General features: G+C 71.5%; 56 protein-coding genes and 1 riboswitch (1 of these 57 cut by a window edge). Of the genes, 30 read left to right on the top strand and 26 right to left on the bottom strand.

Features of this window, described 5'->3' with window-relative positions; translation table 11 throughout:
- Positions 1-255 precede the first annotated feature (255 nt).
- Positions 256-1,482 carry a cytochrome P450 gene (locus tag IF78_RS0129345; RefSeq protein WP_031485860.1) on the top strand — a complete coding sequence of 409 codons (1,227 nt, stop codon included), beginning with the start codon at positions 256-258 and terminating at the stop codon, positions 1,480-1,482.
- Between the two features lie 10 nt (positions 1,483-1,492).
- Here IF78_RS0129345 and IF78_RS0129350 read toward each other — a convergent pair whose 3' ends face one another.
- Positions 1,493-4,696, bottom strand: coding sequence for an ATP-binding protein (locus IF78_RS0129350; RefSeq protein ID WP_031485861.1), 3,204 nt, complete (start codon positions 4,694-4,696; stop codon positions 1,493-1,495).
- Positions 4,697-4,806: 110 nt separating this feature from the next.
- Here IF78_RS0129350 and IF78_RS0129355 point away from each other — a divergent pair, with 110 nt between their 5' ends.
- Together IF78_RS0129355 and IF78_RS0129360 are read left to right on the top strand one after the other, a co-directional pair.
- Positions 4,807-5,166, top strand: a complete 360-nt coding sequence (locus IF78_RS0129355; protein ID WP_031485863.1) for a DUF779 domain-containing protein — start codon at positions 4,807-4,809, stop codon at positions 5,164-5,166.
- A 76-nt stretch (positions 5,167-5,242) separates the two neighbouring features.
- The gene (locus tag IF78_RS0129360; RefSeq protein WP_031485865.1) at positions 5,243-6,484 is read left to right on the top strand and encodes a phosphodiester glycosidase family protein; all 1,242 of its coding nucleotides are present in this window, start codon (positions 5,243-5,245) and stop codon (positions 6,482-6,484) included.
- Positions 6,485-6,487: 3 nt separating this feature from the next.
- Here IF78_RS0129360 and IF78_RS0129365 read toward each other — a convergent pair whose 3' ends face one another.
- The 6 genes from IF78_RS0129365 to IF78_RS0129390 all read right to left on the bottom strand — a co-directional run bounded on the left by IF78_RS0129365 (position 6,488) and on the right by IF78_RS0129390 (position 11,774).
- Positions 6,488-6,682 (bottom strand): hypothetical protein, encoded by a 195-nt coding sequence (locus tag IF78_RS0129365; RefSeq protein WP_031485866.1) that lies wholly within the window; start codon positions 6,680-6,682, stop codon positions 6,488-6,490.
- Between the two features lie 126 nt (positions 6,683-6,808).
- Entirely contained in the window at positions 6,809-7,669 is an 861-nt protein-coding gene (locus IF78_RS0129370) for a phosphatidylinositol-specific phospholipase C/glycerophosphodiester phosphodiesterase family protein (protein ID WP_031485868.1), read from the bottom strand.
- Positions 7,670-7,861: 192 nt separating this feature from the next.
- On the bottom strand, positions 7,862-8,947 hold the full coding sequence (locus tag IF78_RS0129375; protein WP_031485871.1) for an acyl-CoA dehydrogenase family protein: 1,086 nt from the start codon (positions 8,945-8,947) through the stop codon (positions 7,862-7,864).
- On the bottom strand, positions 8,944-10,125 hold the full coding sequence (locus tag IF78_RS0129380; protein ID WP_031485873.1) for an acyl-CoA dehydrogenase family protein: 1,182 nt from the start codon (positions 10,123-10,125) through the stop codon (positions 8,944-8,946). Before IF78_RS0129380 ends, IF78_RS0129375 begins: the two co-directional genes overlap by 4 nt.
- Entirely contained in the window at positions 10,122-11,099 is a 978-nt protein-coding gene (locus tag IF78_RS0129385; protein ID WP_031485875.1) for an NADPH:quinone oxidoreductase family protein, read from the bottom strand. The genes IF78_RS0129380 and IF78_RS0129385 overlap by 4 nt, the downstream gene beginning before the upstream one ends.
- Before the next feature lie 102 nt (positions 11,100-11,201).
- On the bottom strand, positions 11,202-11,774 hold the full coding sequence (locus IF78_RS0129390) for a helix-turn-helix domain-containing protein (RefSeq protein WP_031485877.1): 573 nt from the start codon (positions 11,772-11,774) through the stop codon (positions 11,202-11,204).
- A 77-nt stretch (positions 11,775-11,851) separates the two neighbouring features.
- Between IF78_RS0129390 and IF78_RS0129395 the strand changes: the two genes are divergently transcribed.
- The 5 genes from IF78_RS0129395 to IF78_RS0129415 all read left to right on the top strand — a co-directional run bounded on the left by IF78_RS0129395 (position 11,852) and on the right by IF78_RS0129415 (position 16,680).
- Entirely contained in the window at positions 11,852-12,793 is a 942-nt protein-coding gene (locus tag IF78_RS0129395; protein ID WP_031485879.1) for an NAD(P)/FAD-dependent oxidoreductase, read from the top strand.
- 142 nt (positions 12,794-12,935) lie between these two features.
- Positions 12,936-14,474, top strand: coding sequence for an ATP-dependent DNA ligase (locus tag IF78_RS0129400; protein WP_031485882.1), 1,539 nt, complete (start codon positions 12,936-12,938; stop codon positions 14,472-14,474).
- The gene (locus IF78_RS0129405) at positions 14,471-14,947 is read left to right on the top strand and encodes an NUDIX hydrolase (RefSeq protein ID WP_031485884.1); all 477 of its coding nucleotides are present in this window, start codon (positions 14,471-14,473) and stop codon (positions 14,945-14,947) included. Before IF78_RS0129400 ends, IF78_RS0129405 begins: the two co-directional genes overlap by 4 nt.
- 76 nt (positions 14,948-15,023) lie before the next feature.
- Positions 15,024-16,418, top strand: coding sequence for an NADP-dependent succinic semialdehyde dehydrogenase (locus tag IF78_RS0129410; RefSeq protein ID WP_031485886.1), 1,395 nt, complete (start codon positions 15,024-15,026; stop codon positions 16,416-16,418).
- 25 nt (positions 16,419-16,443) lie between these two features.
- Positions 16,444-16,680: a DUF6213 family protein gene (locus IF78_RS0129415; RefSeq protein WP_031485888.1), complete on the top strand. Its 237-nt coding sequence runs from the start codon at positions 16,444-16,446 to the stop codon at positions 16,678-16,680.
- Here the strand turns inward: IF78_RS0129415 and IF78_RS0129420 are convergent.
- Both IF78_RS0129420 and IF78_RS0129425 read right to left on the bottom strand, forming a co-directional pair.
- Positions 16,670-17,290: a transcriptional regulator gene (locus IF78_RS0129420; RefSeq protein ID WP_425314632.1), complete on the bottom strand. Its 621-nt coding sequence runs from the start codon at positions 17,288-17,290 to the stop codon at positions 16,670-16,672. The two genes, IF78_RS0129415 and IF78_RS0129420, sit on opposite strands and share 11 nt — an antisense overlap.
- 48 nt (positions 17,291-17,338) lie before the next feature.
- Positions 17,339-18,565 (bottom strand): acyl-CoA dehydrogenase family protein, encoded by a 1,227-nt coding sequence (locus IF78_RS0129425; RefSeq protein ID WP_031485890.1) that lies wholly within the window; start codon positions 18,563-18,565, stop codon positions 17,339-17,341.
- A gap of 170 nt (positions 18,566-18,735) precedes the next feature.
- Between IF78_RS0129425 and IF78_RS0129430 the strand changes: the two genes are divergently transcribed.
- Positions 18,736-19,380: a TetR/AcrR family transcriptional regulator gene (locus IF78_RS0129430; RefSeq protein ID WP_031485892.1), complete on the top strand. Its 645-nt coding sequence runs from the start codon at positions 18,736-18,738 to the stop codon at positions 19,378-19,380.
- Between the two features lie 79 nt (positions 19,381-19,459).
- Here the strand turns inward: IF78_RS0129430 and def are convergent, their stop codons facing one another.
- Positions 19,460-20,014, bottom strand: a complete 555-nt coding sequence (gene def, locus IF78_RS0129435) for a peptide deformylase (RefSeq protein ID WP_031485894.1) — start codon at positions 20,012-20,014, stop codon at positions 19,460-19,462.
- 112 nt (positions 20,015-20,126) lie between these two features.
- On the opposite strand from def, the gene IF78_RS0129440 reads away from it, so the two are divergent.
- The 7 genes from IF78_RS0129440 to IF78_RS47875 all read left to right on the top strand — a co-directional run bounded on the left by IF78_RS0129440 (position 20,127) and on the right by IF78_RS47875 (position 28,133).
- Complete coding sequence (locus tag IF78_RS0129440; protein WP_031485896.1) at positions 20,127-21,365, top strand: MurT ligase domain-containing protein; 1,239 nt, start codon at positions 20,127-20,129, stop codon at positions 21,363-21,365.
- Between the two features lie 24 nt (positions 21,366-21,389).
- Positions 21,390-22,121, top strand: a complete 732-nt coding sequence (locus tag IF78_RS0129445; RefSeq protein WP_031485897.1) for a type 1 glutamine amidotransferase — start codon at positions 21,390-21,392, stop codon at positions 22,119-22,121.
- 215 nt (positions 22,122-22,336) lie between these two features.
- A complete protein-coding gene (locus IF78_RS0129450; RefSeq protein WP_031485899.1) occupies positions 22,337-23,362 on the top strand; it encodes a 6-phosphofructokinase in 1,026 nt (341 codons plus the stop codon).
- A 143-nt stretch (positions 23,363-23,505) separates the two neighbouring features.
- Entirely contained in the window at positions 23,506-24,456 is a 951-nt protein-coding gene (locus tag IF78_RS0129455) for a cytochrome c oxidase assembly protein (RefSeq protein WP_031485901.1), read from the top strand.
- Positions 24,457-24,637: 181 nt separating this feature from the next.
- Positions 24,638-25,945, top strand: a complete 1,308-nt coding sequence (locus IF78_RS0129460) for a PASTA domain-containing protein (RefSeq protein ID WP_324617293.1) — start codon at positions 24,638-24,640, stop codon at positions 25,943-25,945.
- Positions 25,946-25,985: 40 nt separating this feature from the next.
- Entirely contained in the window at positions 25,986-27,950 is a 1,965-nt protein-coding gene (locus IF78_RS0129465) for a serine/threonine-protein kinase (protein WP_031485905.1), read from the top strand.
- Between the two features lie 45 nt (positions 27,951-27,995).
- Positions 27,996-28,133, top strand: coding sequence for a hypothetical protein (locus tag IF78_RS47875; protein ID WP_209439680.1), 138 nt, complete (start codon positions 27,996-27,998; stop codon positions 28,131-28,133).
- 48 nt (positions 28,134-28,181) lie between these two features.
- On the opposite strand, the gene IF78_RS0129475 is transcribed toward IF78_RS47875, so the two are convergent.
- From IF78_RS0129475 to IF78_RS0129490, 4 genes are read right to left on the bottom strand one after another with little or no spacing between them, the layout of a single operon-like run.
- Positions 28,182-29,399 (bottom strand): sensor histidine kinase, encoded by a 1,218-nt coding sequence (locus tag IF78_RS0129475; RefSeq protein WP_031485909.1) that lies wholly within the window; start codon positions 29,397-29,399, stop codon positions 28,182-28,184.
- A 58-nt stretch (positions 29,400-29,457) separates the two neighbouring features.
- Positions 29,458-31,170 (bottom strand): sodium/solute symporter, encoded by a 1,713-nt coding sequence (locus tag IF78_RS0129480; protein ID WP_031485910.1) that lies wholly within the window; start codon positions 31,168-31,170, stop codon positions 29,458-29,460.
- A gap of 46 nt (positions 31,171-31,216) precedes the next feature.
- Entirely contained in the window at positions 31,217-31,576 is a 360-nt protein-coding gene (locus IF78_RS0129485) for a hypothetical protein (protein WP_031485911.1), read from the bottom strand.
- A 2-nt stretch (positions 31,577-31,578) separates the two neighbouring features.
- On the bottom strand, positions 31,579-32,328 hold the full coding sequence (locus IF78_RS0129490) for a LytR/AlgR family response regulator transcription factor (protein WP_031485912.1): 750 nt from the start codon (positions 32,326-32,328) through the stop codon (positions 31,579-31,581).
- A gap of 77 nt (positions 32,329-32,405) precedes the next feature.
- Here IF78_RS0129490 and IF78_RS0129495 point away from each other — a divergent pair, with 77 nt between their 5' ends.
- From IF78_RS0129495 to rocD, 3 genes are all read left to right on the top strand, one after another.
- Positions 32,406-32,891, top strand: coding sequence for an Lrp/AsnC family transcriptional regulator (locus IF78_RS0129495; RefSeq protein ID WP_031485913.1), 486 nt, complete (start codon positions 32,406-32,408; stop codon positions 32,889-32,891).
- A 155-nt stretch (positions 32,892-33,046) separates the two neighbouring features.
- Positions 33,047-33,856 carry a dimethylargininase gene (ddaH, locus tag IF78_RS0129500; protein WP_031485914.1) on the top strand — a complete coding sequence of 270 codons (810 nt, stop codon included), beginning with the start codon at positions 33,047-33,049 and terminating at the stop codon, positions 33,854-33,856.
- Positions 33,856-35,073 (top strand): ornithine--oxo-acid transaminase, encoded by a 1,218-nt coding sequence (gene rocD, locus IF78_RS0129505; RefSeq protein WP_031485915.1) that lies wholly within the window; start codon positions 33,856-33,858, stop codon positions 35,071-35,073. Before ddaH ends, rocD begins: the two co-directional genes overlap by 1 nt.
- 154 nt (positions 35,074-35,227) lie before the next feature.
- Here rocD and IF78_RS0129510 read toward each other — a convergent pair whose 3' ends face one another.
- Complete coding sequence (locus IF78_RS0129510) at positions 35,228-35,647, bottom strand: hypothetical protein (RefSeq protein ID WP_031485916.1); 420 nt, start codon at positions 35,645-35,647, stop codon at positions 35,228-35,230.
- Positions 35,648-35,804: 157 nt separating this feature from the next.
- Here IF78_RS0129510 and IF78_RS0129515 point away from each other — a divergent pair, with 157 nt between their 5' ends.
- The 3 genes from IF78_RS0129515 to IF78_RS0129525 all read left to right on the top strand — a co-directional run bounded on the left by IF78_RS0129515 (position 35,805) and on the right by IF78_RS0129525 (position 40,644).
- Positions 35,805-38,264, top strand: a complete 2,460-nt coding sequence (locus IF78_RS0129515) for a SpoIIE family protein phosphatase (protein WP_031485917.1) — start codon at positions 35,805-35,807, stop codon at positions 38,262-38,264.
- Between the two features lie 90 nt (positions 38,265-38,354).
- Positions 38,355-39,587 (top strand): PP2C family protein-serine/threonine phosphatase, encoded by a 1,233-nt coding sequence (locus tag IF78_RS0129520; RefSeq protein WP_031485918.1) that lies wholly within the window; start codon positions 38,355-38,357, stop codon positions 39,585-39,587.
- A gap of 322 nt (positions 39,588-39,909) precedes the next feature.
- Positions 39,910-40,644, top strand: a complete 735-nt coding sequence (locus IF78_RS0129525; RefSeq protein ID WP_031485919.1) for a lysophospholipid acyltransferase family protein — start codon at positions 39,910-39,912, stop codon at positions 40,642-40,644.
- Positions 40,645-40,673: 29 nt separating this feature from the next.
- On the opposite strand, the gene IF78_RS0129530 is transcribed toward IF78_RS0129525, so the two are convergent.
- The 7 genes from IF78_RS0129530 to IF78_RS0129560 form a co-directional block, all read right to left on the bottom strand.
- Entirely contained in the window at positions 40,674-41,444 is a 771-nt protein-coding gene (locus IF78_RS0129530; protein ID WP_107050038.1) for an urease accessory protein UreD, read from the bottom strand.
- Positions 41,441-42,118: an urease accessory protein UreG gene (gene ureG / locus IF78_RS0129535; RefSeq protein WP_031485921.1), complete on the bottom strand. Its 678-nt coding sequence runs from the start codon at positions 42,116-42,118 to the stop codon at positions 41,441-41,443. The genes IF78_RS0129530 and ureG overlap by 4 nt, the downstream gene beginning before the upstream one ends.
- A gap of 165 nt (positions 42,119-42,283) precedes the next feature.
- Positions 42,284-42,958, bottom strand: a complete 675-nt coding sequence (locus IF78_RS0129540) for an urease accessory protein UreF (protein ID WP_031485922.1) — start codon at positions 42,956-42,958, stop codon at positions 42,284-42,286.
- Between the two features lie 13 nt (positions 42,959-42,971).
- Positions 42,972-44,693, bottom strand: a complete 1,722-nt coding sequence (locus tag IF78_RS0129545) for an urease subunit alpha (protein WP_031485923.1) — start codon at positions 44,691-44,693, stop codon at positions 42,972-42,974.
- Entirely contained in the window at positions 44,686-44,997 is a 312-nt protein-coding gene (locus IF78_RS0129550) for an urease subunit beta (protein ID WP_031485924.1), read from the bottom strand. Before IF78_RS0129550 ends, IF78_RS0129545 begins: the two co-directional genes overlap by 8 nt.
- 11 nt (positions 44,998-45,008) lie before the next feature.
- Positions 45,009-45,311: an urease subunit gamma gene (locus IF78_RS0129555; RefSeq protein ID WP_010988499.1), complete on the bottom strand. Its 303-nt coding sequence runs from the start codon at positions 45,309-45,311 to the stop codon at positions 45,009-45,011.
- 132 nt (positions 45,312-45,443) lie between these two features.
- Complete coding sequence (locus IF78_RS0129560; RefSeq protein WP_031485925.1) at positions 45,444-46,073, bottom strand: TetR/AcrR family transcriptional regulator; 630 nt, start codon at positions 46,071-46,073, stop codon at positions 45,444-45,446.
- 123 nt (positions 46,074-46,196) lie between these two features.
- On the opposite strand from IF78_RS0129560, the gene IF78_RS0129565 reads away from it, so the two are divergent.
- Positions 46,197-47,180: an ABC transporter permease gene (locus IF78_RS0129565; RefSeq protein WP_031485926.1), complete on the top strand. Its 984-nt coding sequence runs from the start codon at positions 46,197-46,199 to the stop codon at positions 47,178-47,180.
- A gap of 112 nt (positions 47,181-47,292) precedes the next feature.
- Here IF78_RS0129565 and IF78_RS0129570 read toward each other — a convergent pair whose 3' ends face one another.
- Positions 47,293-47,571 carry a type II toxin-antitoxin system Phd/YefM family antitoxin gene (locus IF78_RS0129570; RefSeq protein ID WP_031485928.1) on the bottom strand — a complete coding sequence of 93 codons (279 nt, stop codon included), beginning with the start codon at positions 47,569-47,571 and terminating at the stop codon, positions 47,293-47,295.
- A gap of 68 nt (positions 47,572-47,639) precedes the next feature.
- Between IF78_RS0129570 and IF78_RS0129575 the strand changes: the two genes are divergently transcribed.
- From IF78_RS0129575 to IF78_RS0129585, 3 genes are all read left to right on the top strand, one after another.
- On the top strand, positions 47,640-48,275 hold the full coding sequence (locus IF78_RS0129575) for an ATP-dependent Clp protease proteolytic subunit (protein WP_031485930.1): 636 nt from the start codon (positions 47,640-47,642) through the stop codon (positions 48,273-48,275).
- A 7-nt stretch (positions 48,276-48,282) separates the two neighbouring features.
- Positions 48,283-48,591, top strand: a complete 309-nt coding sequence (locus tag IF78_RS0129580) for a hypothetical protein (RefSeq protein ID WP_031485932.1) — start codon at positions 48,283-48,285, stop codon at positions 48,589-48,591.
- Between the two features lie 353 nt (positions 48,592-48,944).
- A riboswitch (cyclic di-AMP (ydaO/yuaA leader) is annotated at positions 48,945-49,142 on the top strand.
- A gap of 3 nt (positions 49,143-49,145) precedes the next feature.
- The gene (locus tag IF78_RS0129585) at positions 49,146-49,619 is read left to right on the top strand and encodes a C40 family peptidase (protein WP_031485934.1); all 474 of its coding nucleotides are present in this window, start codon (positions 49,146-49,148) and stop codon (positions 49,617-49,619) included.
- Positions 49,620-49,673: 54 nt separating this feature from the next.
- Here the strand turns inward: IF78_RS0129585 and IF78_RS0129590 are convergent, their stop codons facing one another.
- Positions 49,674-50,291, bottom strand: a complete 618-nt coding sequence (locus tag IF78_RS0129590; protein WP_031485935.1) for a LysE family translocator — start codon at positions 50,289-50,291, stop codon at positions 49,674-49,676.
- A gap of 89 nt (positions 50,292-50,380) precedes the next feature.
- On the opposite strand from IF78_RS0129590, the gene IF78_RS0129595 reads away from it, so the two are divergent.
- The gene (locus IF78_RS0129595; protein ID WP_031485936.1) at positions 50,381-51,298 is read left to right on the top strand and encodes a LysR family transcriptional regulator; all 918 of its coding nucleotides are present in this window, start codon (positions 50,381-50,383) and stop codon (positions 51,296-51,298) included.
- A 165-nt stretch (positions 51,299-51,463) separates the two neighbouring features.
- Here IF78_RS0129595 and IF78_RS0129600 read toward each other — a convergent pair whose 3' ends face one another.
- Positions 51,464-51,907 carry an ATP-binding protein gene (locus tag IF78_RS0129600; protein ID WP_031485937.1) on the bottom strand — a complete coding sequence of 148 codons (444 nt, stop codon included), beginning with the start codon at positions 51,905-51,907 and terminating at the stop codon, positions 51,464-51,466.
- A 213-nt stretch (positions 51,908-52,120) separates the two neighbouring features.
- On the opposite strand from IF78_RS0129600, the gene IF78_RS0129605 reads away from it, so the two are divergent.
- Complete coding sequence (locus tag IF78_RS0129605; protein WP_031485939.1) at positions 52,121-52,990, top strand: helix-turn-helix domain-containing protein; 870 nt, start codon at positions 52,121-52,123, stop codon at positions 52,988-52,990.
- A gap of 9 nt (positions 52,991-52,999) precedes the next feature.
- On the top strand, positions 53,000-53,227 hold the full coding sequence (locus tag IF78_RS0129610; protein ID WP_031485940.1) for a DUF397 domain-containing protein: 228 nt from the start codon (positions 53,000-53,002) through the stop codon (positions 53,225-53,227).
- 51 nt (positions 53,228-53,278) lie between these two features.
- On the opposite strand, the gene IF78_RS0129615 is transcribed toward IF78_RS0129610, so the two are convergent.
- A complete protein-coding gene (locus IF78_RS0129615; RefSeq protein WP_031485941.1) occupies positions 53,279-54,406 on the bottom strand; it encodes an 8-amino-7-oxononanoate synthase in 1,128 nt (375 codons plus the stop codon).
- 146 nt (positions 54,407-54,552) lie between these two features.
- Here IF78_RS0129615 and bioB point away from each other — a divergent pair, with 146 nt between their 5' ends.
- Positions 54,553-54,790 carry the 5' portion of a biotin synthase BioB gene (bioB, locus tag IF78_RS0129620; protein ID WP_031485943.1) on the top strand. It continues 1,010 nt past the right edge of the window, so 238 of the gene's 1,248 nt are visible here — the first part of the coding sequence; it begins with the start codon at positions 54,553-54,555; its stop codon lies off the right edge, out of view.

A 54,790-nucleotide genomic window follows, 5' to 3' on the forward strand; every position in this document is an offset into this window, starting at 1 on the left:
GCCTCACAGCCGAATCCACCCCGAGCTGGCGCGGCACCTAGAACCTCAACGAATTAGGGCATCCAGGGACTAAACAACGGAACGAAACGCCCTCTAAGCCCCCATGCGCCCTGGACCGGCCCCGCCACCTGCGGAACGGTCCAGGGCACGCCCATGCCCGTACGCCTGAAACCGCTCTGAAACCGCGCCAAAGCCGGCCCCTCGCAGGCTCTGAAGCACGAACTCCGACGCTTCAGAACCAGAAGGGCGTACGCCATGACCGCCACCCCCCTCCGCCTCACCCCCGAGCTCGTCGAGGACCCTGTCCGCGGCTACGCCGACCTGCGCTCCCGCCCCGGCCTCGGCCACGCGGTCCTGCCGGGCCTGAACACCCCCGTACGGCTCGTCACGCGCTACGAGGACGTGCGCGCCGCGCTGACCGAACCTCGCCTTATCCGGGACCGCACTCGCGTCCCCGGCGGCTCCGACATGCCGGACCCGCAGGCCGAGTTGCTGGCTCAGGGCGTCGAGGGATTCCCGGAGGAGTACCTGCAGTACCTGTCCGGGCATCTGGCCCTGTTCGACGGCGACGAGCACACCCGGCGCCGCAACCCGCTAACCCGCGCCTTCACCGCCCGCCGCGTGTCCGCCCTGCGGCCCTTCGTGGCGAAGTCCGCCCAGGAGCTGATCGCCGGCCTCGGCGCGCGTGAACAGGCCGATCTGCTGGGCGAGTTCGCCTATCCGCTGAGCACCGCCGTGATCTGTGAGCTGGCCGGGGTCGACGCCGCCGACCAGAAACGGGTCTGCGGGTGGATCCGGGACTTCGCGTACGGGGACGGCAGCCGGATCGCCGAGGGGCTGGCCGGCATCGTGGAGTACACCAAGGACCTGGTGGTCCGGCGTCGCGCCGAACCCGCCGAGGACCTGGTGTCCGCCCTGCTGGCGGACGGCGGGATGAGCGACGACGAGATCGTCACCGTGTTCTTCCTGCTCATCAACACCGGCATCACCCCGCCCGCCCTGTTCCTCGCTCATGGCGTGCTCGCCCTGCTGGACCACCCCGAGCAGGGCGAACTGCTGCGCGCACAGCCGGAGCTGCTGGCCCGCGCGGTGCCCGAACTCCTGCGGTTCGTCACGCTGGTGCGCATCGGCGCCACCCTGTACGCCACCGAGGACTTCGAGTTCGCCGGTACGCCGCTGCGGAAGGGAGAGGCCGTGACGGTCGCGCTGTTCGGCGCCGACCACGACCCGGCGGCGTACGAGGCGCCCGAACGGCTCGACATCGCTAGGGAGTTCGGGCGCGGCGACGGTCACCTCGCCTTCGGGCACGGTCCGCACTACTGCATCGGGGCGGCGCTGGGCCGGGTGGTGACGGGCGTGGTGTTCGAGGAGCTCTTCGTCCGGCGGACGGCTCCCGTGCTGGCCGTGGACCGGGCCGATGTCGCCTTCGGGCACTGGCCCGGCGACGGCTTCCACCTGCTGAGCCTGCCGGTGCGGCTCTGACCGGGACGGCTCAGTCGGCCCGCTTCCGCAGCAGCCCGAGCGCGGCCTCGCGCAGACCGTCCGGGTCCAGGGCGGCGTACTCGGACACCGCGTCCGCGTAGGCCGCCCGGTCGGCGTGCTCGGCGCTCTCGCGGGCGCGGGCGGAGGACATCGTCGGCTGGAAGTTGCGCAGGTACCGGAAGCGCTCGGCCAGCGCGATCAGCCGTACGCCATGGGCGGTGTCCCGTGCCAGGTCGGCCGTGCCGAGCGCGAGCAGCAGTGCGCCGTGGACGGGGAGGTCCACTGTCGCGCGGTGCGCTTCCGGGGGCCGGGTGAGCAGGGTCGTCAGGCGTTCGGGGAGCGCGGCGGCGAAGGGCGCGACGAGGTCGGTGCGGCCGTGCCGGGCATGGGCCGTCACGGCGACGGCCTGCAACTCCAACCGCCAGCCTTCCAGGAGGCGTTCGCCACTGAAGACGGGGCCCGCACCCCCGTTCAGCCGCTCGACGGCCCGGCGCCAGAGCCCGAGGCCCGTCTCGATGTCGCCTCGGGCGAGCGCGATCTCGGCCCGGGCGCCGAGGTCGGGGGCGAAGGCGTCGGGGGCCATGTCCTCGGGCTGGTTCCGCAGGGTGTGCTCCAGCCAGTGCTCGGCCGCGTCGAGGTTTCCGGTCTGCAGGTGGGCGAGCATCAACCCCCAGCCCAGTCCGAGCGAGTCGGTCCGCTCGCCGTATCTCGCCAGGGCTGCCAGCGCGTCCTCCATGGGGCCGATCGCCTCGGCGCCGCGCTCCTCCCGCAGGCACAGCTCGCCGAGCCGCGACTGCGGCCAGAACCGCAGCATGGGGACGTCCCGGTCACCGAAGGCGTCGAGCGTCCGGCGGGCGGCGTCGAGGGCCCGCTCAGGGGCGTGCGCGCTCTCCCACACATAGCTCGCCGCGCCGTTGGCGAAGCCCGCGAGCAGCGGCTCGTCGCTGTCGCACAGTGCTTCCAGTGTCTTGTGGTCGCCGGACGTGATGATCTCCGGCAGCGCGCACAGCACCGAGGACAGCGCCCGGACCAGGGTGTCGGGCCGGGCGGACGGCAGTCGCCGCAGGGCTGCCAGGGGGCGTACGGCGCCCGTGCCGAGGGCGAGCAGAAGGGTGCAGGTCAGCATGGCGAGGCCGGTGCGGGTGGGCTCGATGTACGCCGGACCGGGCCGGTAGTGCGAGAGTGGCCGGGCGGTGTCCTCGGCGAGGGCCATCAGCCGGGTGTGGTTGGCCTCGGTGGCCCACAGGGAGCCCAGTACGGCGGCCACCGCGGCGACGGTGTCGGCGTCGTCGCGGGCGAGTGCGAGCCGTAGCGCCTGGACCAGGTTGTCCTGCTCGGCTCGGATCAGCCGCCAGGACGGTATCGGCTCGGTGCCGAAAGGCGCGTCGTGATACGCGACCCCGAACTCCCGCGCCCAGTCCAGGAACCGGTCCGCGACCAGGCCCTCCTCCCCCGCCGTCTCGCGATGGGCGGCGGCGAACTCCCGTACGGTCTCCAGCATCCGGAAACGCGTACCGTGCGCGGTGTCGGTCACCTTCAGCAGCGACTGGTCGACGAGGTCCTCCAGGACATCCAGCACGTCGTGGCCGCCGACGAAGTGCTCCGCGGCCTCCGCGGTGAAGCCGCCGGGGAAGACCGACAGGGCGCGCAGGGCCGCCTGGCTCTGCGGTGCGAGGAGGTTCCAGCTCCAGTCGACGACGGCGTGCAGGGTGCGGTGCCGCTGCGGCGCGTCCCGCGGTCCGCCGCGCAGCAGGGCGAACCGGTCCTCCAGCCGACGGGACATCTCGGCCACCGACATCACCCGGACCCGGGCGGCGGCGAGCTCCGTGGCGAGCGGCAGCCCGTCGAGGCGGCGGCACAGGTCGGCCACGGCGTCGGCGGGCAGCTCGGCGTCGGGGCGGGCGGCGCGGGCACGCTGTTCGAACAGCTCGACGGTGGTGGCCGGGTCCAGCTCGGGCAGCGGGTGGACGGCCTCCGAGGACAGGCCGAGCGGGGCGCGGCTGGTGGTGAGGACGCTGACGTTCCGGGTCGTCGACACCAGCGCGTGGACGAGGTCGGCGACGCCGGCGACGACCTGCTCGCAGTTGTCCAGCACCAGCAACGCGGGCCCGGGGCCGAGCGCGCCGACGATGCCGGCGAGCGCCTCGGCCGGGACGCCGGCGGCGCGGGCCGGGCCGCCCCCGCTCTCTGCCTCGCTCGTCCGGGGCGACCCCCATGCCGACGCGCGCAGGCTCTCGCCGACGCCCAGCGCCGAGGCCACCTCACGCGCCACGTCGGCGTCCCGGCTGACCCCGGCGAGCGGCACCAGATGCACGATCCGGTGCTCGGCGTCGCGCGCCACCGCGCTCGCGAGGCGCGTCTTGCCGAGGCCGCCCGGCCCGACGATCGAGGTGACCCGCGAGCTGTGGATCAGCCGGGTCACCGCTTCGACGTCGGCCTCCCGCCCGAGCAGCGGGTTCGGCTCGTGTGGCACCCCGCGCCGCACAGCGGGCGTCTGGCCGCGCAGCAGTTCCTGGTGCAGTTCCTGCAGGGCGGGGCCCGGATCGGTGCCGAGTTCGTCGCGCAGTCGGCGCCGGTAGGTGTCGTACGCCGCCAGCGCGGCGGCCGCCCCGGCGGTGGCCGCCTGACAGCGCATCAGCTCCAGCAGCGGCTCCTCGTCGAGGGGATGGGCGTCCACCAGCTCACCGAGCGGCCCCAGTGCCTCCTCCCGCCGTCCGGAGCGCGCCAGGGAGAGTGCCCGCAGTCGATCCAATCCCCTTCGAGCTGCGGCGAGTTCGAGGCGCAGCGCTTCCAGCGGATCACCGAGTGAACCGCCCTCCGCCGGGCCGCCGTCCCACAGCGCGAGCCCCGCCTCTGCCTCGGCGACCGCGCCGTGGTGGTCCCCGGCCCGCGCCTTCTCCGCGCTCGCGGCGGCGTGCAGCTGCACGGCCCAGGCGTCCACCTGGTCCTCGCGCAGGGCGATGCGGTATCCGGCGGGCGTGCTCGCGATGGCCTCGCCGCCCAGCAGCGACCGGGCCCGCGACACCAGGATCTGCAGGGCCTTGGTCGGGTTCTCCGGCTGTTCGTCCGGCCACAGCCCGGCCACGAGCCGACCCGTGCCGCATCCGGCCCGCGGCTCCCCGGCCAGCAGCGCGAGCAGGGCGCGCAGGCGGGGCGCGGTGATCTCCTTGCCCCGGTGGGAGACGGACGTCAGAAGTGTCAACTCGATGGCCACCCGAGCAGGTTAGTCAGACGGGTGATCCGCGGGCGGCGCGCAGCGCCCGGAACGGTTGGCCTGAACGAGTGCAACCCTCTCGCAACGTTGCCCGTGCTGTCCTTGCCGCCATGTATGAGGAGACCCCGCGCGTCGAGCTCACTCCCGCGGCCGAGGATCTGCTGCGCCGCCTGCGGGCGACGCACGGCCCGCTGATGTTCCACCAGTCCGGCGGCTGCTGCGACGGCAGCGCGCCGATGTGCTACCCGGAGGGCGAGTTCCGTACGGGCGACTCGGATGTGCTGCTCGCGGAGCTGGTCGTCGAGGGGGTGGCGGAGCCGGTGACGTTCTGGATGTCGCGCGGCCAGTACGAGGTGTGGAGCCACACCCGGCTGATCGTCGACGTCGTCGAGGGCCGGGGCAGCGGCTTCTCGCTGGAGGCGCCCGAGGGGGTGCGTTTCCTCACCCGTTCGCGGGTCGTCGGCGCCTAGAAACCTCGCTGGTCATCGCGGTCTGGTGCACTTCCCCTGAGTCCTGCCACATTTGACGAGACATCAGGGGGGAAATGTGACACGGCATCAGAAACGGCTCGGAACGGCCAGAGCTGCGATCGCGCTGTGCACGGCACTCGGCGCGCTGGCCGGTGCGGCCCTGGTGGGGGCGGCACCGGCCGGTGCCGCGCAGCGGGGCATCCAGATCGCGCCGGGCGTCCGGTACGAGGAGATCGACATCGCGGCGCTGAAGGGCCCGGCACACGCCCACGTGCTCACCGTGGACCTGCGCAATCCGCGGGTACGCCTCGATCTGCTGCACCCCGGCGCGGTGGCGGCGCGTGCCACCGTCTCGCAGCAGGCGACCGCGCAGGGCGCCGTCGCGGGCGTGAACGGGGACTTCTTCAACATCAGCGAGACGCAGCACCCGGGCGTTGAGGCGACCGGCGCCAGTGTGGGACCGGCGATCGCGCGCGGTCGGGCACTCAAGGCGGCGGTGCCCAACGGCCAGCGTTTCGGGCCGGCGCTGCCACCCGGCACGAGCACCGAGGACGTGTTCGGCGTGGGCACCGACCGCCGGGCCCGGCTGGACGGCCTCAGACTCGACGGCTCGATCCGCACGCCCGAGGGCCGGCTGCCGCTGCGCGGGCTCAACCAGTACGCGCTGCCCGTGGGCTCCATCGGGGCGTTCACGTCCAAGTGGGGCAGCGCCTCCCGGGTGCGCGCGACCTGCGGCACGGACACGGACCGGGCTGCTCCGTGCAGTACCGATACCTTCGAAGTGACGGTGCGCCAGGGCCGGGTCGTGTCGACCGCCGACACTCCCGGCAAGGGGCCGATCGCCCCGGACACGACCGTCCTCGTGGGCCGGGAGGCGGGAGCGCAACAGCTTCGGAAGTTCTCGGCGGGCGAGCGGGTGAAGGTGAAGCACCGGCTGGTGGCGTCGGCGTCCCGGGTCCCGTACCGCTTCGCCCTCGGCGGCTACCCCGTGCTCGACCACGGACAGCCGCTGCCCGGCCTGGACGCCAGGACCTCGGCGGTGCGCACCGCGGTGGGCATCGCGGACCGCGGCCGGCGCGTGGTCCTGCTCGCGCTCGACGGCGCACCCGAGTACCGCACCGGTCTGACGGTCGCCGAAGTGGCCGCCTTCATGCGGGAGTTGGGCTCGGTGGACGCCTTCAGCCTGGACGGCGGCGGTTCGTCGACGCTGGTGGCCCGGGAGCCTGGGGCGGCGAAGGTGTCCGTACGGAACCATCCGACCGACGGCGGGCGGGAACGCCCCGTCCCCAACGGCATCGGAGTCTTCTCGAAGCGTTGACGGTCATGGTCTGAGGCTGCTGACGATGTCCGCCGTGGCGGTCAGACCACTGTGGATGGTGGGCGCCATGCTCGTGCTCGCCAGATAGAAGCCGAGCAGCAGGCACACGATGGCATGGGTGATCTTCAGCCCGCCGTTGCGGACGAAGATCACCGCCAGCACGAAGAGCAACAGCACCACAGAGATGGAAATGGCCATCGACAACCTCCTCCGCCACGCCGCCTCATCCCGGTTCACGGCGTTCGGCCGTAAGTGTGGCGTAGCGGAGGGTTCGTCCGGGCGGCTGGCCTGTCCTCCGAACGTGTGGTGTCCCGCCGGGCCGGGTCAGACCGCCTCGTTCGCGTCGAGGAAGGCCTCCAGACCCGCGAGGTCGTCGGTGTTGAGGAAGTCGACGTCGGCAGCGAGCAGTTCGCTCCACAGGGCGTCCCGGGCGGATCCGGCCACGTCCGGGGTGGCCCAGAAGCGCACCTTCTGCCCGCGGGAGTGCGCTGCCTGGACGATGCCGTGCAGCTTCTTGCGCTCGGCGTCCGGGAAGGCGCCCACGCCGAGCCAGGTGAAGTTGAGCGTCCAGTTGTCGCTGATCAGCGGGATGAAGGAGGCGGGCGCGGCGCTTCCGAGGTCGGCGAGACGGCCGTCGTAGAAGGCGCGGCGGACGCTCTGGGCCTCCATCGGCACGCGGGCGGCGCGGTCGCCGGAGATCACCGCGGTGACCGGGCCCGGGAACACCCGGCCGTGGGCGTAGGTCGTGAAGAGGTGCCTGTAGCGCCCCAGGTGCTTGTCCAGCTCCAGGTACGTCGAGGAGCCCTCGGTCTTGATGTCGATGAGCAGCTGGATCGACCCCCGGTAACCCCTGTATACCGAGCCGTGGTTGGCCCGGACGCGGGCGGCCAGCGGGTTCAGGTAGAGGGACTCCAGGGTGCGGCTGGGGTCGAGGTCCTCGGGGTCGTGGGCGACGAGGAGCTGGTCGCCGACCAGGAAGATGTCGGCTTCGAGGCTGCCGAAGCGGTGGTCGAGGGCGTCGAGGAGGGGACGCGGGTGCTCGTAGTCGTTGTGGGCGTGCGCTCGCCACAACGGACGCGGGCGGTGCTTCTGTTCACCCGCCAGCGCGGTGGCGGGCAGGCCGACCGCGCCCGCGAGGGCGGCGCCGAGGGTGGTGAGGGCTCCGCGACGAGTGGTGAGGGCCATGCTCTGCCTCCCTGACAGGGGCGATTCGGGGTGGGGAACCGCTGCGAGTATGCGATTCCGAAGCCCCAAACAGCAGAGCTGAGCGGCGAGTTGGCCGGACCGCCGTCCCCTGTTCACTTCATCGGTGCAGGGCACACGAAAAAGCCCGCCCCAGGTCGGGCGGGCTTTTCGCGCGGTTCGCTCAGGTGTACGTCAGGGAGCCCCGAGGTCAACGAGTTCGGCCAGTGCCTCACGGTGGGCGCCCGCGGTGCCGTAGGCGATCGAGTCGGCCTTGGCACGCTTCAGGTACAGATGTACCGGGTGCTCCCAGGTCATCCCGATACCGCCGTGCAGCTGCACGGCCTCCTCCGCGGTGTGTACGGCGACGGGCGCCGCGTAGGCCTGGGCGACGGCGACCGCGACGTCGACGTCCTCGCCGGTCGCCAGCGCGTCGGCGGCGTTCCGCGCGGCCGCGCGCAGGTTGACGACCTCCAGCCACAGCTGGGCGAGCCGGTGCTTGAGCGCCTGGAAGCCACCGACGGGGCGGTTGAACTGCTTGCGGTCCTTCAGATAGCGGACCGTCTCGGTCAACGTCCAGTCGGCGAGCCCGAGCTGCTCGGAGGCGAGCAGTCCGGCACCGGCCCGCAGGGCGCGTCGTACGGCGGGCTCGGCGTCGCCCAGCCGGCGACCGGTCGCACCGTCCAGGGTGACCGTGGCCACGGGCCGGGTCAGGTCCAGGGACGTCTGCGGGGTGACGGTCACGGCGTCGGCGTCCACCGCGTACAGCCCGCCGTCGTCCGCGGGAACGAGCAGCACATCGGCGACGGCCGCGTCGGCGATGCCGGTCAACTCCCCGTGCAGGGCGCCGTTTTCATGCCGTACGACCTTGTGGGCGCCGCCGGGGGCGACGTTCAGGGCGACGGCGAGCGCCCCGATCTTCCGCCCGGACGCCAGCTCCGCGAGCAGCCCCCCGTCGGTCTCGCAGCCGAGCAGCGCCTCGGTGGCCACGACAGCACTGGTCAGATACGGCAGCGGAGCGACCGCGCGCCCCACCTCCTCCAGAACGACGGCAGCTTCGCGGTGCGTGGCACCCTGGCCGCCCTGGTCCTCCGGGACGAGGAGACCGGCCAGGCCCATGCCGTCGGCGAGTGCTTTCCACGCCTCCAGGTCGTGCGGGTTGTCCGACTCGGTGCGCGCGATGACACCGGGCGCGTCGCAGTGATCGGCGAGCAGGTCCCGCACGGCGGCCCGCAGCGCCTCTTCCTCCTCCGAGTACAGCAGGTCGGGCTGTGTGCTCATCGGGACAGGTCCTTCCAGGCGACGTCCTTGTCGGTGCGCGGCTCGGACGGCAGGCCCAGGACGCGCTCGGCGACGATGTTCAGCAGGACCTCGCTGGTCCCGCCCTCGATGCTGTTGCCCTTGGAGCGGAGGTAGCGGTAGCCGGCGTCACGGCCGACGAAGTCCACCAGCTCGGGCCGGCGCATGGTCCAGTCGTCGTACAACAACCCTTCCTCGCCGCGGAGTTCGACCTCCAGGCCGCTGATCTCCTGGTTGAGGCGGGCGAAGGCGAGCTTCATGCCGGCGCCCTCGGGGCCGGGCTGGCCCGCGACGAGCTGCTGGCGCAGGCGTTCGGCGGTGAGGCGGGAGACCTCGGCGTCGACCCACAACTGGAGCAGCCGCTGGTGCAGATCGTGGGTGCGCAGCTCGGGACGCTCGCGCCAGGTCTTCGAGACCGGGCCGATCATGCCGCCCTCACGGGGCAGCCGCATGCCGCCGATGGCGACGCGCTCGTTGTTCAGCGTGGTCTGCGCGACCTTCCAGCCGTCGCCGATCTCACCGAGGCGCCGCGAGTCCGGGATACGGACGTCGGTCAGGAACACCTCGTTGAACTCGGCCTCGCCGGTGATCTGGCGCAGGGGCCGCACCTCGACGCCGGGGTCGGTCATGTCGCAGAGGAAGTAGGTGATGCCCGCGTGCTTGGGCAGGCCCGGGTCGGTGCGGGCGATGAGGATGGCCCAGCGGGCGATGTGGGCGCTGGACGTCCACACCTTCTGCCCGTTGACGACCCAGTCGTCGCCCTCCCGGACGGCCCTCGTGCCGAGCGCGGCCAGGTCGGATCCGGCGCCGGGCTCGCTGAAGAGCTGGCACCAGACCTCCTCACCGGTCCACAGGGGCCGCAGATACCGCTGCTTCTGCTCCTCGGTGCCGTACTTGAGGATCGTCGGCGCGGCCATGCCCAGGCCGATGCCGATGCGCCGCGGGTCGTTGTCCGGGGCTCCCGCGGCCTCCAGCTCGGCGTCCACGACGACCTGGAGCGAGCGGGGCGCCCCGAGTCCGCCGAGACCCTCGGGGTAGTGCACCCACGCGAGCCCCGCGTCGAAGCGGGCGCGCAGGAAGTCCAGGCGCTCGGTGGTGGCCGGCGGGTGGGCGGCCAGCAACTCCGCCGTACGGCGGCGCAGTTCGGCGGCGTCGATCATGCCGCTCCTCCTTCGGTGAGTCCCGGCAGCACGGCGACGCGCCCCGTGGTGACGCCGTCGGCGACCCGCTGCACGGCGGCCGCGGCCCCGCCCAGCGATACGCGCTCGCTCACCAGCGGCTTGATGGCGCCCCGGGCGGCCAGCTCGGTGAGCTGCTCGTGGCAGTGCTGGACCAGCTTCGGGTTCTTGGTGTTGTACAGGCCCCAGTGCAGGCCGAGGATCGAGTAGTTCTTCACCAGGGCGTGGTTGAGCGCCGGGCTGGGAATCGCGCCGCTGGCGAAGCCGACGACGACGATCCGGCCCTCGAAGGCGACGACCTTGGCGGACTGGGAGTACGCCTCGCCGCCGACGGGGTCGTAGATGACGTCGGCACCCCGGCCGCCGGTGGCCTCCTTCACGGCGCCGATGACGTCCTCGGCACGCCGGTCGATGACGACGTCACAGCCCAGCTCCCGGGCCACGGCGGCCTTCTCCGCCCCACCCACGACACCGATGACCCTCGCCCCGGCCGCCTTCCCGAGCTGCACGGCCGCGCTGCCGACCCCTCCGGCGGCAGCGTGGACGAGCAGGGTCTCCCCGGCCTCAAGACCGGCCCGGCGGTGCAGGCCGAACCAGCCGGTCTGGTAGCCGATGTGCAGGGCGGCGGCCTCGGCGTCGTCCAGCGCCTCGGGCGCGGGCAGGACGGCGGCGGCGTCCGCGACGGCGTATTCGGCGAAGCCGCCGTACGGCAGCGCGGGATTGGCGAGGACGCGGCGTCCGTCCTCGGTCTCGCCGCAGATCTCCACGCCCGGCGTGAACGGCAGCGGCGGCCTGACCTGGTACTGCCCCCGGCACAGCAGCGCGTCCGGGAAGTTGATGTTGGCTGCACGCACCTTCAGCAGGACCTGGCCGTCGCCGGGCGTGGGCGTCTCGACGTCCTCAAGGCGCATCACCTCGCTCGGCTCGCCGTTCTCGTGCACTTGCCATGCCTGCATGCGGGGCCTCCACGGGACTGCTTCGTCTGACCGGGGTCGGTTCGCATACTAAGCGGTCGCTTGCCGATCAGGGAACAGTTCGCCGCCGAACAGTAGCGGGCGTCACGAACGCCGGGGCTGCGCCCGTACGTGAATCCGCTCCCCCTGCGGCCCGAACAGACTCAGGAACTCCGCCGGCCCCTCCCCCGTCGACCCGAACCAGTGCGGAACCCGCGTGTCGAACTCGGCTGCCTCTCCCGCCGTGAGCACCACGTCGTGCTCGCCCAGCACGACCCGCAGCCGCCCGGACAGTACGTACAACCACTCGTAGCCCTCATGGGTACGGGGCTCGGGCTCTTCGTTGCGCTGCGGCACCAGCACCTTGAAGGCCTGGAGCCCCCCGGGCTGCCGGGTCAGCGGCCAGTAGGTACGCCCGTGTCGCTCGAGAGGCTTGGCCCTTACCCGCGGGTCCCCCACCGGCGGCGTCCCGACCAGCTCGTCCAGTGGCACCTGATGGGCCTGCGCGATCGGCAGCAGCAGTTCCAGGCTGGGCTTGCGCAGTCCGGCCTCCAGACGGGACAGGGTGCTGACGGAGATGCCGGTCGTCTCGGACAGCGCCGCGAGGGTCACCTCCCGGTCCTTGCGCAGCCTCCTGAGCCGTGGCCCCACTTCGGCGAGAACGTCGTCAGTAGTCATGCCCTTATTGCAGAATCGGCAAACGCGTTTGTCAATCCCGCGCCACCCGAGCGACCGTCGAGGTGGAGGTGGTCACCATGACCGAGAAGCACACCGAGCAGTACGAGGTCGTAGTCGTCGGAGGGGGCGCCGCGGGCCTGTCCGCCGCCCTCGTCCTGGGCCGCGCCCGCCGCCGCACCCTGGTCGTCGACGCCGGCGAACCACGCAACGCACCCGCGGCCCATATGCAGGGCTATCTGTCCCGGGACGGCATGCCGCCGGCCGGGTTCCTGGCGATCGGCCGGGAGGAGATCGCGCGGTACGGCGTCGACCTGGTCCAGGACCGGGCGGTGGACGTCGAACGCGGTGAGGACTTCGCGGTCGCGCTGGCGAGCGGGCGGCATGTGCACGCCCGACGGCTCGTCATCGCCACCGGCCTCAAGGACGAGCTGCCCGAGGTCCCCGGCGTCGCCGAGCGCTTCGGCAAGGACGTCCTGCACTGCCCGTACTGCCACGGCTGGGAGGTCCGTGACCAGGCCTTCGGCGTGCTGGCGACGACCCCCCTGAGCGTGCACCAGGCACTCATGGTGTCGCAGTGGTCGAAGGACGTGACCTTCTTCCTGCACGAGGTCGCCGAGCCGGACCTCTCGGACGACGACCTGCGCAGGCTGGCGGCGGCCGGGGTGAAGGTGGTGCCCGGGAAGGTGGCCGGGCTGGTGATCGAGAACGACCGGCTCACGGGCGTACGCCTGGCCGACGGGACGGCGCACGCACGCGAGGTGCTGTTCGTCGCGCCCCGGGCTGTACCGCAGACCGGGCTGCTGGAGAAGCTCGGCGCCGAGCTCCAGGAGACCCCCTTCGGCTCGTATCCGGTGGTGGACCCGACGGGACTGACCTCCGTGCCGGGCGTCTGGGCGGTGGGCAACGCGATTGGCTTCTCCGAACAGGTCATCAACGCGGCAGCGGGAGGGTACCGGGCGGGGGCCTTCATCAACGGGGAACTGCTGATGACGGACCTGGACGCGATGGCCCCCCGCTAAGCGACCTGGCGAAGCAGGCCGCGGTTCGGCAGCGTCCCAAACGGGCGCGGGGAACTGCGCGACCAGCCACCACGCGCCCGCAGACGAAAGAAGCCCTATTCGTCGGCGTGTAAATCAGCGAAGCGCGTCGCACCATGGCTGCATGCTGCTCACCCGCCTGGCCCGTGTGTCCCAGGAGGTCGCCGCGACCTCGGCGCGGTCCCGGAAGATCGCTCTGCTGGCGGAGCTGTTCCGGGACGCCGAGGCGGACGACGTGCCGATCGTCATCCCGTATCTGGCGGGACGGCTGCCACAGGGGCGGCTCGGCATCGGCTGGAAGGTGCTGAGCCGCCCGGTCGCCCCGGCCGCCGAGCCGACCCTGACCGTGCGCGAGGTGGACGCCCGGCTGACCGAGCTCGGCAAGGTGTCCGGCGCCGGCTCGCAGGCCGAACGGGCCCGTCTGGTCGGTGAGTTGATGGGTGCCGCCACTGAGGACGAGCAGCGGTTCCTGTTCGGGCTGATCACCGGCGAGGTCCGGCAGGGCGCGTTGGACGCGGTCGCGGTGGAGGGCCTGGCCGTGGCGACCGGGGCGCCGCCCGGCGATGTGCGGCGGGCGGTGATGCTCGCCGGTTCCCTGCAGAACGTCGCCCAGGCGCTGCTCGCGGACGGACCGGAGTCGCTGGCCCGCTTCCGGCTCACCGTCGGACGCCCGGTCCTGCCGATGCTGGCGCACACCGCGTCCTCGGTGGCGGAGGCGGTCGGCAAGCTGGGCGCCTGCGCGGTCGAGGAGAAGCTGGACGGCATCCGTGTCCAGGTCCACCGCGAGGGCGACACGGTACGGATCTACACCCGCACCCTCGACGACATCACCGACCGCCTGCCCGAACTGACCTCCGCAGCCCTGGAGTTGAGGGGCGAGCGCTTCATCCTGGACGGCGAGGTCATCGCCTTCGACGACGCGGGCCGCCCCCGCTCCTTCCAGGAGACCGCGGGCCGCGTCGGCTCCCGAACCGATGTGACGACGGCGGCCAAGGAGATCCCCGTCTCCCCTGTCTTCTTCGACGCCCTGTCCGTGGACGGCCACGACCTGCTCGACCTGCCGTTCGCCGAGCGGCACGCGGAGCTGGCCCGGCTGGTCCCCGAGCCGATGCGGGTACGCCGCGCGCTCGTGTCCGGCCCCGACGACCTCCCGCGCGCCGAGAGCTTCCTCGCCGAGACCCTCGAGCGCGGCCACGAGGGCGTGGTCGTCAAGGCTCTCGACGCCCCCTACAGCGCGGGCCGGCGCGGTGCCTCCTGGCTGAAGGTCAAGCCCGTCCACACCCTCGACCTGGTGGTACTGGCCGCCGAGTGGGGCCACGGCCGCAGGACCGGCAAGCTGTCCAACCTCCATCTGGGGGCGCGGACGGCGGACGGGGGTTTCGCCATGCTCGGCAAGACCTTCAAGGGCATGACCGACGCGATGCTGGCCTGGCAGACCGAGCGGCTCCAGCAGCTCGCCGTGGAGAGCGACGACTGGGTGGTCACCGTACGCCCCGAACTCGTCGTCGAGATCGCCTACGACGGCCTCCAGCGCTCCACCCGCTACCCGGCCGGCGTGACCCTCCGCTTCGCCCGCGTGGTCCGCTACCGCGAGGACAAACGGCCCGAGGAGGCAGACACGGTCGAGACCCTGCTCGCCGCACACCCGGAGGTGCGGCCATGACGACCTCTTCCGGCGCGAAGCGCAGCGCGGGCCTGCTCCTCTTCCGTCACACCGATGACGGCGTGGAGGTGTTGCTCGGCCACATGGGCGGCCCGTTCTTCGCCAGGCGGGACGCCGGGGCCTGGACGGTTCCGAAGGGCGAGTACGACCCCGAGGAGCCCGCCTGGGAGGCGGCCCGCCGCGAGTTCCAGGAGGAGCTGGGGCTGCCGCCGCCCGACGGGGAGGCCGTCTCGCTCGGCGAGGTCAGGCAGTCGGGCGGCAAGATCGTCACGGTCTGGGCGATCGAGTCCGACCTGGACCCGGCGACGGTGGTCCCCGGCACCTTCCGGATGGAGTGGCCGCCACGCTCGGGCCGGACCCAGGAGTTCCCGGAGCTGGACCGGGTGGAGTGGCTGGGCGTCGAGCGGGCGCGCGAGGTGATCGTCAAGGCCCAGGCCACGTTTCTCGACCGGCTGGCGGAGCACTCGGCCTGAGCAGCCGTGCACGCGTTGCGGTCCGCCCCGCCGCGCGCGAAGGTCGTAGCAACAGTGAGCTCCCAGGAGGTCGGTCATGCCCATCGCAACGGTGAACCCGGCGAACGGCGAGACGCTCAAGACGTACGAGGCCATGGACGCCGAGGAGATCGAGCGCAGGCTCCAGCTCGCCGAGGCCACGTTCCGCACGTACCGGCTGACCAGCTTCGTCGACCGTGGCCGCCTGCTGCTCCAGGCCGCGACCCTCCTGGAAGAGGACCAGCAGGACATCGCCCGTGTCATGACCACCGAGATGGGCAAGCCCATCAAGCAGGCCCGCGCGGAGGTCGCCAAGTGCGCCAAGGCGATGCGCTGGTACGCCGACCACGCCGAGGAACTGCTCGCCGACGAGGAGCCGGCCGAGTCCGACGTGAAGGACTCGGCCGCGTCACGCGTGCGGGTGCGCTATCGCCCGCTGGGGCCGATCCTCGCGGTGATGCCGTGGAACTTCCCCCTCTGGCAGGTGGTCCGCTTCGCGGCGCCCGCGCTGATGGCGGGCAACGTCGGCCTGCTGAAGCACGCCTCGAACGTTCCCCAGACCGCCCTCTACATCGAGGACCTGTTCCACCGCGCGGGCTACACGGAGGGCTGCTTCCAGACCCTGCTCATCGGCTCCGGACAGGTCGACGACATCCTGCGCGACGAGCGCGTCAAGGCGGCGACCCTCACCGGCAGCGAGCCCGCAGGCCGGGCGGTCGCCTCCACCGCCGGGGAGATGGTCAAGAAGACGGTCCTGGAGCTGGGCGGCAGCGACCCGTACGTCGTCATGCCGTCGGCCGACCTCGACCGGGCCGCGCAGGTCGCGGTGACCGCGCGGGTGCAGAACACCGGGCAGTCGTGCATCGCCGCCAAGCGGTTCATCGTGCACACGGACGTCTACGACGCCTTCGCCGAGCGGTTCGTCGAGGGCATGAAGGCGCTGGTGGTGGGCGACCCGATGCAGGAGGAGACGGAGGTCGGCCCGCTGTCGAGCGAGCAGGGGCGGGACGATCTGGAGGAACTCGTCGACGACGCCCGGCGCAGTGGAGCAGAGGTGCTGTGCGGCGGCCACCGGCTCCGCCGGCCCGAACTGCCCGGCTGGTACTACCCGCCGACCGTCCTCGCCGGCATCACCCGTGAGATGCGGATCCACCGGGAGGAGGCGTTCGGTCCGGTCGCCACGCTGTACCGGGCGGCCGACCTGGACGAGGCGGTGCTCATCGCCAACGACTCGCCCTTCGGACTGAGTTCGAACGTATGGACGCGGGACGAGGCCGAGGTCGACCGATTTGTACGGGATCTGGAGGCCGGGAGCGTGTTCGTGAACGGGATGACGGCGTCCCATCCGGCGTTCCCGTTCGGCGGCGTGAAGCGGTCCGGGTACGGGCGTGAGCTGTCCGGGCACGGAATCCGCGAGTTCTGCAACATCACCACCGTTTGGCACGGTGCGTGACACCTGCGCGACTACGATCCCGAGTGTGAACCGCGAAGTTACTCTGCCGCTGATCGTCGACGACCGCGGGACCTTGCAGGTGGCTGCCGCCGATGTGAGCAAGCTGCTGCGTACCGTGGGTGCTCGGTGGCTGCACCTTGTCGAGGCCGGGGAGGATGGGCTCGACGAGGACACGGTGGCCGCGCTGACCATCGAGCTGGCGAAGCTCGCGGATCGCATTGATGTGGCGTGCATCGCGCACAGCAGCGGCACTACGCCCTAGGCACCGGTCCACGCAGCGTTGACCAGAACAGTTCCTCGTAGGACTGGAGCAAGTGGCCGTACCGGCGAGCTCGTTCCTCGTCGACCTGCCCGGCGTCCCGTCCCGCCCGGATGGCGGCCGTTGCCTTCCGGTCCAGGTCTGCGGACGGCTCAGCGAAGAAGTCGAAGAAGGCGCAGGCCTCGTCCGTGAAGCCGTAGTGGCGGCGCAGGGCCTCGGCGATCGTCGCGCAATAGCCGCCCCAGGTCGAGAAGTTGGCTGTCAGCGCGAGCACCGCTTCGGCCGGAGCCGCGTTCAGGGCGAGCCAGGCCACGTACGCCGGGTAGGCCTGACAGCCCGGGAGGGGCTGGTAGGCGGCCGCCGACGCCTTCGTCACTCCGCACGCCGCCGCGAACGCGCCCAGACGCTCCTCGGCCAGCGCCTCTCCCTCGGCCAGGAGGGTGAAGAAGGCGGCTGATTCGGGAGCGTCGGACGCGGCGCGTTGGGCCAGATGGAGGAATGCGCGGCGGTCGGCCGGAATCACCCACCTCTGTTCGAGGGCGAGGGCGGCGAGGGTGGTGGTGCGGTCGGCCTCGCCCCGGGCGATCAGCGATACGAGGGGATTGACCGTCATCGACGCCTCCATCAGCTCGGCAACGCGGCGCAGCAACCCCCACGGGGCCTACCGAATCGGCATACCCGACAACGTACGGGCGATCACCAGCCGCTGGATCTCACTCGTCCCCTCGAAGATCGTGTAGATGGCGCTGTCCCGGTGCATCCGCTCCACGGGGTACTCCCGCGTGTAGCCGTTGCCCCCAAGGATCTGTATCGCCTGGGCCGTGACCTTCTTCGCCGTCTCACTCGCGAACAGCTTCGACATCGACCCCTCGGCCGCGGTGAACGGCTTCCCGTTGATCGCCATCCAGGACGCCCGCCACACCAGCAGCCGCGCCGCATCGATCTGGGTCCGCATCTCCGCCAGCTGGAATGCCACCCCCTGGTTGTCGATGATCGGCCGTCCGAACTGCTCACGGGTCATCGCATAGTCGAGGGCGACCTCGTACGCGGCACGAGCGGTGCCGACGGCCATCGCACCGACGGCCGGCCGCGAAGCCTCGAACGTGGCCATCGCCGCGTTCTTCACCCGCTCGCCACCCGCCTTGGCCCGCTCACGGGCCCGCGCGAGGCGCTCGTCCAGCTTCTCCTTGCCGCCCAGCAGGCAGGAACCCGGCACCCGCACGTTGTCCAGGATGACCTCGGCGGTGTGCGAGGCACGGATGCCGTGCTTCTTGAACTTCTGCCCCTGGGACAAGCCCGGCGTGTTCGGCGGGACGATGAAGGACGCGTGGCCCTTGGAGCCCAGCTCCGGGTCGACGACCGCGACGACCACGTGGACGTTGGCGATACCGCCGTTGGTCGCCCAGGTCTTCGTGCCGTTGATCACCCACTCGTCCTTGGCCTCGTCGTACACGGCACGCGTACGCATCGAGGCCACGTCGGACCCGGCGTCGGGCTCGGAGGAGCAGAAGGCGGCGAGCTTGACGTCGTTGGCGTCGCCGTACATCTGAGGCACCCAGGTGCCGATCTGCTCCTCGGTGCCGTTGGCCAGAACACCGACCGCGGCGAGACCGGTGCCGACGATCGACAGGGCGATACCCGCGTCCCCCCAGAACAGCTCCTCCATCGCCATCGGGATGCCGAGACCGGTCTGGTCGAAGTACTGCTGGGCATAGAAGTCGAGCGAGTAGATGCCGACCTTCGCGGCCTCCTGGATGACCGGCCAGGGAGTCTCCTCACGCTCGTCCCATTCGGCGGCCGCGGGGCGGATCACGTCGGCGGCGAAGCCGTGCAGCCAGTCCCGCACCTCCTTCTGTTCGTCGTTGAGCTCCATGGTGAACTCGGCCATGTCCCCTCCAGCGGCGGTACGTGCGTGTTACTAGCGGTAACCCTAGTTTGTTACTCGCTGGTAGATAAAGTCAACTCCCGATGACTCATCGACAGCCCATTCGATGGAAAGGGCATGCAGAGTGTTAGTTTGCGCAGGCGTCACCGATTCAGCACGGGTGGGGAGAGCACATGGACACCACACAGCGGACCGATCAGCAGCGGTCCGCCGACCGCCGTCGGCGCGAGCTGCTGGAGGCCGCCGACAGGGTGGTGCTGCGCGACGGCCCACAGGCCTCGATGAACGCCATCGCCGCGGAGGCGGGTATCACGAAGCCGATTCTGTACCGGCACTTCGGCGACAAGGGCGGACTTTACGCGGCGTTGGCCAAGCGGCACACCGACGCCCTGCTGGATTCACTGAGGGCGGCGCTGGATGCCCCCGCGGACCGGCGGGAGCGCGTCGAGTCCACGTTGGACACCTACCTCGCCGCGATCGAGGCACGGCCTCAGGTGTACCGGTTCCTGATGCATCCGGCGGAGGGCGGCCAGGTGGGGGACCAGGGGTTCGACGTCGGTAAGCACTCCGCGCCGTTGCTCCGCAGGATGGGCGAGGAGTTGGCGACCGTCATCGAGGAGCGGCTGGATCTCGGGCCGGGGAGTCAGCAGCTGGCTCGGGTGTGGGGGCACGGGATAGTCGGGATGATGCACGCTGCCGGTGACTGGTGGCTGGGGGAACGGCCGTGCTCGCGGGCGGAGTTGGTGCGTAGTTTGGCCGACCTGTTGTGGGGGCGGTTGGCTGCCGCCGGGGACAAGATGGGCGGTCCGGGGTTCTGACGGTCGCTTTCCGTCTACCGGCCGGTGGGGGCTGGTCGCGCCCACGCGGCGGAGCCGCAGTCGATACAGCCCCGCGCCCCTAGATGGATGCCCCCGCCCGGCGCCAAGAGGCTCGGGCCACCTGTCGCATCAGGCGGCGGTGGCGCCAACCCGTCACGCGGTCCGCGTACACCGTGCCCTCCAAGTGATCGCACTCGTGCTGCAGGCACCTCGCGAAGAAACCCGTGCCGTGAATCGTCACCGGCTCCCCGGTCATCGTGAAACCCTCGACCACCGCATGGTCGTATCGCTCTGTCCCCGCCTCCAGCCCCGGCAGGGACAGGCACCCCTCCGGACCCCGGATCACCACCCCGTCCGTCTCCACCAGCCGTGGGTTCACCACATGGCCGAGGTGTCGTACGTCCTCGTCGTCGGGGCAGTCGTACACGAACACCCGCAGCGGCTCCCCCACCTGGTTCGCGGCGAGGCCGACACCCTGGGCCGCGTACATCGTGGCGAACAGGTCCTCCACCAGCGCCGCCAGTTCGGGGCCGAAGTCGGTTACCTCCCGGCACTGCTCGCGCAGCGCCGCGTCGCCGAGCAGGGTGAGAGGCCGGACGCGCCCGTTGGTGCCCGGAATGGTGCCGTTACGCATGGTCGCAAGGGTACGGCGATTCGGGAGTGCGAATGGATCTCGATAGGCTGACCACCACCACGTTGCCGACAGGCTTCAGACGCGGTGCGTACGCAAGGAGGATCGAGAACTGATGGCAGGCAACTCGGACCCGCTCACGCCGCGGGCCAAGCTCGCCGTGACCGCGGGCAAGGCGGTCGCGGCGGCATCGCGCGCCGCGGGGCGCGGCAGCGGTTCGGTGATCGGCGGCCGGGTGGCACTGAAACTCGACCCCGACCTCCTCGCGCGGCTCGCGCAGAACCTGGACGTGGTCCTCGTCTCGGCGACCAACGGCAAGACCACGACGACCCGGCTGATCGCGGAGGCCCTGCGGGCCGCCGGGCCGGTCGTCTCCAACGCCCTCGGTGCCAACATGCCCGCCGGTATCACCTCGGCGCTGGCCGGCGGCTCGGAGGCGCGGTACGGCGTCATCGAGGTCGACGAGAAGTACCTCGCGGGCGTCGCCCGGGACACCGACCCGAAGTGCATCGCGCTGCTCAACCTCTCCCGTGACCAGCTGGACCGCGCCGCCGAGACCCGGATGCTGGCCGAGAACTGGCGCGAGGGGCTCGCGGGGTCGAAGGCCGTGATCGTCGCCAACGCCGACGACCCGCTGGTCGTGTGGGCCGCTTCCTCGTCCCCGAATGTGATCTGGGTCGCCGCCGGGCAGATGTGGAAGGACGACGCCTGGTCCTGCCCGTCCTGCGGTGGCGTGATGCAGCGGCCGGGCGATGACTGGTTCTGCGGTGAGTGCGGCTTCCGGCGACCGACGCCGAGCTGGGCGCTGTCCGGGGATCATGTGCTCGACCCGCACGGCTCCGCCTGGCCCATTCATCTGCAGCTGCCCGGGCGCGCCAACAAGGCCAACGCGGCCTCCTCCGCTGCCGTGGCCGCCGTGTTCGGGGTGCCGCCGCAGGTCGCGCTGGAGCGGATGTACCAGGTGCAGGCCGTCGCCGGCCGGTACGACGTCGTGCAGTTCCAGGAGCGGGATCTGCGCCTGCTCCTCGCCAAGAACCCGGCCGGCTGGCTCGAGACCTTCTCCCTCATCGACCCGCCGCCGACCCCGGTGATCCTCTCCGTCAACGCGCGCGGCGCCGACGGCACCGACACCTCGTGGCTGTGGGACGTCGACTACACGCGGCTGTCCGGGCACCCGATCTGTGTCATCGGCGACCGCAAGCTCGACCTCGCGGTGCGCCTGGAGGTCGCGAACCAGCAGTTCCAGGTCTGCGAGAACCTCGACCAGGCCGTGCAGGCGTGCCCGCCGGGCCGCATCGAGGTCATCGCCAACTACACGGCGTTCCAGGACCTGCGCCGCCGCGTCGGCAACTGAGCCAAGAGACTTCAGGGGACTTAAGTGAGCGACAACCAACTGCGGGTCGTCTGGATCTACCCGGACCTGCTCAGCACCTACGGCGACCAGGGCAACGTCCTGGTCGTGGAGCGCCGGGCGCGGCAGCGCGGGCTCGACGTGGCCCGCCTCGACGTGCGCAGCGACCAGCCCATCCCGACCTCCGGCGACATCTACCTGATCGGCGGCGGCGAGGACCGTCCGCAGCGGCTGGCGGCCGAGCGGCTGCGCCGGGACGGCGGTCTGCACCGGGCCGTGGAGAACGGCGCCATCGTGTTCTCGGTGTGTGCCGGGTATCAGATCCTCGGCCACGAGTTCATCAACGACCTCGGTCAGCGCGAGCCCGGCCTCGGGCTGATCGACGTGGTGTCCGTACGGGGTGAGGGCGAGCGGTGCGTCGGTGACGTGCTCGCCGACATCGACCCGCGCCTCGGCCTGCCCCCGCTGACCGGCTTCGAGAACCACCAGGGCGTCACGCACCTCGGCCCCACCGCCCGCCCCTTCGCCCAGGTCCGCCTCGGCAACGGCAACGGCACGGGCGACGGCACGGAGGGGGCGTACAACGACACCGTCTTCGGTACGTACATGCACGGCCCGGTGCTGGCGCGCAACCCGCTGATCGCCGACCTGCTGCTGAAGCTGGCGCTCGACGTGAACGCGCTGCCGCCGACCGACGACCGCTGGTACGAGGCGCTGCGGGGCGAGCGCATCGCGGCCGCGCAGCAGCAGCCCGCGTGAACACCGGGGCGCGGCAGCCCGCCTGACGGTCCGTGCATCCGGCTGCCGGCCTGCCGTAACCAGCCCGTCTGACGGTGCGTCCGCACAGGTGAGCGGGGTCGTCCAGCAGGCGGACGCACGGTTCGGCCCCGCCCCCCGATGCCGCTAGGGTGGCGGGGATTCGAGCCGGACAGCGTGGTCCGGTCCCGGCCCACGTGGAGAAGGTTTTTCGGGCTATGCGCATTGGTGTCCTCACGTCCGGCGGCGACTGCCCCGGCCTGAACGCCGTCATCCGGTCCGTCGTGCACCGCGCAGTCGTCGACCACGGCGACGAGGTCATCGGCTTCCGGGACGGCTGGAAGGGCCTCCTTGAGTGCGACTACCTCAAGCTCGACCTCGACGCGGTGGGTGGCATCCTCGCCCGCGGCGGCACGATCCTCGGTTCCTCCCGGGTCCAGCCCTCCCATCTGCGGGACGGTGTGGAGCGGGCCAAGGGCCATGTCGAGGAGCTCGGCCTCGACGCGATCATCCCGATCGGCGGCGAGGGCACGCTGAAGGCGGCCCGGCTGATGTCGGACAGCGGCCTGCCCGTCGTGGGTGTGCCGAAGACCATCGACAACGACATCGCGGTCACGGATGTCACCTTCGGGTTCGACACCGCGGTGACGGTGGCGACCGAGGCGCTGGACCGGCTCAAGACCACCGCCGAGTCCCACCAGCGGGTGCTGGTGGTCGAGGTCATGGGGCGGCACACCGGCTGGATCGCGCTGCACTCCGGCATGGCGGCCGGCGCGCACGCCATCGTCGTACCGGAACGGCCCTTCGACATCGAGGAGTTGACCCGGGTCGTCGGGGAGCGGTTCGAGGCGGGCAAGCGCTTCGCGATCGTCGTGGCGGCGGAGGGCGCCAAGCCGCGGGCCGGGACCATGGAGTTCGACGAGGGCGGCAAGGACATCTACGGGCACGAGCGGTTCGCCGGGATCGCGCGGCAGCTGTCCATCGAGCTGGAGGAGCGGCTCGGCAAGGAGGCGCGGCCGGTGATTCTGGGGCATGTGCAGCGGGGTGGCACGCCTACCGCGTACGACCGGGTGCTGGCGACGCGGTTCGGGTGGCATGCGGTGGAGGCGGTGCACCGTGGGGAGTTCGGTCACATGACGGCGCTGCAGGGGACCGACATCGTGATGGTGCCGCTGGCTGAGGCCGTGGAGACGTTGAAGACGGTTCCGGCGGATCGGTACGACGAGGCGGAGTGCGTGCTGTAGGGGTCTCGCCGTAGGGGTTCTGTTTACAGCCCCGCATCCCTGAGGGGCGCGCTGCAGCTGCCCCCGGTCGAAAGCTCGGTCGGGGGCAGTTCTAGTCTGTGGGGGACAGACAGCGCACAACCCCACGAATCAGGAGCCGCCGGATGGATCACAGCGGGCACGGCATGATGATGGATCTGCCGCCGTTCACGCTGGGGCGGGGACTTCAGTGGTCGGCCGACCCGTTCTTTCTCGTCGCCTGCCTGGTGGGGATCGCGCTGTATGCGTGGGGCGTCGTGCGGCTGCGGCGGCGGGGGGATTCGTGGCCCGTGGGGCGGACGGTCTCGTACGTCATCGGGGTGCTGTCGGTGATGCTCGTGATGTGCACCGGGCTGAACGACTACGGGATGGTCATGTTCAGCGTGCACATGGTGCAGCACATGGTGATCAGCATGCTGTCGCCGATCCTCATCCTGCTCGGCGCCCCGGTCACGCTCGCCCTGCGTGCGCTGCCGCCGGCGGGACGTGGACGCAAGGGGCCGCGCGAGTTGCTGCTGGCTCTGCTGCACAGCCGGTACATGCGGATCATCACGCATCCGGCGTTCACCATCCCGCTGTTCATCGCCAGTCTCTACGCGCTGTACTTCACGCCGCTGTTCGACTTCCTGATGGGCTCCAAGCCGGGGCACATCGCGATGATGGTGCATTTCCTCGCCGTGGGCGTGATGTTCTTCTGGCCGATCATCGGCGTGGATCCCGGTCCGCATCGGCCGGGGTATCTCATGCGGATGCTGGAGCTGTTCGCGGGAATGCCGTTCCACGCGTTCTTCGGCATCGCGTTGATGATGGCGTCGGAGCCGATGGTCGAGACGTTCAAGAACCCGCCCGCCTCGCTCGGTATCGAGGCCCTCGCGGACCAGAACGCGGCCGGCGGTATCGCCTGGGCGTTCAGTGAGATTCCGTCCGTACTGGTGCTGATCGCACTGCTGTTCCAGTGGTATCGCTCGGAGCAGCGGCAGGCCCGGCGTTTGGACCGCGCCGCCGACCGGGACGGTGACAAGGAACTCGAGGCGTACAACGCCTATTTGGCCTCATTGAACGCACGCGGAAACTGACGAAACCGAAAGGCTTCGCCTTTCAGTAGCATGAAGCGCGTCGGGGGAACCGCCGGGGGGAGCGGTAATGGCGCTTCGTGTGTTCGTACGCAGGGTCGGGAAATCGGTGATTCGGAGGATCGCCGTCCTGTTGGTGTTCGTTCTGGCGCTCAGTGGATGCGATCGGGACACACCGTTGGTCATGGTGAAAGCCGTCGCCGCGGGGGTTCCCTCGCTCGCGCCCTTCTTCGACGAGGGCCAGGGGCTGGGGCGGGACCAGCAGGTCAGGGCGCAGACGGCGCACGGCGGACTGCAGCAGGGCGACACTCCTGGCCTGTACGGGGGATCCAAGCAGCCGACGGTCTGTGACGTCGTACGGCTCAAGGAGTTTCTCAGCGATCCCGCCAATGAGCGGAAGGCACAGGCATGGGCAGCCGCGCTCTCCGTCACCACGGCCGAGATTCCCGGCTTTCTCGACCGCCTCACTCCCGTTCTCCTGCGTCACGACACTCTCGTGAAGAATCACGACTACAAGAAGGGGAAGGCCGCCCCCTTCAACGCGTTGCTGCAGGCGGGAATCGCGATTCTCGTCGATGCGGACGGCCTTCCCGCCGTGAAGTGCTCGTGCGGAAATCCGCTGCGGCCCTTCGAGGGTGACACGACCGGGATAAAGGTCGAGTTCGACGACCGCAACGAGGAGTGGAAGGGATACGAGAAAACATCCGTGGTGGCCATACGGCCCGCGACACGGATATTGGAGCGGCTCGCGCTCGTCGACGTCGAGGAGCCGGAGCGGGGCATCAACCGTCCCGTCGGCACCACGGGCGAGAAGGACACGACGTTCGACACGCGCGAGCGGCGCGCGGTGCCCGACCTCGCCGGGGCGACGTTCGGTCAGGCCGGCCGGAAGCTGGCCGACAAGGGCCTGGCGGTCGCCTTCGAGGGCGGCGGGCTGCCGCCGGACGGCGCCCGGGTCACGGCGTCTGATCCGCCGGCCGGGACCGAGCTGCGGTTCGGGGAGTACGTGACGTTGAGCGTGGCCGGGGAGAGCTCCGGTGGCTCGGCAGGTGGAACGACATCCACTCCCCCGGGTTCGGGGACGACATCTCAGCCCACGAAGGATCCGTCGGGCTCCACGCCGTCATCGTCCTCGCCGTCCCCCTCGACCCCGCCGCCCTCCTCCTCCGGACCGGGCAGCTCCGGGCCCGGCAGTTCCGGGCCCAGCAGCCCTGGTCCCACCAACGGGCCCCCTTCCTCGGGTCCGTCGTCCTCCGCAGCGCCGCCCACCTCCGCTCCGCCCCCGTCGACCAAGGACCCCACCACCAGCTCACCGCCGCCCGTGACCAGCTCACCACCGCAGACCACCAGCTCGCCCCCGACCAGCGCCCCGGTCACCAGCAGCGCGCCGCCGCCCGAGACGAGCGCGCCGGTCACGACCGACCCGGCGACCGGTGTGCCGTCCACCGACGGGCCGTCCACCGATGGGCCCGCCTTCAGCACGACCGCCTAGCAACGACCGCAGCGCCCCCGCAGAACCCGGGAGTCACCGGATGCCTTCAGGATCATCGACGTCGGGAGTGGGCCGGGTCATCGCCGGCCGTTATCTGCTGCTGAACCGGCTCGGCAGCGGCGGTATGGGCCATGTCTGGCTCGCCGACGACCGCGAACTCGCCTGTGAGGTCGCGCTCAAGGAGATCGTGTTCCGGGACCCGGCCGAGGCCGACGAGCGTGAGGCCCGGGTGGCCCGCGCCCGCGCCGAGGCCCGGCACGCGGCGGGGCTGCGCGGGCATCCGCATGTGGTTACCGTGCACGACGTGCTGGAGCACGAGGGGCTGCCGTGGATCGTCATGGAGTACGTGGCAGGTGCCGTCAACCTGCGTGACCTGGTCGATCAGCGCGGGCCTCTGGCGCCCGCGGAGTGCGCCCGCATCGGGCTCGCCGTGCTCGACGCGCTGACCGCCGGGCACGAGCGGGGCGTCATGCACCGGGACGTGAAACCGGCGAACATCCTGCTGGCACCGGACCGCGCGGGGGCGCCGCACGGCCGCGTGCTGCTCACCGACTACGGCATCTCGGTGCAGCCGGACGCCGGGGAGACGCGGTACACGCTGGCCTCGGTGCTGGTGGGTACGGCGGGCTATCTGGCGCCGGAGCGGGTCACGGGCGGGGCGCCGACGCCGGCCACCGATCTGTTCTCGCTCGGCTGCACGCTGCACTACGGTGTCGAGGGCCGGGGGCCCTTCGAACGGGAGTCGCATCTGGCGGAGCTCACCGCGGTGGTCATGGAGGACCCACGGCCGGCCGCGCGGGCCGGTGCGCTGGGGCCCGTCGTGCGGGCGCTGCTGGAGAAGGATCCGGCGCGGCGGATGACCGCGGCTCAGGCGGAGGCGGCACTGTCGCGGATCGTCACGCCGGAGGCCGACGCGTACGCGCGGACCCAGACCGACCTCGGTTCGCAGCCGCACTGGGGTGGGGCGCCGCCACCCGGCCCCACACCCGACGCCGCGGCCCTCGGGCACCATCCCACGACCGATCGGCCCGACGCCGCCGGCTTCGGCCCTCCGCCCTGGGCGCATCCAGGCACCGCACAGGGATTCAGTCCTCCGTCCGGGCCGTACGTTCCAGACTCGAGCTCCGCGGCAGGGCGGCCCGGCGGATGGCAGGCTTTCGGTCCCGGGCCAGGTGAGCGGCGCCGCACCCGGCCGCGCATCCTGCACGCGGTCCTCGGCGGCCTCCTCGGGATGGCGCTCGCGGGGGCCGGTGTCTGGTACGCCATGGCCCAGCAGGGGGAGACCGGCGGGACGAAGCGGCCGTACGGCGACGCCGTCGGGCTCGGCGGTCCGCTGAAGAACGGTGACTGTGTGCTCGCCGACTGGCCCGGCGCGGCCGCGTTCCAGGGCACGCCCCGGCTGACGCTGGATCCCAGTTGCGGGCGGAAGGCACCCGACGGTCAGGTGATGGCGTTCGTCGCGGCCGCGTCCGCCGCCGAGGCGCGTGCGGAGGGGCCGGCGGCGTGCGAGGAGCGGACGCAGGAGATCCGCGGCCGGCTCGCGGACGTCCGCAGCTTCGCCGTCGTACCGACGCAGGCGGGGTTCGAGGCGGCCGGGCGGCGCACCGCCTGCCTGGTGCTGGGCGCGAACGGGCCGGTGTACGGGCCGCTCGGCGAGCATCGCAGGACCGGCGCGGCCTTCGCCGACACGGCGACCATGCAGCGGCGGGACTGTCTGGACGTCCGCTCCCGCCGGGAGGCCCGCCTGGCGTCCTGCGACGAGCCGCACGACGAGCAGGTGCTCGGCTTCACCCGATTGGGCGCCGACGTGACGCTGACCGAGGCACGCACCGAGTCGGACGCGGCGTGCGCCCGGGAGGTGCCGCCGCGCGACTACGGCTTCGACCCTTCCGTCTACGCGGCCGGTTCCTGGACGAGCGAGGGGGCTTGGAAGAGCGGCACACATTTTGTCGTGTGCACCGTCCGGAAGCAGAACGGGGGCACCATGGAGGGGGACGAACCTTAGGAGGGTGTCGCGATGCCCGGTTCTGCGGACGGTTCTACGAAAGCGATGGGGGTGATCACCGTCGGTGGCCTCGTCGTGGTGACGGCCTACACGGTGGCGCTCGGGAGCAATGGCTGGCTGTGGTTCGGGTGGGTGGTGCTGGGGCTGATCACGCTGGGGATGGTCGTCAGCCGCGGCACCTGAGCCGCAGAGCCTGTGTCGCGTCCCCGGCCGGGCGCGCGACGCAGGCTCTCACTCCCGGGTGAGCCGCCCGGCGGAGTGCACGCCCGGCTGGTACTTCGGCAGCCGGGCGGTGATCTTCATGCCCGCTCCCACGGCGGTCTCGATGACGAGGCCGTAGTCGTCGCCGTACACCTGACGGAGCCGGTCGTCGACGTTGGACAGCCCGATGCCGCCGGAGGGGCTGACCTCGCCGGCGAGGATGCGGCGCAGCAGGACCGGGTCCATGCCGGCGCCGTCGTCCTCGATCACGACGAGGGCCTCGGCGCCGGCGTCCTGTGCCGTGATGCTGATGTGGCTCTTGTCCGCGGCGGACCCCGCCTTGCCCTCCAGGCCGTGCTTGACGGCGTTCTCGACGAGCGGCTGCAGGCAGAGGAAGGGCAGGGCGACCGGGAGGACCTCGGGGGCGATCTGCAGGGTGACCGAGAGGCGGTCGCCGAAGCGGGCCCGGACCAGGGCCAAGTAGTGGTCGATGGCGTGGAGTTCGTCGGCGAGGGTGGTGAAGTCGCCGTGCCTGCGGAAGGAGTAGCGGGTGAAGTCGGCGAATTCCAGGAGCAGTTCGCGGGCGCGCTCGGGGTCGGTGCGGACGAAGGAGGCGATCACCGCGAGCGAGTTGAAGATGAAGTGCGGGGAGATCTGCGCCCGCAGCGCCTTGATCTCGGCCTCGATCAGGCGGGTGCGGGACTGGTCGAGGTCGGCCAGCTCCAGTTGCACGGAGACCCAGCGGGCCACTTCTCCGGCCGCCCGCACGAGCACCGCCGACTCACGGGGCGCGCAGGCGACGAGGGCGCCGTGGACCCGGTCGTCGACGGTGAGCGGGGCGACGACCGCCCAGCGCACCGGGCAGTCGGGGATCTCGCAGGCCAGCGGGAAGGCCTCGCCGCGGCCCGACTCCAGCGGTCCGGCGAGGAGTTGCATGATCTCCGTACGGTGATGGCCGCCGACCCCGTCCCAGACCAGGACGTCCTTCTGGTCGGTCAGGCACAGCGCGTCGGTGCCGAGGAGTGAGCGCAGTCTGCGTGCCGACTTGCGGGCGGTCTCCTCGGTGAGGCCCGCTCGCAGCGGGGGTGCGGCGAGGGAGGCGGTGTGCAGGGTCTCGAAGGTGGCGTGCTCGACGGGCGTGCCGAGGCCGCCGAGGCTCTGGGGGCGGGTGGTGCGCCGGCCGAGCCAGAATCCGGCGGCGAGCAGCGGGAGGATGGCCACGCACAGGCCCGCGATGAATCCGCTCATGCCGTCACCGCCTCGCGCCGTCCGGCGATGAGATGCCCGATGCCGACGCTGAGATGCCTCATGCCTTCACCTCCGCCCGCAGTTCCTCCGGCAGATGGAAGCGCGCCAGGATCGCCGCCGTCCCGGGCGGCACCCGTCCCGGGGTGGCCAGGGACACCAGCACCATGGTGAGGAAGCCCAGCGGCACCGACCAGAGCGCGGGCCAGGCCAGCAGCGCGTGCAGCGCCCCGGAGCCGGGGAAGCCGGCCATGGTCGCCGCGACGGCGAGCAGCGCGGAGCCGCCGCCCACCAGCATCCCGGCGGCCGCGCCGGGCGGGGTCAGCCGCCGCCACCAGATGCCGAGGACGAGCAGCGGGCAGAAGGAGGACGCCGACACGGCGAAGGCGAGGCCCACCGCGTCGGCGACCGGGAGCCCGCCGACCAGGACGCTCGCGGCGAGCGGGACGGCCATGGCGAGGACGGTGCCGAGCCGGAAGTGCCGTACGCCGCGCGACGGGAGGACGTCCTGGGTGAGGACGCCGGCGACGGCCATGGTCAGGCCCGACGCCGTGGACAGGAACGCGGCGAAGGCGCCCCCGGCGACCAGCGCGCCGAGCAGGTCGCCGCCGAGGCCGCCGATCATGCGCTCGGGGAGCAGGAGTACGGCCGCGTCCGCGTGGCCGGTGAGGGTGAGTTCGGGGGCGTAGAGGCGGCCGAGGGCGCCGTAGACCGGCGGCAGCAGGTAGAAGGCGCCGATCAGGCCGAGCACGGCGACGGTGGTGCGGCGGGCGGCGACGCCGTGCGGGCTGGTGTAGAAGCGGACGACGACGTGCGGCAGGCCCATGGTGCCGAGGAAGGTGGCGAGGATCAGTCCGTACGTGGCGTACAGCGGGCGTTCGCCGCGGCTCTCGGCCTGCGACGGCGACAGGCTGCCGCCCGCCCGGTGGTCGGGTTCGGGGACCTCGGCGCCCTGGGCGAAGGTGAGGCGGGTGCCGCCCTCGATGCGGTGCGTGCCCGCCGGGAGCCGGAGCTCCTTCTCGTCGTGGCCGCGGCCGTCGATCGTGCCGCTCACCGTGACGGTCAGCGGCCGGTCGAGCTTCAGGTCGAGGGTGTCGTCGACGCGGACGACGCTGTGTTCGCGGAAGGTGGCCGGTTCGTCGAAGGCGCGGCGGGGGGCGCCGTCGCCCTGCCAGGCGAGGACCAGGAAGAGGGCGGGGACGAGCAGGGCGGTGAGTTTGAGCCAGTACTGGAAGGCCTGCACGAAGGTGATGCTGCGCATGCCGCCGGCGGCGACGATGGCGACCACGACGACCGCGACGATGACTCCGCCCAGCGAGTCGGGCGCCCCCGTCAGCACGGTCAGCGTCAGCCCGGCGCCCTGGAGCTGGGGCAGCAGATACAGCCAGCCGGTGCCGACGACGAAGGCGCCCGCGAGTCGCCGTACGGCCTGGGAGGAGAGGCGGGCCTCGGCGAAGTCGGGGAGGGTGTAGGCGCCGGAGCGGCGCAGTGGGGCGGCGACGAACAGCAGCAGGACGAGGTATCCGGCGGTGTAGCCGACCGGGTACCAGAGCATGTCCGGGCCCTGGACGAGAACCAGGCCGGCGATGCCGAGGAAGGAGGCGGCGGAGAGGTACTCGCCGCTGATCGCGGCCGCGTTGAGGCGGGGGCCGACGGTGCGGGAGGCGACGTAGAAGTCGGAGGTGGTGCGGGAGATGCGCAGGCCGAAGGCGCCGACGAGGACGGTGGCCAGGACGACGAGGGCGACGGCGGGGACGGCGTAGCTGGAGTTCACGGCCGTATCGGTTCCTCGTCTCGGTTTCCGGGCTCTGTTTCTCGGCTCAGCGGTCTTCGACGAGGCGTACGAAGTCCCGTTCGTTGCGCTCGGCGCGGCGCACGAACCAGCGGGCCAGCAGGACCAGCGGGGCGTAGAGGCCGAAGCCCAGGACCGCCCATTCGAGGTGGCGGGCGTCCGGCATCGCGGCGAAGAGCAGGGGCAGGGGGCCGACGAGCAGGCCGAGGACGGCGAACACCGCGAGGGCGGCGCGCAGTTGGGTGCGCATCAGCGACCGTACGTAGGTGTGGCCCAGTGTCGTCTGCTCGTCGATCTCGGTGCGCGGGCGGTAGTAGCCGGAGACCCGGCGGGTCCGCCGGGGCGGCCCGGTGACGACGACGCGGCGGTCGGCGGGGTTCTGGGGCATGGTCACGGCCTCCTCATGAGCAGGTCCCGCAGCTCGCGCGCGTGCCGGCGGCTGACCTGGAGCTCCTCGGTGCCGACCATGACGCTGACGGTGCCCGCGTCCAGGCGGAGTTCGCCGATGTGGCGCAGGGCGACGAGATGGCGGCGGTGGATGCGGACGAAGCCGCGGGAGCGCCAGCGCTCCTCCAGGGTCGACAGGGGGATGCGGACGAGGTGGCTGCCCTTGTCGGTGTGCAGACGGGCGTAGTCGCCCTGGGCCTCGACGTGGGTGATGTCGTCGACGGAGACGAAGCGGGTCACCCCGCCGAGCTCGACCGGGATGTGGTCGGGGTCGGGCTCGCTCACGGGTATTCGGGGGGCGGCGCCCCTGAGCTCGACGGCGCGGCGGACGGCCTCCGCCAGGCGTTCCTTGCGCACCGGCTTGAGGACGTAGTCGACGGCCTTGAGGTCGAAGGCCTGGACGGCGAAGTCCTCGTGGGCGGTGACGAAGACGACGAGCGGCGGGCTGGCGAAGCCGGTGAGCAGCCGGGCCAGGTCGAGGCCGTCCAGGCCGGGCATATGGATGTCGAGGAAGACGACGTCGATCGCCTCGGGCCCGCCCGGCCCCGACTCCAGGGCGCGGTTGATCCGGCGCAGCGCCTCGGTCGCGTCGCCGGCGCCCTCCGCGGTGCCGATACGGGGATCGGCGTTGAGGAGGTAGAGGAGCTCCTCCAGCGAGGGGCGTTCGTCGTCGACAGCCAGGGCACGCAGCATGAACCCGGAGTGTAGGAGCAATTCGTACGCCTGCACACGTGCCCATGTGTGACGTTCCCGCTGGATACAGTGCCGCCATGGAGAGCAGGCCCACGCCGTTCGACGAGCTCGACCGGAAGATCATCACCGCGCTGATGGCGAACTCCCGGACGAGCTTCGCCGAGATCGGCGCGGCCGTCGGGCTGTCCTCGACGGCGGTCAAGCGGCGCGTGGACCGGCTGCGGGAGACGGGCGTGATCACCGGGTTCACGGCCACGGTCAAGCCGTCGGCGCTGGGCTGGCGCACGGAGGCGTACGTCGAGGTGTACTGCGAGGGCGCGGCCCCGCCACGGCGGCTCGCGGAGGTGGTCCGCAACCATCCGGAGATCACCGCGGCCATGACGGTGACCGGGGGCGCGGACGCGCTGTTGCATGTGCGGGCGCGGGACGTGGAGCACTTCGAGGAAGTGCTGGAGCGGATCCGTGTCGAGCCGTTCATCAGGAAGACGATCAGTGTGATGGTGCTGTCCCATCTGCTGCCGGAGAGCCCCGAGGCGGGCGCGACTCAGCCCGCGCCGGAGTAAACCCCGGAGCGCGCAGCAACGCTGCGTCCCTGCGGAAAATTTCGCAGCATTCCTGCGCGGACACGCAATATTTCTTCCTTGTCGCTCCTGTTCGGCGCTTCCTACCTTTGTGTCAACCCTCAGTCGACACTCGCAGGAAGCGGAGGAAACCCTCTGTGACCGACACCCGTGTGCCGCGCCGGCGGCGGTATCTCGTCTGCGAACCCAGACACTTCGCCGTGCAGTACGCGATCAACCCCTGGATGCACCCCGACGCCCCCGTCGACGTCGACCTGGCCCGCGAGCAGTGGCAGACACTGATCCGCGCCTACCGGGACCACGGCCACACGGTCGACGCGGTCGAGCCCGCCCCGGGCCTGCCCGACATGGTCTTCGCGGCGAACTCGGCGGTCGTCGTGGACGGCCGTGTCTTCGGCTCCCTCTTCCACGCGCCGGAGCGGCGCCCCGAGTCCACGCACTACGACACCTGGTTCAAGACGGCGGGCTACGACGTGTACCGCCCCGAGTCCGTGTGCGAGGGCGAGGGCGACCTGGTCTGGACGGGCCGGTATGTCCTGGCCGGCACCGGGTTCCGCACCACCCGCGAGGCGCATCGCGAGGTGCAGGAGTTCTTCGGCCATCCGGTGATCAGCCTGACGCTGACCGACCCGCGCTTCTACCACCTGGACACGGCGCTGTTCGTGCTCGACGACGACAACGTCGCGTACTACCCGGAGGCGTTCTCGCCGGGCAGCCGCGAGGTGCTCGCCCGGCTGTACCCGGACGCGGTGCTGGCGACCCGTGACGACGCGCTGGCGTTCGGGCTGAACTCCGTGTCCGACGGACGCAACGTCTTCATCGCACCGCAGGCCGAGGCCCTCGCCTCCGCCCTCGCCGACCGCGGCTATGTCCCCGTCCCCGTCGACCTGTCGGAATTCCGCAAGGCCGGCGGCGGCATCAAGTGCTGCACGCAGGAGATCCGCTGATGACCGCTCCCGTCACCACCCGCTCGTCCGCCGACCTGATCCGCGCCGAGGAGCCGGTCGTCGCGCACAACTACCACCCGCTGCCCGTGGTCGTCGCCCGTGCCGAGGGCACCTGGGTGGAGGACGTGGAGGGCCGCCGGTACCTCGACATGCTGGCCGGTTACTCGGCGCTGAACTTCGGCCACCGCCACCCGGCGCTGATCGAGGCGGCGCACCGCCAGCTGGACCGCCTGACCCTGACCTCCCGCGCGTTCCACAACGACCGCCTCGCCGAGTTCGCCGAGCGGCTGGCGGCGCTGACGGGCCTGGACATGGTGCTGCCGATGAACACGGGCGCCGAGGCCGTGGAGTCCGGCATCAAGGTGGCCCGCAAGTGGGCGTACGAGGTGAAGGGCGTCCCGGCGGACAAGGCGACGATCGTGGTCGCCGCGGAGAACTTCCACGGCCGTACGACGACGATCGTGTCGTTCTCCACGGACGAGACGGCACGGCAGGGCTTCGGCCCCTTCACTCCTGGCTTCCGGATCGTGCCGTACAACGACCTGGCCGCGCTGGAGGCGGCGGTCGACGAGACGACCGCGGCGGTGCTGCTGGAGCCGATCCAGGGCGAGGCGGGCGTCGTCATCCCCGACAACGGCTATCTCGCCGGGGTGCGCGAGCTGACCCGCCGCAAGGGCTGCCTGTTCATCGCGGACGAGATCCAGTCGGGGCTCGGCCGCACGGGCCGTACGCTCGCCGTGGAGCACGAGGGTGTCGTCCCGGACATGCTGCTCCTCGGCAAGGCCCTGGGCGGCGGCATCGTCCCGGTGTCGGCGGTGGTGGCCCGCCGCGATGTCCTCGGCGTCCTGCGGCCGGGCGAGCACGGGTCGACCTTCGGCGGCAACCCGCTGTCCGCGGCGGTCGGCACCGCGGTGGTCGAGCTCCTGGAGACGGGCGAGTTCCAGCGCCGCGCCGCCGAGCTGGGCGTGGTCCTGCGAGGCGGTCTGTCGGCCCTGCTCGGGAAGGGCGTCGTCGGCTTCCGCGCGCGGGGCCTGTGGGCGGGCGTCGACATCGACCCGGAGGTCGGCACGGGCCGCGAGATCGGCGAACGCCTGCTTCGCGAGGGAGTCCTGGTCAAGGACACGCACGGCTCCACCATCCGCCTGGCCCCGCCGCTGACGATCACGTCGGAGGAGCTGGAGGCTGCGCTGGAGGCGCTGCAGAAGGTCCTGGCGTAACCCGCCCCACCCGGCGGCCCGGCTTCCGAACCATCGGGGCCGGGCTGCCGGCGGTCCCGGCCGATTGGCCTGGCGTGCCTGGCCCGCCGGTCCTGCCTGGCCCCTGGCCGCAGCCCGCCCCGAGGTTCGCGGGACACCCAGGTCCGCGACACACCTAGGTCATGGTCAACAGGTGGTCCGTCGGTCCGTAGCTGATCTTCCAGTCGGCGCAGACCGCGACCGTGCCGTCCTGCTGACACCGCAGGCCCACCGTCACCCAGCGGACCGATCCGTCGCCCGTGAGCGAGAACGCCACGGCGACTTCGAACTCGTCGCATCCGCACGGGCACTCGGCCACACACGGCTCGGCCTCCTCCCAGTACTCCGCGCTGTCCGCGATGAACGCCCGCCCGCCGCACGCGCCGCAGTCACGCCGTACACCGCCCTCGACCTCGTCGAAGTGAACGAAGAAGGTACGCCCACCGCAGTCACCGCACGCGGACGCGGAGATCCTCACCGGACGGTCGTCGACCTCGCGCAGCAGCGCCGCGAGGTCCGCCGGGACACCGTCCCCCACCTGATCATCAGCATGCACGCGACACATGGTCGCAGTCGTCCCGAACAAACAGCCGACCGCCTTGTCCGTCCTGCTCCGCACCCCGCCCGGCTCCCACAAAGAGGCGGCGTTGCCCGGAAGGGTGAAGATGGGGACAAGAGGTGGTAGACCGCTCTCAGCGACAGAGAGGTCGGCCGTGGGCACACACGAGGAGCAGGGCGTTGCCGGGCAGGGGTTCGACGTGGCGGACGCCGCGCCTTTGCTGCTCGACGCGCAGGGCCTGGTGACGGGGTGGACCAGGGACGCCCAGCGGCTGCTGGCGTACGCGGCCTCCGAGGCGGTCGGCCGGCACGTCGGCGAGCTGTTCAGCGCCGAGGACGCCGGCCGGGTCCCGGAGCTGATCGAACGGTGCCGGGCCGAGGGCGGCTGGGCGGGGCTGCTCACGGCGCTGCACAGGGACGGCGCGCCCATCAGGCTGATGGTGCGGATCACGCCGGCCCTCGACACGCAGGGCCCCTCGCGCTGGCTCGTGCTCCTGTCCGACCTCGGCGACGCACACGGCTGGGACATGAGCCGCGACACCCTGCAGCAGATGGTCTCCCGCTCCCCCGTCGGCATAGCGATCGTCGACACCGAGCTGCGCTACGTCTGGTCGAATCCGGCCCTCGCCCAGTTCGGCGGCGGCCTGCCGCCCCACCGGCTCGGCATGCGGCTGGCGGACATCCAGCCCGGCCTGGACTCCCAGTCCATCGAGGCCCAGATGCGCCACGTCCTGACGACCGGCGAACCGATCGTCGGCTACGAGCACGTCGGCCACGCCCGCTCCGCCCCCCTGCGCGAGACCGCGCACATGATGTCGTTCACCCGGCTCGACGACGGCCACGGCCACCCCACCGGCGTGTACTACACGGTCGAGGACATCTCCGAACGGCACCGCGCCCGGCAGCGCCTGGCCCTGCTCGACCGGGCCGGCGAGCGCATCGGCCGCACGCTCGACATCACGCGCACCGCGCAGGAGCTGGCGGACGTGGCCGTACCGGGGCTGGCCGACCTCGTCACCGTGGACCTGTTGGAGTCGGTGCTACGGGGTGGCGAGCCCGCGCCCGGACCGCTGAGCGACACCGAACCGGTGCCGCTGCGCCGGGCGGGATACCGGTCGGTCAACGGGAGCGTGCCGGTGACCGTCGTCGACATCGGCGAGGTGGTCGCCTATCCGGCGCAGTCGCCTCCGATCCGCTGTCTGAGGACGGGCAAGTCCTGGCGCGAGGCGAAACTCGATCCGCTCGGCGAGGCATGGGCCAAGCACGCGCGTGGCGGGCAGGCCGCCATCTTCCTGGAACTGGGCCTGCACAGCGTGATGATCGTGCCGATCCGCGCACGGGGCGTCACCCTGGGCGTCACCACCTTCTTCCGGCGCCACCGCCAGGAGGCGTTCGAGGAGGACGACCTGAACCTTGCCGAGGACCTCGTCTCGCGCGCCGCCGTCTGTGTCGACAACGCCCGGCGTTACACCCGCGAGCGCGACGCCGCCCTGGTCCTGCAGCGCAGCCTGCTGCCGCACCGGCTGCCCGAGCAGGACGCGGTGGCGGTGGCCGCCTGCTACCGGCCGGCCGACGAGCTGACCGGCCTCGGCGGGGACTGGTACGACGTCATCCCGCTGTCGGGCGCCCGTGTCGCCCTGGTGGTGGGCGAGGTGCCCGGGCACGGCATCGGCGCCGCGGCGGCGATGGGGCGGCTGCGGACCGCCGTACGGACGCTCGCCGCGCTGGATCTGCCGCCCGACGAGGTGCTGGCCCATCTGGACGACCTGGTCGCGCGGTCGGCACGCGAGGAGGGCGTCGAAACGGACGGGGAGGAGGCCGCCGAGGCCCAGAACGTGGGGGCCGGGTGCGTGTACGTCGTCTACGACCCGGTCGACGGGACGTGCACCATGGCGGCCGCGGGCCATCCGGCGCCCGCGGTGATCATGCCCGACGGCACCGTCACCTTCGTCGACCTGCCGCAGGGCCCGCCGCTCGGTGTCGGCGGTCCCCCCTTCGAGTCGGTGGAGCTGGCCCTGGCGGCGGGCAGCACGCTCGCCCTGCACACCGACGGGCTGCTGGCCGGCGGGGAGACCTGGGCCGTGGACGCCGACCGGGTCCGGCTGCGGCGGGCGCTGGAGCAGGCCGCGGCCTCGCTGGACGTGCAGTGCCGGACCGTGGTCGACGCGCTGGTCCCGGACCGGCCGTACGACGACGTGGCCCTGCTGATGGCCCGCACCCGGCTCCTCGGCACCGAGCAGGTGGCCGACTGGGACCTCCCCGCCGACCCGGCCGCGGTCGCTGACGCCCGCAAGACGGCCGCCCGGCAGCTGACGGAGTGGGGTCTGGAGGAACTGGCCTTCACGACGGAACTGGTCGTGAGCGAGCTGGTCACCAACGCCATCCGGTACGCCGCCGGGCCCATCCGACTGCGTCTGATCCGGGAGCGCGCGCTGTTCTGCGAGGTCTACGACGGCGGTGCCACCGCCCCGCACCTGCGCCATCCGCGGACCACGGACGAGGGCGGGCGCGGGCTGCTGTTGGTCTCCCAGTTCACCCAGCAGTGGGGCACCCGCTTCGTGCCCGAGGGGAAGATCATCTGGGCCGAGCAGTCCCTGACGGATCCACCGCCCTGACCTGCCGAACCGGACCAGATGTAGTACATCGGTACATACGCTGCACAGCGTGGGAAACTGGTCAGGTCCCGGTGGTGAGGCGGGAGCCCCATGGATGAGACGGCGATCGACTACGAGGCGGTGTTCCAGGCGCTGCCCGGAATGGTGGCGCTGCTGACCCCGGAGCTGCTCTACGCCGACGCCAACGAAGACTTCCAGCGCCTGTCCGGGCGCACCCGCGAGCAGCTGGTGGGCCGGTACATCTTCGATGTCTTCCCCGAGAATCCCAACGATCCGGCGGCGACCGGCATGCGGGACGTCCGGGCGTCGATGCTGCGCGTGGTGGCCACCGGCGAGCGCGACACGATGGCACTGCAGCGCTACGACGTCGAGGACCCCCTGAGCCCCGGCCACTGGGAGGAGCGCTACTGGAGCCCGATCAACGCGCCCGTGCCCGGCCCCGACGGCAAGGTGGCGTTCGTTCTGCACCGGGTGGAGGAGGTCACCGAACTCATCCGGCTGCGGGGCGGCTCGGGCGGTGACAGCCGGGCGCGGGTGCTGGAGGCCGAGCTGTACACGCGCGCCCGCGAGCTGCAGGAGCTCAACGACCGGCTGCGGCAGGCCCACGCCCGCGAGCGCGAGGTGGCCCTGGCGCTGCAGGAGGCGATGCTGCCCGCCCGGCGGCAGGTGGGCAACCACCGGGCGGCGGTGCGCTACCGGCCCGCGGTCGGCGCGCTGAACGTGTGCGGCGACTGGTACGACCTGGTCGACCTGGTGGGCGGCAACCGGATCGGCGTGTCGGTGGGCGACGTGGTCGGCCACGGCCTCGCGGCGGCCGGCGTCATGGGCCAGCTGCGCAGCGCCCTGAGCGCGTCCTCCCGGGTGGCCGACGGCCCGGCCCAGGCGCTCGACGTGCTCGGGCGGTACGCCCATGTGGTCGACGGCGCGGAATCGGCCACCGCGGTCACCACGTTCATCGACTTCGACGCCCGCACCATCACCTACAGCAGCGCGGGCCATCCGCCGCCGGTGCTGGTCCACGCCGACGGCGGGGTGGAGTTCCTCGACCAGGCCACCGACACGCCCCTGGACGCCCGCCCCGACCCGATCCCGAGACCGCAGGCCGCCACCACGTTCGCCGACGGCGCCACGCTCGCGCTGTACACGGACGGCCTGATCGAGCGCCGCCGCGAGGACATCGACACGGGCCTCGCCCGGCTCGCGCAGGCACTCGTCCGCCATCGCACCGCCGACCCCGAGCCCCTCGCCGACTCCGTCCTGCTGGAGCTGCTGCCACCCGGCGGCGCGACCGACGACACGGCACTGATCATCGTGCGGCTGTGATGGACGAGCAGACCCGACGGCTCCCCGCAAGGACCGACCGCCTGCCAGCCCGTGGCCGTGATCACGCCAAACCAAGCCATCCGGTTGCCGCACACCGAGCCGTGACACCAGGCTGGTCCGGCGGTTCTCCCCACCCGCAAGCACCGCCGCCCATCGGCTTCCTGACACCCAGTCAGGAAAATCGCCATGGGTCGGCATCCGTCCGTCCCTGCCCGGTTCCGGCCCGTCAACCCTGCGCCTACACTGACAGCCCCACGGCACGCTGGTTGACCTGCCAGAACGCGGCGGCCCGAGCTGATCCCCCCGAGTGAGGAGCGCCCCTTTGTTCTACTACGTCCTCAAATACGTGTTGTTGGGACCTCTCCTGAGACTGGTCTTCCGGCCTCGAATAGAGGGCCTCGAGCACGTACCGGCCACGGGCGCGGCCATCGTCGCCGGCAACCACCTGTCGTTCTCGGACCACTTCCTGATGCCGGCGATGCTCAAGCGCCGCATCACCTTCCTCGCGAAGAAGGAGTACTTCACGGGGCCGGGCCTCAAGGGACGCCTGACCGCGGCCTTCTTCCGCAGCGCCGGCCAGATCCCGGTCGACCGCACCGGCAAGGAGGCGGGCCAGGCCGCGATCCGCGAGGGGCTCGGCGTCCTGAGCAAGAACGAACTCCTCGGCATCTACCCGGAGGGCACCCGCTCGCACGACGGCCGGCTCTACAAGGGCAAGGTCGGGGTCGCGGTGATGGCGCTCAAGGCCCAGGTCCCGGTCATCCCGTGCGCGATGATCGGCACGTTCGAGGCGCAGCCGCCCGGCAAGATCATCCCGAACATCCACCCGGTGACGATCCGCTTCGGCGAGCCCCTCGACTTCTCCCGCTACGCCGGCATGGAGAACGAGAAGGCGATCCTGCGCGCGGTGACCGACGAGATCATGTACGCGATCCTGTCCCTGTCCGAGCAAGAGTACGTCGACCAGTACGCGGCCGTGGCCAAGGTCGAGCAGGCCGAGGCTGCCAAGGCCAAGGCGGACAAGGAGCGCAAGTTCCCCCGGCTGCCCATCAGCTGACTAGCCGCCTGCGCCGCCCGAGGGGGCGCTCAGACAGACCCCAGGGACTCGAGCGCCTCGTCGAGCAGCCCACGCAGCCGCAGCGCGTCCGCCGCCACGGCGCTCACCAGGGCGGCGGGCCCGGCGAGCGGCATGACGGCGGCGCCGTCCCCCAGCACCCGAGCCGCCACCGGGGCGTCCGCGAACTCCGGCCGCACGACGACGAGTTGACCGACGGCCCGACACCCGCCGAGCCCTGCGGGCCCGTCCCAGCCACCCGGCGCTCCGGGCCCGCAGGCGAGCTCCTGATCAAGAACCAACCGCCCCGCGACACTCACCCGGATCCGGCTGCTCAGCCGCCCGGGCTCCTCCCCCACGCGTCCGAGCACCTGCTCCTCACGCAGGACGAGCCGCCCCGAGGCACCGACGTCGACGCGAGTCGTCACGTGCAGATCACTGCCCCGGGCGGAGATCAACTGCTCGGGCAGCCAGCGCAGTTCACCGCCGTCGGCCACGGACAGCCGCACCTCGTACCTGGCGTCGCCCTTGTTCTGCCCCGGCAGCGCGATGGTGGCGGCCGCCGACCCGACGTGCAGCCGGGCCCCGGCCTCCACATCGGCCTCCACCGTGAAGTGATCGCCGCCGAGCGGCCCGCTCATCGCCCCGACGAGCACGACCCGTGCCTCGGCACCGCTCCCCCGGGTCCTACGGAGCGCGAGCGGCCCGCCGCCGTCGAGCACGGGCAGCGACGTACCACCCCGCCCGTCGTCCCGGGCGACGATCCACGCGAGGGCCCGTACCCCACCGGTCGCAGTCGTCATGCCGTCCACGCCGAGAGCTGCGCACGCACCCACTCGGCGACACCCCGCACACCGGGCTCGCCGCGCAGCGACTGGAACACCACCGGCAGTTCGGCCCGCTGCGCCTTGGCGTCCGCCGCCATCCGCGACAGGTCGGAGCCGACGTACGGCGCGAGGTCGGTCTTGTTGACGACGAGCAGGTCGGCGGTGGTCACCCCCGGCCCGCCCTTGCGCGGAATGTCGTCCCCACCGGCGACATCGATCACGAAGATCTGCGCATCCACGAGCCCCTTGGAGAAGGTGGCCGTGAGGTTGTCGCCGCCCGACTCGACGAGGATGAGATCGAGCGGCCCGACCTCGTCCTCGAGATCCTCGACCGCTTCGAGGTTCGCGGAGATGTCGTCGCGGATCGCGGTGTGCGGGCACGCCCCCGTCTCCACGGCCGTGATCCGCTCGGGCGGCAGCACGGCCTCCCGCAGCAGGAACTCGGCGTCCTCGCGCGTGTAGATGTCGTTGGTGACGACGGCGAGAGACAGTTCGTCACGCAGCGCCCGGCACAGCGCCGCGACGGTGGCCGTCTTGCCGGACCCGACGGGCCCGCCGAGGCCGATACGCAGGGCACGGCGCGAGCCGTCCGGGCGGCGGGCGTCGGCGCTGACGGCAGAGGGGCCGTCGTGGGAGTGGTCGAGGTGCATGCGCGGCTCCTTTGGTAGCTGGGGGTGGCCTACTCAGCCCGTCCGGCGTTTGAGGACGAGGCCGTTCAGGCCGAAGCGGGGTCTGGGGCGGTAGCCCCAGCGGGGTCGAAGGGGCAGCGCCCCTTCAGGACGGGACGGGTAGGGGCGGCGGGGGCGAAAGAAGCCCTACGACGCGAACAGCCGTACAGCCCAAGCCGCATGCACCTCCGCCCCGATCTCCAGCAACGGCCCGGAACCCGCCGGCAGTTCGTCGACACCGTCGTCGACCACCCGCCGCCCCGCCTCCACCGCACGATCGGCAACCCGGTCCATCTCCGGCGCCAACCGGGCAAGCACAGCCGTGGCGTCAAAGGGATCAAGACTCAGCAACCGCACCGTCGCACTCGCCGGCCCACTCACACTCTCGTACGCCGCGCAGTAAGCCGCCTCCACGGCCCCCAGCCCCGCCGCCCGGGCGGCAACCCCGAGCACGACCGGCTGATGGGCCCCCTTGGGAAACCGCCGGGCCAGATCGTCGAGCTCCGCCGAAGGCCACGTGGCCCGCGCCGCCCGCATCAGCTGCCGCCCCAGCTTCCGCCCCGCCGTACGCAACGCGGGCGACGGCGTACGGGCATCGGCAGCCCCGTCCAGGGCCACCGCATCGACCCCGAGCGCGGCCGCCGCGGCGAGCGAGGCAGCGACCAGCCCAGCCGTGTGCAACCGCCCCCGGCAGAAGTCCTCAAGGCTCGCGGCCCCGGTGATCCGCCCGGCCTTGACGGCCGCCTCCGCCCCGCCGGAATGCGCATGGCCCCCGGCGGGAAAACGGCCGTCGGCCAGGACGAGAAGTGCAGCGCGCGACATCGGCAACCAGCCCTCAGAACAGGAAGTAGCGCTGAGCCATGGGCAGTTCGGCCGCGGGCGTGGCCTCGACCAGCTCCCCGTCGATGTGCACGGCGAAGCTGTCGGGATCGACCCGCACATCGGGCCGCGCGTCGTTCTCCCGCATGTCGGCCTTGGTGACCGCACGCGTCGACTCGATGGCCACGAACCGCTTCCCGAGCTGGAGCCGCTCCGGCAGCCCGTCCTCGATGGCGAGCGGCGCCACGAAGTTGACCGAGTTCGAGGCGGGGGCACGTCCGATCGCGCCGAACATCGGCCGGGGCAGGATCGGCTGCGGGGTGGGGATGGACGCGTTGGCGTCGCCCATCTGCGCGTACGCGATCTGTCCGCCCTTGATGACGAGGTGGGGCTTGACGCCGAAGAACGCCGGCTCCCACAACACCAGGTCGGCGAGCTTGCCGGTCTCCACGGAGCCGATCTCGCCGCCGAGGCCCTGCGCGAGCGCGGGGTTGATCGTGTACTTGGCGACGTACCGCCGCACCCGGAGGTTGTCGGCCCGCCCGTCGCCCGGCAGCGCACCGCGCCGCCCCTTCATCACATGGGCGGTCTGCCAGGTCCGCATGACGACCTCGCCGACCCGGCCCATGGCCTGGGAGTCGGACGAGATGATCGAGATCGCGCCCAGGTCGTGCAGGATGTCCTCCGCCCCGATGGTCGACGGCCGGATCCGAGACTCGGCGAAGGCGAGGTCCTCGGGCACGGCCGCGTTGAGGTGGTGGCACACCATCAGCATGTCGAGGTGTTCCTCGGCGGTGTTGACGGTGAACGGCCGCGTCGGGTTGGTCGAGCTGGGCAGGACGTGCGGCTGGGAGACGACGGTCATGATGTCCGGCGCGTGCCCGCCGCCCGCACCCTCGGTGTGGTACGCGTGGATGCCCCGGCCCGCGATGGCGGCGAGGGTGTCGCCGACGAAGCCCGCCTCGTTCAGCGTGTCCGTGTGGATGGCGATCTGGACGCCGGTCTGGTCGGCGACGGTCAGCGAGGCGTCGATGACGGCCGGGGTGGAGCCCCAGTCCTCGTGCAGCTTGAGGCCGAGCGCGCCGCCGCGGATCTGGGACAGCATCGCCTCGTGGGAGACGGTGTTGCCCTTGCCGAGCAGGCCGAAGTTGATGGGGTGCTCCTCCATCGCCTCCAGCATCCGGGCCAGGTGCCAGGGTCCGGGCGTGACGGTCGTCGCCTTCGAGCCCTCGGCGGGTCCGGTGCCGCCACCGATGAGGGTGGTGATGCCGGAGGCGAGCGCCTCGTCGGCGATCTGGGGGCAGATGAAGTGGACGTGCGCGTCGATGGCGCCGGCGGTGAGGATACGGCCGTTGCCGGCGATGATCTCGGTCTCGGGTCCGATGACGAGGTCCGGGTGCACCCCGTCCATCGTGTCGGGGTTGCCCGCCTTGCCGATGCCGGTGATCCGGCCGTCGCGGATGCCGACGTCGGCCTTGACGATGCCCCAGTGGTCGATGATCACGACGCCGGTGATCACCGTGTCGGGGGTGCCGTCCGCGCGCGTGGCACGGGACTGGCCCATGGACTCGCGGATGACCTTGCCGCCGCCGAAGACGGCCTCGTCACCGGCGAGCCCGGGTCCGCCGGAACGGTCCTCCTCGATCTCGACGAGCAGGTCGGTGTCGGCGAGCCGGATGCGGTCGCCGGTGGTCGGGCCGAACAGGTCGGCGTACGCGGCGCGGGAGATCTCAGGCATCGAGGGCACCTCCGGTCTCGCCGCGCAGTCCGGGCACCACTCGGGCGCCGGTGAGCGGGACGAGTTCGACGTCGACGGGGATCCCGGGCTCGAAGCGCACGGCGGTGCCGGCGGCGATGTTGAGCCGCTTGCCGCGCGCTGCGTCGCGGTCGAAGTCCAGACCGGGGTTGGCCTCGGCGAAGTGGTAGTGGGAGCCGACCTGGACGGGCCGGTCGGCGGCGTTGAGGACGGTCAGCCGGGTGACCTCCCGGCCCTCGTTGTAGGCAATCGGGCCGTCGGCGAACAGGATCTCTCCGGGGATCATCGAGGCCCCCTTCAGACGATCGGGTCGTGGACGGTGACGAGCTTGGTGCCGTCCGGGAAGGTCGCCTCGACCTGGACGTCGTGGATCATCTCGGGGATGCCCTCCATGACGTCGTCCCGGGTGAGGAGCTTGCGGCCGGAGGACATGAGCTCGGCGACCGTACGGCCGTCACGGGCGCCCTCGAGGATGTGCGACGTGATGAGGGCGACCGCCTCGGGGTGGTTCAGCTTGAGGCCCCGGGCCCGGCGCTTCTCGGCGACGTCGGCCGCCACATGGATGAGCAGCCTCTCTTGCTCGTGCGGGGTCAGTTGCACGTCCCACCTCACAGTCCTCGCTCCGGACCGTGCGGGGTCCGGTTGCCGCAGCCACGGGGCAAAGTCCCTGGTGGCGTGGATGGGCAGGCTAGTTGGACCGCATTTCAAGCAAGTTAACCGAGCTGTGATCTCTCAGGCGCCCGGCTGCGCGTCCGGCATGCTCATCAGCGCTCGCAGACCGTCCTGGAGGACCTCCACCGGCGCCGTCCCGAAGAGGGCCTGCTGGGCGATGAACCCCTGCACCGAGGCGACCATGGTGCGTGCCGCGTGTTCCGCGGGGATGTCCGACCGCATCATCCCGGCCTCCTGGTACGCCTCGACGGCCTGCACCCACCTCTCGCGCAGCTCCGTGTACACGTCCGTCAGCACGGCCGCCAGCTCCTCGTTGCGCACCGTCTCCGCCCAGACCTGCAGCATCAGGCGCGGGAACAGCGGTTCACCGTCGCCGTTGAGGGACGACCAGACGCGCAGGGTCCGCCCCAGCACCAGGCCGACCAGGATGTCCGGCGGTGGCGGCGGGCTGTGCCGGGTCACGTCCTCGAAGGCCGCGCGGATCTCGCCGAGCACCTCTTTGACGATCGCCGCGATCAGCTCGTCCTTGCCGCTGAAGTAGCGGTACACCGCGCCGGCCGAGAGGTCGACCTCCTTCAGCACGTCCTGCATCGACGTGGCATGGAAGCCGTTGCGCGCGAAGAGGCGCGCGGCGCCGTCGAGGATCTGCCGGCGGCGGGCATCGAGGTGTTCCTGGGACACGCGGGCCATGCGCCCAAAGTAAAACGAACATTCCTTCTTGACAAGGCACCGCTACGGCGAGACGGTGTCCGCGTACCTAAAACGAACGATCCTTCTTTTTAGCGGGATACCCCGCAGCACCGGAGGGAAGCCATGTCCACCCGTCGCATGATCGCGGTCGTCGTCCTCGTCCCCGTCCTCGCCGCACTCGCCCTGTGGGCCTTCGCCTGGCCCGCCGCCCGCACCGCCCCGCGCGACCTGCCGCTCGGCGTGGCCGGACCGGCCGCCGCCACATCCCAGGTGGAGCGGCGACTCGCTCAGCAGGACGGCGCCTTCGAGATACACCGCTACGCCGACGAGGCCGCCGCCCGGGACGCCATCGAGGACCGGACCGTATACGGCGCGATCGTCGTCACGCCCCAGGGACCGGCACTGCTGACCGCCTCGGCCGCGAGCCCGACGGTCGCCCAGCTGCTCCAGCAGGCGGTGGCGAAGCAAGCCGCAGCCGAGGGCACCGAGGTCAAGACGGTCGACGTGGTGCCCGCACCCGGGACCGACCCGCGCGGCGCCGCCCTCAACGCGAGCGTCCTGCCGCTCGCCCTGGCCGGCATGGCGGCCGGCGCGGCGGTGACCCTCCTCGGGCTGCGCGGCATCCGCGCCGTGACCGCCCTGGTCGGCGCCGCCGCCCTGATCGGCGTGACCGCGGCCGCCCTCGCGCACAGCTGGCTGGAGGTCCTCACCGGCGACTGGTGGACGGAGGCCGCGGTGTTCACCCTGGCCACGCTGGCGGTGAGCGCCGCCGTCGCGGGGCTCGCCGCACTGATCGGCGCCGCGGGCATCGGCCTCGTGTCGTTCGTGGTCATGTTCCTCGGCAACCCGTTCTCGGGGGCGTCCTCCGCCCCGCAGATGCTGCCCGAGCCGGTCGGCGCGATCGGTCAGTGGCTGCCGCCGGGCGCGGGCGCGAGCCTGCTGCGCTCGGTGTCGTTCTTCGACGGCGCCGCCGCGACCGGACCCGCCCTGACGCTGACCTGGTGGGCCGCGCTGGGTCTGGGTGCCGTACTGCTCGGGAACGCCATGAAGTCCCGCAGGCCGAGCACCGGGCCCGCGCCGGCCCAGGAACTCGCCACCGTCGGCTGACCGGCCGCCCGGCCGCACCGAACCGACCGTGCACCCCCGCTGTAGCGGACGGGGGTGCACGGTCTCGTCGTTTGCGCGCAGGACTGCCGCGAAGGACTTCCGCGGCGGGCGGCTACGAGGGGGCGGGCCCCCGATGCTCGGCCGCGATACCGAACCGCTGCCGTTCGCGGGGAGCGGAAGCAACGCCACGGACGCTGGAGACCGAGCTGATCACCTGGTCCTCGACGGGCGCGTCGAGGGCGTCGAGTCGCTCGAGGTCAGCGGCGGAGACGAGGGCGACGAGGGGCTTTCCGTGGCGCGTCACGACGACGCGCTCACCGCCGTACACCACGCGATTGATCAGTTCGGCGAGCTCAGCCCTGGCTTGCGTCACCGGAATCTCGTAGGCCATGCTCCCTACATTACGTCATGTACGTCCTGTACATTTTTTACAGGCACCCCGGCAAGGGAGCGTGAGCCATGACCCGACCGTCCGCCCGCTATGTGCTGCCCGAGTTCACCGAGCGCACGAGTTTCGGCACCAAGACGCAGGACCCGTACTCGAAGCTGCTGGAGGAGCGGATCGTCTTCCTCGGCACGCCGATCGACGACACCTCCGCGAACGACGTGATGGCCCAGTTCATGTACCTGGAGCACAGGGACCCCGACCGGGACATCTCGCTGTACATCAATTCGCCCGGCGGCTCGTTCAGCGCCATGTCGGCGGTCTACGACACGATGCAGTACGTCACCTGCGACGTGGAGACGATCTGCCTGGGCCAGGCCGGCTCGGCCGCCGCGGTGCTGCTCGGGTCGGGCACTCCGGGCAAACGGTTCGCACTCCCGGGGGCCCGGGTGGTGATCCATCAGCCGGGGCTGCCCGAGCCGATCGAGGGCCAGGCGAGCGATCTGGCCATCCAGGCCGACGAACTGACGCGCATTCGGGTCCGGCTGGAGGAGATGCTCGCCCGGCACACCGGGCGCAGCCGTGAGCAGGTGAGCGAGGACATCGAGCGGGACAAGATCCTGAGCGCCCAGGAGGCGCTGGAGTACGGCCTGGTGGACCGGATCATCCCCAGCCGCAAGGCCACCCTCGCTCCGCCGACGGGGAGGTGATCGGCCGGTGCTCCCACCCGAGTTGCCGCCCCTGCCCGCACTGACGCGGGCGGAGGGAGAGTTGATCGACCGTTATCTCGATGTGGTGGACCTGCTCGGCCGTATCAACCCGGCGCAGTACGGCGACACCTACCGAGGACTGCGCGCAGCCCAGGCGCTGGTCGCCAAGGCGGCCGAGCTCCGGGACGCGCTGGCGCTGATGCACCAGCGGGGCGAGACGGAGCTGCACGCTCCCACGCTGGCGCGTGCGTTGCGCGTGCTGGACGGAGAGCGCCGCACGGCTCGCGTCACGTTGCCGCCGCGCTCCGACAGTTGACGAGGCGGAGGGACCGGTTCCGGCGTCTCGGCCCACTGACGGGGCGTCCGGAACGAGGCTGAAACGGACCAAACGGCGTACCCCCTTTCGGCGTAGCCACCTGTCCATTTGCGGGCCCGTCAGGGTTGCGCAACAGGCATGACTCCAAGGCGCGATTAATCGTTTTATCGCTGGTCCGGGCCTCCTCAGGCAGGTGGACACCTACTCCGAGACGGGGGTGCCCACCCGAACGGGTGAGTGGTGAGTAACCCCACAAATCCCCGATTGCGTTGGGTATTTCGCTCATCCGTGCGCCAAGATCCCTGTCTGACGACAAGCCCCCGCCAAAACGGCGGGGCGGTCCGGGCGGACGCCGAGTCCTGCCGCCGCCCGGATGACCGGTCGACAGGAGTGGATCGGCAGGAGTGGAGGACCCAAGCAAGACGGGTCGCCGGTGCGGACGTTCGTTCGAGCCGAGCAGCCCTTGGGGTGAAGCCGCGGCAACGCGGCCGGGCAACTTCGCCAGCCCGAATCCGACAGGTCATCCTTCACAGGCGGCTGACGAAGGGTTGCGCATGACTGCGCTCAATCGTGTCCCGTCGCTCATGGCCCGGGCCGGTACGGCCTCGGCTCTCACGCTCGCCGCGGTGGGCGGCACCATCGTCGCCCCCGGCTTCGCCTCCGAGGCGGAAGCCGCGACACCGGCGACGAAGGCACTTCAGATCGCGGCCTCGAAGAAGGGCTCCCCGTACAAGTGGGGCGCCGCCGGGCCGAACAGGTTCGACTGCTCCGGGCTCACGCTGTACTCGTTCAAGAAAGCGGGCAAGAAGCTGCCCCGTACGGCGGCCCAGCAGTACAACAAGACCCGCCACATCTCCGCCAAGAACCGCAAGGCCGGAGACCTGGTGTTCTTCCACTCGGGGTCGAACGTCTACCACGTCGGCATCTACGCCGGGAAGGGAAAGATCTGGCACTCCCCGAAGAGCGGGGACGTCGTGAGGCTGCAGAAGATCTGGACCAAGAGCGTGTGGTACGGCCGGGTCAAGTGACCCTCCCGGGGGCGGTGACGGCGCCCTGACGCGCCGTCACCGCCCCCGGGGCCCTCAGACGACGGCCAGCACCGGCCCGGCGAGGAGCGCCCCGCCGAAGGCCGTCAGCGCGGCGCCCGTGCCGAGCGTGACCGCCCGGGCGACCCGCGGCCTGCGCAGCCACCTGCCGAGCCGGTCCACGAGCAGCGCGACCACCTGGAACCACACCAGCGCGATCGCGAGCACGATCAGGGCGAGCAGCAGGGTCCTGGGCAGCGCGGGAGCACCCGCGGGCACGAACTGCGGCAGCACGCTGAGGAAGGTGAGGGACGCCTTCGGGTTGAGGGCGTTGGTGACAAAGCCCTGCCGCAGCGGTCGCGCGGTGGAGTCCTCGCGTGTGTCGGCCACGTCGGTGTGCCGCTGCCGCAGCGTCTGGACGCCCAGGTACAGCACATAGGCGCCGCCCACCACCTGGAGCGCCCGGAACAGCGCCGGTACGGCGGCCAGCACGGCGGCGACTCCGACCACCGCGAGCGTCACATGGACCAGCAGTCCGGCCCCGATCCCGAGCGCGCAGGCGATGCCCGCCCGGCGGGAGACGAGGGCGTTGCGTACGACGACGGTGAAGTCGGCCCCGGGCATGGCGACCAGGCCGGCGGAGACCCCGGTGAAGGCGATGAGCTGAGCGTCCATGCGGCCAGGGTGCCGTGCGGATGCCTTCAGCAGGTATTTCGAATATCCTGGGGATTCCTAAAGCATCTCTTAAGGCTCGGGAGGCTCGCGTGTACGACCCGACCCGCCTCGCCGCCCTGGTGGCGGTCGCGGAGGCGGGTTCGATCACCCGGGCGGCCGAGCGGCTCGGCTACACCACCCCGGCGCTCTCCCAGCAACTGGCCAAGCTCGAGCGCGAGGCGGGCACCGCCCTTCTGGTACGGCACCATCGCGGGGCGCGGCTGACGGGTGCCGGCGAGCTGCTGGTGGCGCGGGCGCGGCGGGTGCTCGACGAACTGGAGCGGGCCCGGCACGAACTGGCCCGGCTGACCGGTCTCTCGGGCGGCACGCTCCGGCTGGGCACCTTCCAGACCGCCGGCATCCATCTGCTGCCACCGGTCCTCAGCGCCTTCCGCCGGGCGCATCCCGACGTGGAGCTGACCGTCGCCGACTACGAACCGTCGGCCGGTGTCTCCGCCGTGGCGGCCGGCGAGGTCGATCTGGCGCTGACCCACGCGTACGAGCCCGGCGCCCCGGCCCCGCTCCCGTCCTCCGTCGGCATCGAGCCGATCCTCGTCGAGGAACTGGTCCTGGTCTCCGCTCCGGGCCACGCCCTCACCAGCGCAACCGCGCGGCTGCCGCTGACCGAACTCGCCGGCCAGCCCCTGATCAGCATGGCACCGGACGCCCCGGCCCGACGGGAGGTCGAGGCGACCCTGGCCCGGGCAGGGGCCACGCCCTCGGTCCTGGTCCCGACACCCGGGTATCTCCTGGTGTGCGCGCTGGCCAGTGCGGGGCTCGGCGTCGCGGTGGTACCGGAGATGGTGGCGCGGACATCGGTGACGCCGGTGGGGGTGCGGGCGCTGGAAGGTGGAGGGCTGCGCCGTACGATTTCGGTCGCCTTCCGCAGCGACGAGACAACACCTGCGGCGGATGCCTTCCGGGCGCTGCTGCGCGGAACTTTCAACCGAGCCCAGCAGCAGGCCTGAGCGCGGCCGGCCGAGCCCACTCCGGTTCGGCAACGTCCTCAAGGGGCGCGGGGCTGTGTCGATATGCGGCTCCGCCGCGTTGGGGGTCCCCCCGCTCGAGCGAAGCCGAGAGTGGGGGAGCGACCAGCCACAACGGCGCCGTAGCCGACAGACAGCCCATCCCGGCTATTCCCGCGGAGCGCTCGCCGCCGGAACAGTCCACGGCAACTCGATGGACACGGTCTTGCCACCCTCCCGCGTCGGCCGCACCCTCAGATTGCCGCCGCACTCCGCGGTCAGCCAGCGGATGATGACCAGGCCGCGCCCGTTGTCCTGCTGGACGGCGGCCGGCAACCGCCGGGGCAACCGCGGGTGACTGTCGGTCACCCCGATGCGCAGCGTTTCGTCACGGTCCAGCTCGATGTCCACGCGGAAGGTGGGTGACTGTCCCAGGGTGTGCTGTACGGCGTTGGTGGTGAGTTCGGACACGATCAGCCGGATGGTCTCCGCCACCTCGGTGTCCGGCGGGAGTCCCCACTCCGCGAGGGTGGAGACCACGTAGGCCCGGGCCGCGGAGACCGAAGCGGGATCGCTCGGCAGAGTGACGGATGCTTCCAGGTGATCTGCCATGGCGACGTCGTCCCTTTCCCAACGGGACCGTAGTCCGACACGGAGCGGATGGTTCGAGTACGGTCCCGGACTGGTGCTTCGTCGCCAGACTGCCATTACCAGGGCCGTCAGGGTGCCGATCCACCAAGATATGCATATATCTGTCGCTCGAAGCGGTGAACTCTGCGACGGCAGACCGTATTTGGGCGGCTCGGTTGGAGTAAGGAGTTCTCCATGCAGCACGGTCCCGCGGTGCGCCGCCGGAAACTGGGCGCGGAACTGCGCGCGTTGCGTACCGGAGCGGGGCTCACCAGCGGTGAGGCGGCCCGGCTGGTGGGCTGGCACCAGTCCAAGGTGAGCCGGATCGAGACCGGCGCCAGCGGGGTGAAACCGGCCGATGTGCGGTTACTGCTCGACGCCTACGGCGTACGGGACCACCAACTGCGGGAGTTGCTGCTGATGTTGGCGGGCTCCGACGAAGGGGGCGGCCGGCATCACTGGTGGCACGCGTACCGCGGAGTGCTGCCGCCGACGTACCGGGACTTCATCAGCCTGGAGTCCCAGGCGAGCGCGATGCGCACGCTGGAGACCTCCGTGGTGCCCGGGCTGCTGCAGACGCCCGAGTACGCCCGGGCGGTGACCCGGGCTGCGGTGAGCGGGCTCGACGGCGCCGCCGACGAACGGCTGGACGCGCTGGTCGCGGTCCGTCTGGCCAGGCAGGAGGTGCTGCACGCCGATCCGCCGCTGAAACTGAGCGCGGTGCTCGACGAGGCGGTGCTGCGCCGGGAGATCGGCGGGCCGGAGGTGATGGCGCGGCAGCTGGGGCGGCTGATGGAGGCGGCGCGGTTGCCCCAAGTCAGGCTGCAGATCCTGCCGTTCAAGGCCGGCGAGCATATCGGCATCACCGGGCCTTTCGTTATCTTCTCATTTTCGAGCACTTCTGATCTGGATGTGGTTGTTCTCGACCACTTGACGAGTAGCCTCTATCTCGAACGGAAAGAAGACCTCCAGGCCTACACGGAGGCCTTCAACGCCCTTCGGATCCACGCCCTTTCGCCCGAGGAATCGCTGGATTACATCGCCGCGCTAGCTGGCGGCGCGTAAGGAGGCACCATGACCGCACTGCCTCGGAACGTCACCTCAAGTACCGATCTGATCGGTGCGCGATGGCTGCGCAGCAGCTACAGCACCGGAGCGAACAACTGCGTCGAGACGGCACGGACGCACTCGGGTCCCTGGCCCGGACTGCTCGCCGTGCGCGACTCCAAGGACCCGGCCGGACCCGCGCTGCTCTTCTCCCCCAAGAGCTGGGCGGGCTTCACGGCCGCCTTCCAGTCCTGACAACTTCTGACCGTTTCTGCCAGTTCCGGCACACGGCCGTGTCACGCCGACTCATGGTCGTGTCTCACCGATGACCTGTACAGCGCGTTCGATCTGCCCCTCGGAGAGGTCCGCGCGGGCGGTCAGCCTCAGCCGTGAGATGCCGTCGGGGACGGAAGGAGGACGGAAGCAGCCCACGGCGAGGCCCGCCGCCCGGCACTCGGCCGCCCAGCGCACGGCCCCCTCCGGGGACGGCGCGCGCACGGAGACGACCGCGGCGTCCGGACGTACCGCTTCCAGCCCCGCGGCGGTCAGGCGTGCGTGCAGTTCGCGTGCCACCTCGCGCGCCCGCGCCGCCCGCTCCGGCTCACGTCGCAGCAGCCCCAGCGCCGCCAGGGCCGCGCCCGCCGACGCGGGGGCGAGGCCCGTGTCGAAGATGAATGTCCGGGCGGTGTTGACCAGGTGCTCGATGACCCGGGCGGGGCCGAGGACGGCGCCGCCCTGGCTGCCGAGCGACTTGGACAGCGTGACCGTGACGACGACGTCGTCGGCGCCCGCGAGCCCCGCCGCGTGCGGGGCGCCGCGGCCGCCGTCGCCGAGCACGCCCAAGCCGTGGGCGTCGTCGACCAGCAGGCCCGCGCCGTGCTCGCGGCAGGCCTCGGCGTACTCGGCCAGCGGGGCCGCGTCGCCGTCGACCGAGAAGACCGTGTCGGACACGACGACCGCGGTGCCCGCGTGCGTGTGCAGCGCCTTGCGCACCGCCTCCGCATCGGAGTGGGGGACGACCTGTGTGGTGCCCCGGGCCAGTCGGCAGGCGTCGATCAGCGAGGCATGGTTTCCGGCGTCGGAGACGATCAGCGAACCGTGCGGTGCCAGCGCGGTGACCGCGGCCAGGTTGGCCGCGTACCCGGACGAGAAGACCAGGGCCGCCTCGAAGCCGCAGAAGTCGGCCAGCTCGCGTTCCAGCGCGGTGTGGAGTTCGGTCGTACCGGTGACCAGACGGGAGCCGGTCGCACCGCCACCCCACAGCTTCGCGGACCTGGCCGCCCCTTCGACGACCTCCCGGTCGCGGGCCAGGCCCAGGTAGTCGTTGCTCGCAAGGTCGAGGAGCGGCGAGTCGGCGGGGCGGGGGCGCAGGGTCCGTACGAGTCCGGCGCGGCGGCGCAGCTCCGCCTGCTCGTCGATCCAGCCGAACGCCATGGCTCCTCCGGGCTTTTGTAGGCAGTGCACAGACACTAGCCGCACGATCGACGGCGCACGGTGTGGCAATACCCACACATCGAATCGACAGGGTTGTGCAAACTCTCCTTGGCTCGGGACCACTCCGTACGCCAGGATCTGCTCCCATGGACCTGCTGAACACGCTGGTGGACAAGGGGCTTCGGCGCGAGCTGCCGACCCGCGAGGAAGCACTTGCCGTCCTCGCCACTTCCGACGACGACCTGCTCGATGTGGTGGCCGCGGCCGGAAAGGTACGCCGGCACTGGTTCGGCCGACGGGTGAAACTCAACTACCTCGTCAACCTCAAGTCGGGCCTGTGCCCGGAGGACTGCTCCTACTGTTCCCAGCGGCTCGGCTCCCAGG

The organism is Streptomyces bicolor, from assembly GCF_000719285.1.
Classification (GTDB): Bacteria; Actinomycetota; Actinomycetes; order Streptomycetales; family Streptomycetaceae; genus Streptomyces; species Streptomyces bicolor.

Excerpts from the sequence above, each read along its gene's own strand:
- IF78_RS0129345 (WP_031485860.1), top strand. The coding sequence starts at position 256 with ATGACCGCCACCCCCCTCCGCCTCACCCCCGAGCTCGTCGAGGACCCT.
- IF78_RS0129355 (WP_031485863.1), top strand. The coding sequence starts at position 4,807 with ATGTATGAGGAGACCCCGCGCGTCGAGCTCACTCCCGCGGCCGAGGAT.
- IF78_RS0129365 (WP_031485866.1), bottom strand. The coding sequence starts at position 6,682 with ATGGCCATTTCCATCTCTGTGGTGCTGTTGCTCTTCGTGCTGGCGGTG.
- IF78_RS0129370 (WP_031485868.1), bottom strand. The coding sequence starts at position 7,669 with ATGGCCCTCACCACTCGTCGCGGAGCCCTCACCACCCTCGGCGCCGCC.
- IF78_RS0129375 (WP_031485871.1), bottom strand. The coding sequence starts at position 8,947 with ATGAGCACACAGCCCGACCTGCTGTACTCGGAGGAGGAAGAGGCGCTG.
- IF78_RS0129380 (WP_031485873.1), bottom strand. The coding sequence starts at position 10,125 with ATGATCGACGCCGCCGAACTGCGCCGCCGTACGGCGGAGTTGCTGGCC.
- IF78_RS0129385 (WP_031485875.1), bottom strand. The coding sequence starts at position 11,099 with ATGCAGGCATGGCAAGTGCACGAGAACGGCGAGCCGAGCGAGGTGATG.
- IF78_RS0129390 (WP_031485877.1), bottom strand. The coding sequence starts at position 11,774 with ATGACTACTGACGACGTTCTCGCCGAAGTGGGGCCACGGCTCAGGAGG.
- IF78_RS0129395 (WP_031485879.1), top strand. The coding sequence starts at position 11,852 with ATGACCGAGAAGCACACCGAGCAGTACGAGGTCGTAGTCGTCGGAGGG.
- IF78_RS0129400 (WP_031485882.1), top strand. The coding sequence starts at position 12,936 with ATGCTGCTCACCCGCCTGGCCCGTGTGTCCCAGGAGGTCGCCGCGACC.
- IF78_RS0129405 (WP_031485884.1), top strand. The coding sequence starts at position 14,471 with ATGACGACCTCTTCCGGCGCGAAGCGCAGCGCGGGCCTGCTCCTCTTC.
- IF78_RS0129410 (WP_031485886.1), top strand. The coding sequence starts at position 15,024 with ATGCCCATCGCAACGGTGAACCCGGCGAACGGCGAGACGCTCAAGACG.
- IF78_RS0129420 (WP_425314632.1), bottom strand. The coding sequence starts at position 17,290 with ATGACGGTCAATCCCCTCGTATCGCTGATCGCCCGGGGCGAGGCCGAC.
- IF78_RS0129425 (WP_031485890.1), bottom strand. The coding sequence starts at position 18,565 with ATGGCCGAGTTCACCATGGAGCTCAACGACGAACAGAAGGAGGTGCGG.
- IF78_RS0129430 (WP_031485892.1), top strand. The coding sequence starts at position 18,736 with ATGGACACCACACAGCGGACCGATCAGCAGCGGTCCGCCGACCGCCGT.
- def (WP_031485894.1), bottom strand. The coding sequence starts at position 20,014 with ATGCGTAACGGCACCATTCCGGGCACCAACGGGCGCGTCCGGCCTCTC.
- IF78_RS0129440 (WP_031485896.1), top strand. The coding sequence starts at position 20,127 with ATGGCAGGCAACTCGGACCCGCTCACGCCGCGGGCCAAGCTCGCCGTG.
- IF78_RS0129450 (WP_031485899.1), top strand. The coding sequence starts at position 22,337 with ATGCGCATTGGTGTCCTCACGTCCGGCGGCGACTGCCCCGGCCTGAAC.
- IF78_RS0129455 (WP_031485901.1), top strand. The coding sequence starts at position 23,506 with ATGGATCACAGCGGGCACGGCATGATGATGGATCTGCCGCCGTTCACG.
- IF78_RS0129460 (WP_324617293.1), top strand. The coding sequence starts at position 24,638 with ATGGTGAAAGCCGTCGCCGCGGGGGTTCCCTCGCTCGCGCCCTTCTTC.
- IF78_RS0129465 (WP_031485905.1), top strand. The coding sequence starts at position 25,986 with ATGCCTTCAGGATCATCGACGTCGGGAGTGGGCCGGGTCATCGCCGGC.
- IF78_RS47875 (WP_209439680.1), top strand. The coding sequence starts at position 27,996 with ATGGGGGTGATCACCGTCGGTGGCCTCGTCGTGGTGACGGCCTACACG.
- IF78_RS0129475 (WP_031485909.1), bottom strand. The coding sequence starts at position 29,399 with ATGAGCGGATTCATCGCGGGCCTGTGCGTGGCCATCCTCCCGCTGCTC.
- IF78_RS0129485 (WP_031485911.1), bottom strand. The coding sequence starts at position 31,576 with ATGCCCCAGAACCCCGCCGACCGCCGCGTCGTCGTCACCGGGCCGCCC.
- IF78_RS0129490 (WP_031485912.1), bottom strand. The coding sequence starts at position 32,328 with ATGCTGCGTGCCCTGGCTGTCGACGACGAACGCCCCTCGCTGGAGGAG.
- IF78_RS0129495 (WP_031485913.1), top strand. The coding sequence starts at position 32,406 with ATGGAGAGCAGGCCCACGCCGTTCGACGAGCTCGACCGGAAGATCATC.
- rocD (WP_031485915.1), top strand. The coding sequence starts at position 33,856 with ATGACCGCTCCCGTCACCACCCGCTCGTCCGCCGACCTGATCCGCGCC.
- IF78_RS0129520 (WP_031485918.1), top strand. The coding sequence starts at position 38,355 with ATGGATGAGACGGCGATCGACTACGAGGCGGTGTTCCAGGCGCTGCCC.
- IF78_RS0129530 (WP_107050038.1), bottom strand. The coding sequence starts at position 41,444 with ATGACGACTGCGACCGGTGGGGTACGGGCCCTCGCGTGGATCGTCGCC.
- ureG (WP_031485921.1), bottom strand. The coding sequence starts at position 42,118 with ATGCACCTCGACCACTCCCACGACGGCCCCTCTGCCGTCAGCGCCGAC.
- IF78_RS0129540 (WP_031485922.1), bottom strand. The coding sequence starts at position 42,958 with ATGTCGCGCGCTGCACTTCTCGTCCTGGCCGACGGCCGTTTTCCCGCC.
- IF78_RS0129545 (WP_031485923.1), bottom strand. The coding sequence starts at position 44,693 with ATGCCTGAGATCTCCCGCGCCGCGTACGCCGACCTGTTCGGCCCGACC.
- IF78_RS0129550 (WP_031485924.1), bottom strand. The coding sequence starts at position 44,997 with ATGATCCCCGGAGAGATCCTGTTCGCCGACGGCCCGATTGCCTACAAC.
- IF78_RS0129560 (WP_031485925.1), bottom strand. The coding sequence starts at position 46,073 with ATGGCCCGCGTGTCCCAGGAACACCTCGATGCCCGCCGCCGGCAGATC.
- IF78_RS0129565 (WP_031485926.1), top strand. The coding sequence starts at position 46,197 with ATGTCCACCCGTCGCATGATCGCGGTCGTCGTCCTCGTCCCCGTCCTC.
- IF78_RS0129570 (WP_031485928.1), bottom strand. The coding sequence starts at position 47,571 with ATGGCCTACGAGATTCCGGTGACGCAAGCCAGGGCTGAGCTCGCCGAA.
- IF78_RS0129575 (WP_031485930.1), top strand. The coding sequence starts at position 47,640 with ATGACCCGACCGTCCGCCCGCTATGTGCTGCCCGAGTTCACCGAGCGC.
- IF78_RS0129585 (WP_031485934.1), top strand. The coding sequence starts at position 49,146 with ATGACTGCGCTCAATCGTGTCCCGTCGCTCATGGCCCGGGCCGGTACG.
- IF78_RS0129590 (WP_031485935.1), bottom strand. The coding sequence starts at position 50,291 with ATGGACGCTCAGCTCATCGCCTTCACCGGGGTCTCCGCCGGCCTGGTC.
- IF78_RS0129600 (WP_031485937.1), bottom strand. The coding sequence starts at position 51,907 with ATGGCAGATCACCTGGAAGCATCCGTCACTCTGCCGAGCGATCCCGCT.
- IF78_RS0129605 (WP_031485939.1), top strand. The coding sequence starts at position 52,121 with ATGCAGCACGGTCCCGCGGTGCGCCGCCGGAAACTGGGCGCGGAACTG.
- IF78_RS0129610 (WP_031485940.1), top strand. The coding sequence starts at position 53,000 with ATGACCGCACTGCCTCGGAACGTCACCTCAAGTACCGATCTGATCGGT.
- IF78_RS0129615 (WP_031485941.1), bottom strand. The coding sequence starts at position 54,406 with ATGGCGTTCGGCTGGATCGACGAGCAGGCGGAGCTGCGCCGCCGCGCC.